The organism is Algoriphagus halophilus (genome assembly GCF_900129785.1).
Lineage (GTDB): Bacteria > Bacteroidota > Bacteroidia > Cytophagales > Cyclobacteriaceae > Algoriphagus > Algoriphagus halophilus.
The window spans coordinates 1,038,088-1,095,758 of record NZ_FSRC01000002.1 but is presented as its reverse complement, the minus strand read 5'-3'; the positions used below and the strand labels follow the sequence as shown (position 1 = coordinate 1,095,758).

The window sequence follows — 57,671 nt, the reverse complement described above, 5'->3', positions numbered from 1 at the left end:
CAGCAAAGAGGAGTTGATCAGAGACTTTCCTGGAAATGACGAAATTATCAAGCGATTAACATAAAAAAAGGCTCCCAAAATTGGGAGCCCTTAATCATTGTGGTTGTGTAATTATTTTAGAATGAGAAGGCAACTCTCATTGTGATTTTAGTTCCAGGAGACAATCTTGTAAAGATTTGGTCTTGAGCCTCATAAGACTTGAACACCATTTCTTTTTTGTCATTCAATAAGTTCTGTACACCGAATCCAGCCTGGAATCTTTCATCTGCTCCAAACGTCTTATTCACATTTAAGTTTAAGCTGTGGAATGGTACAGTATAAGTATCAGTTCTGTTACCGAAACCTACATAGTTCAATGTAGATCCTTGAACATTATAGAATATACCTGCTTCAAGTCCATTCACATAGGATTGGTAGCTAAGCCCTGTATTGATGATGTAAGGAGCCTGACCAGCCATATCACGAGTATCTTTAATTTCCTGTCCTTCTCTTGCAGTCAATACTCTTGATCTGTATTCAGACTCAGACATTTTGATCTGAGATCTAGTTACAGTCACGTTCGTATTCCAATTGAAGTTCTCCAATTTAGGAGCGATAAACTTCAAGGACTTTCTGAATTCAAATTCCAAACCTGCTACTGATCCGTTTCCTACGTTTCTTGGTTGGAAAGTACCTGGGTCAGAAAGGAACTGGACCATTTCTATTGGCTTGTCAAAAGACTTATAGAATGCACTTACAGAGAACATTTGACCTCTATCCTGGAATGCTTCCCATCTCAAATCGAAGTTATTGATTCGAGTAGAAACCAAGTTTCCATCCCATAATACTTCAGAACCTCCATTGGTAGTTTCAGGGTATAGGCCTCCAATAAATGTTCTTCCTGTGATAGGATCCAAGATTTCAGCATAAGACAACTCTTTGAAAGATGGTCTAGCAATGGTTCTAGAAGCAGAGAATCTTAAGTTTTGCTTTTCTTTCAAGTTGTAGATCAAGTTGACAGTTGGGAAGAAATCTAAATCATCCAACATGGTCACTAAGTCATAATTGATAGTTCCTGTTTGGTTAGTACCAGTATAATACTGATTAAACTGCTCTACTCTCAAACCAAGAATAGCTTTCAAGTTGTTTGCTGGATTTGCCTCCACAGAAGCATATCCCCCAATGTTGGTAGCAATGGATTCGTATTTGTTTGGGTTGATCGGAATAAAGTCCGCGTTGTATCGTACACCGTTTCTGTTATCTGCAGCAAATAGGTTTTCTGGAAGTAAAATCTCGTTTGGATCTCCAGTAAACTCTGTGCTTCCTGTAGCAAACTGGAAACTTTGAATGTTGAAGTCTCTGTATTTGAATACATAGTTAGTACCGAATTTCACTTTCGCATCTCTTTGGAATAGAGAAAGATTTCTTGCTACATCCAATTTACCTACCACACTATATTCTTCTAGATCTCTCCAGATTCTAGCTGGCAAACCTACTTCCGTAGAGATGGTGTTTTCCGGAACTCTAAATCTTGTGAACCTAATATCTGGATCTTTGATTGTAGAACGAGTTGGAGCTAACTTCCAGTTTACTTCCCAATCTCTTCCATTCAAGTAATGTGTACCGCCTAAAAGAACGCTTGTTAATGCTCTTTGGCTGTATTCCAAGTTATATTGCTTTGCAGTAAAGTTTGCACCAAGGTTGGTGTTTTCGAATTCGAATTCACCAGCTTTAGATTCACCATTCTGAAGGTGCATCAAGTTCAATTTAAACTTTGAATTATCAGTCTTTAGAGCAATTCCTGCTAGACCACCCAACAATACGTTGTTGACACCATAGTCACCCTTTTGTCTTTCTAATGATTCTAACTCAGTTTGAGTAGACTCTCTTGGCTTGGCAAAAAGATTGAATTCTGCATCTTGATAAAACTCAGTCTCATTCTTATAAGTCAAGGCGAAATTATATCCCCAAGTAGCTCTTGATCTGGCGATTTGATTTCCAAGAGAGAAGCTTACTCCCATATCCATCAAGCTATTGCTTCTATATCCACCTAAGGTCTTGTTGAAATTACCAAGAATCTCCTGATACTCTAATCCTTTTGGTCCGTTTGGATTACCAACTACATCCCCGTATTGTGGAATATCAGTTCTTCCTCCTGTTGGAATCTCTCTGGTTCCATCATCGAAACCTAACCAATCGGTGCTTCCACCATCGTATTTTAAATAGTTAGAGTTGAAGTGCATAGAAGGGTTAATTCCTCCACTCAAGCTCAACTTCATATTTTTTTCCTCAGGAAAATCTTTTGTTTCAATATCTACTACCCCACCAGTAAAATCAGCTGGTAACTCAGCAGTGAATGATTTGGATACAATAATATTGTCGATCACATTCGTTGGAAAGATATCCATTTGAATAGAGTTTCTATCCGGATCAAGACCAGGAATATCTACTCCATTCAATACAGTTTTGGTATATCTATCACCTAATCCACGAACGTAGATATATTTACCTCCTTCAATAGAGACACCTGTAACACGCTTCACAGCAGAAGCAGCATCACCATCTCCGATTTGACGGAAAGTACTTGCAGAAATACCATCCATTAAGTTGGCTGCATTTCTTTTAACAGACATCAAAGCTGATTCTGTGGTTCTGATTGCAGTGGCAGCAATCGTTACAGTCTCCAATTCAGAGGCTTCTTCAGCCATGGAGATGTCGTTTAATACATTTACTTCTCCTGCTTTTACCTCAACACCAGTCAATTCAACAGTGGCATATGAGATATAAGAAATAGCTAAAGAGTAAGTTCCAGGTTGTACTTGAATTTCGAATTTACCATCGAAGTCAGTAACTGCTCCAGTAGATGTTTCTTTAACAAGCACAGAAACTCCAAATAGAGGCTCTCCAGTACCTTCTTCGAAGATGGTTCCACGAATAGTTCCTGTTTGTGCAAATGCGAATCCCGCAATAATCTGGGATAATACCAGAATAATCAGGACAACAATAGTACGTGCCATGAACGGGTTTGTAGATTTATTTTTCATACAGCAAATTGATAGTAACTTGATTCTAGAATTGGGAAGAAAGACACCTTGCAAGTCCTTTCTTCCCTTTTCTAAAAGGTTTGTTTTATTATTAGAAGTCTGCTAATTCACCAGCTACAGAAGCCCAAGTCCAGCTAGCAAATGCTGACTTATCCGCTCCAACTGTATTAGCACCAGCAGCAACTGCAGTTGCAAAATCAACTGTTCCTGCCTTAAATACTGTTTCAAGAGTTACACCTTCAGCAAGAGTAGCTTCAAGGTTCATGAATTTTAATTCACCATCAGCGAAAGTGGCTAATGTCTTATCGCCGCTAAGGGATAGATCTCCTCTTCCATCTGTAGTCGCTGGATCAGCAAATCCAAAGAAGTAGATGTTTTCGAAAGTTCCTCTGGCTCCATCTCTGAAGTCACCTAGTTCAGCAACATCATTACCTTTAATTGATCCATTTTTTAAGGTATGACCTGCAGCAGCAGAACCTTCTGGACCATCGATTTCCAATGTGTGATCTGTCTCACTACCTGCGATTACGATGAAGTTATCCAAAGTACCTGCCCAAGCTTGGTCTGTGTCCAAAGCGTCATCACCTGGATTCCATACCAATGCATTTTTCACGTTGACAGCTCCACCGAACCATTCGATTCCGTCATCTTGGTTACCGATAACTTCGATATTTTCGATCACCGTAGCAGAACCTACAGCTCCAAGTGTCAAACCATTGATTTCGTTACCTTCACCAATGTTAGCTCCACCGTGACGAATAGAGACATATTTCAAAGCACCTGAGTTATCTTCATCATTTGTACCGCCATATAGACCATTAGTATCTGATGGTGGAATACCTTCAATTTGAATTTCAGTAACATCTCCAGCAAAAGACCCTTTAGCATTACCGAGGATGATCAATCCACCCCAAAGACCAGATAGATTTGGCTCTAAGTTTGGCGATGCAATCTCACCAGGCATAATTTCATCAGCAACCGTTGTGAAAATGATAGGAGAAGTTGCAGTTCCTTGCGCATCAATTTTTGCTCCTCTAGCAATGATCAAAGCAGTAGCATTGGAACCAGTACCAACCTCACCTTTTACAATTACTCCAGGTTGGATAGTCAATGTATTTCCAGCAGTAACTGAAATTCTACCTCCTAGGACATAGACTTTACCAGTTTCCCAAGTGGTATTGGTTGTAATGTTGGAAGTTACCAGTACATTACTTGTGTCTTCAGGTTCAGTAACTGGTGTTGGCTTGTCATTACCCTCTATACAGCTAGTGAAACCGAACACGGTCACTGCGAATAGGATGAATAGGGAATTAAACTTTTTCATTGAGTTATTAATTGAATTGTGGTTTCGTTCTCTTTTGATGATACAAAAGTGATTCAATTAATCAGCACAATAGAATTTTTTGAATTATGCTTTTTTTAAAAAAATTGACAGAATTTAATATTGAATTAATAATTCTAGCATAAAAAAAGGCTTCCATCGCAGGAAGCCCAAATAAATAGGTTCTAATGTTATTAGAATGTTACCGACTTATTAATCGGGACTTTTTCCATTAATATTTTTACAAGGTCTCTTGTATTAATTCCGTCTGCTTCTGCCTCATAATTCAGAATAATTCGGTGATTTAACACATCCTCAGCTATCTCTTTGATATCTTCTGGTAATACATAATCTCTGCCATCCATGTAGGCCACAGCCTTGGCAGCCAAGTTTAAATTGATACTCGCTCTTGGAGACACCCCAAACATGATGTACTTGGCCTCATTGTTCAAACCATATTGATTTGGAAATCTTGTTGCAAATACCAATTCAATTATATAGTGTTCCAAAGGCTCTGCAATTTTTACTGCATTGATCTGATTTCTAATATCAAATACGTCCTGCTTGGAAAGCATAGGGTTCACTTCATTGGTAAAAGACATATTAGCCATCCTTCTCATGACTTCCATTTCGTCTGCTTTACTAGGATAGTCAATATGGACTTTCATCATAAAACGATCGACCTGTGCTTCCGGAAGCGGATAGGTTCCTTCTTGATCCACAGGGTTTTGAGTAGCAAGTACCAAAAATGGCCGATCCAATTGGAACGTAGTCTCTCCAATGGTTACTTGTTTCTCCTGCATCGCCTCTAATAAAGCGGATTGAACTTTGGCAGGAGATCGGTTCACCTCATCTGCCAAAATCAAATTGGAAAATATGGGACCCTTTTTTACTTCAAAATCACCTGTTTGCTGATTATAGATCATGGTCCCGATCAAATCCGCTGGTAACAAATCCGGCGTAAACTGAATTCGATTGAAATCTAGGTGTAAGACTTTTGCGAGTGTATTCACAGTCAAGGTTTTTGCCAGTCCTGGCACACCTTCTAATAATATATGTCCATTGGTAAAGAGGCCGATCAACAATCTATTGACCATCCGGTCTTGTCCTACGACCACCTTTTTTACTTCTTCTATTACTGCTTGAATTTTTTCCTGATGCATGGATGAGGATTTTATACGATGCGATGGGACTAAAATAAGTTAAAAAGTCCCAAAGGACAATCTTAAATCTTAGAAGCGGTAAAGCCTCGTGTAGAAAGGAAATTTAGGATTTTTTAAGACCTTTTCGGCCTTTTTTGATATTGTTTCGCAGCTTCCTTAAAGCCAGTCAATCCTAGCTTGTGATAGACGGTTTCTTGATCCAGCTCTTGAACCTCCCCCACTTTGAAACCCAAAATATTGATTTTTTCCATAGACTTACGTACCAAACGAAGTGTAGGAAAGCCAACAGCAGCAGTCATTTTTCGGACTTGTCTGTTTTTCCCTTCAATCAAGGTCAATTCTATCCAGGAATCTGGAACGTTCTTTCTGTACCTTATAGGAGGGTCCCGATCTGGCAACTCAGGGGCTTCAGGGAGAAGTTTTGCAATGGCAGGTTTGGTTAAGTAATCTTTTCGGTCCACGTTTATCCGAACCCCGTTACCCAAGGCTTTCAATGCTTCTGGCGTAGGAATCCCCTCCACTTGGGCTAAATAGGTTCGTTGATGACCAAATCTCGGATTCAATAAGTGATGGTTCAGCCATTTATCATCTGTGATTAAAAGCAAACCTTCCGAATCTTTATCCAATCTACCGACAGGATATACCTCCTTTGGAAAATCAAAAAGAGAGGCTAATGTATGCCCCTCTCCTGAAAATTGGCTCAATACCCCGAAGGGTTTGTATATAATAAAGTAACGTGCCACTATTTTTCGGAATTAACTTCCGCAACCTACGCATTCAAAATCAGATCCCTCTGGTTTGATGCCATCTCTTTTCATTTTCAAATTGTGGATCTGATCACGGATTTCCATGTCTGCAAACATGTCTCCGGTGATTTGTGCTTCCAAAGCTTTGATCTGCTCGTTGTAGTCTTGAGTTTGTGCTTCGCTCATAAAAGTTAGATTAAGGGTTGAAGTGATGTTCTAAAATAGCCCCAGATCTTGAAAAGTTCCTGATCCTAGGCTATTTTTTTTCGTCAAAAATGGTTCCAAAAGAAAATCAGGTCTTTACCTTGGTGGAAATTTTCAAAAAAATGATTTTAAACCAACTCATTCAATTACGACAAGAACTACATCAAACACCAGAAATCGCCGGTGAAGAGGGAAATACCGCTTCTAAAATCCTTAGTTTTTTCTCTAAAATGGGACCAGATGAAGTGATAGAAAACTTGGGAGGGTTTGGTCTTGCATTTATTTTTAAAGGGAAAACTGCTGGCCCGCGAACGTTATTTCGAGCTGAATTGGATGCACTTCCCATTCAGGAATCTGGAAATCCAAGCTATAAAAGTAAGATAGACGGGAAAGGACATCTTTGTGGTCATGATGGTCATATGGCGATTATCTGCGGATTGGGTGAAAAATTAGCTGGGCAAAGACCTGAAAAAGGAGAATTGGTGTTATTATTCCAACCTGCTGAAGAAACCGGAGAAGGAGCTAGAAGAATTTTGGAGGATCCTAAATTTCAAAGAATCAAACCTGATTTTGCATTTGCCCTACACAACCTTCCAGGTTTTCCTTTACATCAATTGGTTATTCGAAAAGATACATTCGCTGCAGGAAGTATCGGCATGACCATCACATTAACTGGAAAAACATCCCATGCAGCTCATCCTGAAGCCGGAATAAATCCTGCCAATGCCATTGCGCAACTCATTCAAACACTTCCTCAGCTCCCTGAGAAATTAAACGGATTTGCCTTAGTGACTGTCATCCATGCAGAGATTGGAAGCTTGGCATTTGGCACCAGTGCAGGGCGAGGATACTTAAGTTTGACCATCAGAGCATTTGATCAGGAAGAATTAGACATCTTAATCCAACGAATTGAGGAGAAAGTGAAAAGTATTTCGGAAAGTGAAAAGCTGATATTTGAGATTTCTTATAGAGAGGAATTTGCTGTATCCCAGAATGATCCAGAAGCAGCAACTATCGCAGAGTCTACCATGAAGGAGTTAGGGTTCGACATTTACGACAAACCAGAACCATTCCGATGGTCCGAGGATTTTGGATTGTTCAGTCAGTCTGGTCCTGCCTACCTATTTGGATTGGGTTCCGGTGAAAACTGTCCACAACTCCATGAACCTACCTATGATTTTCCAGATGAGCTAATTGAAACTGGTGTGAAGCTTTTTGAGGCCATTGCCAGAAAGATCAATCAATAAAAAGAGGCTGTTTCAATAATTTAAGATGACACCTTGAACTGAGTCGAAAGGTGAAAATAGAAAATCTTTGAAACAGCCTCGAAAGCCTGATATAATTAAGAATTATTTATAAATCTGAATAATCTGTAGGGTATAGCAATCGGGTATCGTTTCGGGAAACCGTGTTTTTGTATTCTTCAATATCTCTCATTTCAACCCATTTTGGATCCACTCCAAATTGCTTCCAATGCTCATTTCTGACATCCATATTCTCATGGGTGGTCATATACATCAAATTGGGCATATTCGCACCAGCAATCGTCTCAGCATAGAAAACAGGGCTACAGTTTAATCGGTCAAATATCTCCATCTCTCCTGAATTGAACATCTTCACTTTCTGACGATACAATCTCTCTGTAGGTCCTTCATAACTTCTCAATTCATAAATTCTATCTTTCTTTGAATTGGTTAATTTAGAAGGAGCATACTTTGGATGTTCTGTCATAGCCTTCATGATGGAAGTTTCCATTCTTTTGTAAGGTGGATTATCAAATGCCGCATTGATATAGGCATCACCATCTGAAAGATATTTTTGGTCTTTCAGCAGTTTCCCCTCAAATGCCTCAAACTCACTCAAAGATTTAAAGGGAATAAATACATATACTTTTTGACCAGCATCAGGCTGGGAAGCTATAGGTTTGAACACTCCAACATTGGATACTCCATGTCTGTGGGCCGCTGGAATAAAGGCATTTTCCAAATAAGCATCCAACATCGCTTCTTGGTCTGCCGATTCGATATGGTAGGTAATTAATTCATAGATATCTCTTTTTTGAGCAAATAGAGAACTACTCAAAAAAAATGAAAACACGATACATAGGGTGAAAATGAAATTCTTTCGATTCATGACATGATAGGTTTTGGGTTTTGATTGCTCAAAATAACCTTTTTGAACAAAGAAATTATCCTGTACTTCCATTCCTAAGGAGATTTTAAGAAAAAGTGGATTCGGAAAGAAACTACTTAGGGATAAAGCCCGCTTTGTTCAGGTCTCGATTAATATCCTGGATGCAATCCTGAACTTATACCATAGTTTCTATTTGAAAGAAAAATCATACATCAATCCTAGACTGGCAAAATGAATGTAGGCAAAATTATATACTTGATCCACGTCGGCTCCTCCTTCTATTAGACGATAGCCAGCTTTAAGTTGTAGGCCCTTTGTTCCAATCGGGTAGTTTATCCCTGCAAAAATATCCTCAGCCCTCCCTTGAGGGCCTACCAAAGCATCACCTTTTAAAACTAGCGAGAGTTTATTTTTTGGAGTATAATTCAAATTGAAGCTGAGTAATGGCACAAAGCCCAAATCCGTATCCTCAGCCTGCAACTCACCTTGCTCAAGTGCTATTCGAGCGTCCCTAGCCAAAATAGTAGCTCCCAAATCCAAGATCCATTGATTATTGCCCACTAAGCGATATCTATAGCTGGCCCGATAGGTATTAAATTGATAAGAACCATCAATTCCTTCTCCTGAAAATAGTGATCCAGCGAAATTTATTTCCTCAAGTTGTGAATCCTGATACCCAATCTGTAAGGGAGCTGCCGTCAATTCGACTGTATGTTTACCTTTAATCAGATAGCTCATTTCCAGTCTGAAAAAAGCAGTAGTCATAGGATTGAAATCATCCTGAAGGGAAAATAGTGTCCCGGAATTTGATTCTCCATTTGGAACCCTAACGTCATTATACTGCGAAAAAGCAGCCCCAGACTCCAAACTGAGCCTAAATTGGGATTTGACCAAATGAGGTAATGTGAGAAATAAAAGTAAAAACAAAATTCGAGCTTGAAGCTTTTCCATTTCCTTTTTTAAGGGTTTTAAAATTTAGAAATCAATTAGTCTCATTTATAAATGCAAAGGGCTCTCCAAAAATTAGGGATTGAAGGATACCTTGAAAATCAAAAACTTGATAAAGTTGCTGTCCAGGTCTCGATTACTTTCGTGGATACAATCCTGAACCTATATTATAGGATTTCTAATCCGATCAGTTTAGATAAATGAAGAATTAGGTCTATAATTATATCCCTATTGAAAATAATAAATCTCAGGATTTAGCTTCGAGGCTACAAAACTCGAAGAGCTGTAATTTTCCTCTGCAATCTCTTAGCGGTCTTTGCGGCTAAAGTCCAAAAACAAAAACAAAAAAAGCCGACTCTCGCCGGCTTTTCTTATATCTATACTAATTCTTAATTATTTTTTGCTCTTTTCATTGGGTTGCTTCCTGTAGAAGTTCCTCTTACAGCTCCTGAACCTTTGAACAATTCGAAACGCGTAGGCTGGTATTGTCTTGGCCAGTAATTATTGGACTCATCAATATCCGCTGTCTCTCTTAAAGGATCCAAAACGATCTGTTTTACTTCCTTTTTCTTGGCAAAAACTTTTGTTACTTCGGTTTCATTCATTCTCCAGATCTCTGCAGGGATCCGTTCGATTTCAGAAGTTCCATCAGTGTATTGCCACTCCAAAATTATCGGCATTACCAATCCACCCACATTTTTGAAGTTGAGTTCATAGAAATTCATATTTGAATTCAACAACTCTTTTTCTTTTGGAGATAAGCTCGCCATGAAGCTTTCATAGGCTTCCTCCTCAGCAGGAGTAACCGTAAATGGATTGTAGGTGGTGTAGAAATCACGTGTCTCTGGATCAGCTTCTATCACAGTTTGAGGAACATCCTTCATGTTGGCAGTTCTAGACACATTGGTCTCATCATACTCAGCTGCTGCTTTGGCATCGGCAGCTTTCTCTGCAGGAGTTCGCTGATCCAATTTAAACCAAGCTACATTTTCAATTGCAATATCCACAGGCTCTGTTCCATAGAACCAACCTCTCCAGAACCAATCCAAATCAACTGCAGAAGCATCTTCCAAAGTTCTGAATAAATCATCAGGAGTAGGGTGCTTAAACATCCACCTTCTTGCGTATTCTTTGAAAGCATAATCAAACAACTCACGACCCATCACGGTCTCTCTCAATATATTCAGCGCAGTAGCTGGCTTTGCGTAAGCATTTGGACCAAATTGAACGATATTTTCAGAATTGGTCATGATGGGCTCCAAGGTATTTTTTGGGCTTCTCATATAAGGAACAATCTTATGTGCAGGGCCTCTTCTAGAAGGGAAATTCCTATCCCATTCCTGCTCCGCCATGTATTGCATGAAGGTATTCAAGCCTTCATCCATCCAAGTCCACTGACGCTCATCAGAATTAACAATCATCGGGAAGAAATTGTGACCAACTTCGTGGATAATTACCCCGATCATTCCGTTTTTCACCGCTTCAGAATAGGTACCATCAGCATCAGGACGACCGTAATTGAAACAGATCATTGGATATTCCATTCCATTGGCAGCCTCCACAGAGATGGCAGTTGGATAAGGGTAATCAAAAGTATGACTTGAATAAGACTTGATTGTATGGGCAACTACTCTGGTAGAATACTGACCCCAAAGTGGATTTGCTTCTTTGCCATAATAAGACATCGCCATCACATCTTTGCCGCCTTGCTTCACAGCCATTGCATCCCAGATGAATTTTCTAGAAGAGGTCCAAGCAAAATCCCTCACATTTTCGGCCTTGAATTTCCAGGTTTTCTTGGCAGTAGCTTTTCCTTTCTCTAGTTCCGTAGCTTCCTCCTGTGTTCTGATTACCACTGGAGCATCATAAGTTTGCTTCGCTCTGTTCCAACGCTCCAACTCTGTTGATGAAAGCACTTGATTTGGGTTTTGTAAGACTCCTGTCGCACCCACCATATGATCAGCAGGTACCGTGATATTTACTTCGTAGTTACCAAAAACCAAAGCGAACTCGCCTCTACCCAAAAATTGCTTGTTTTGCCATCCTTCAAAATCAGAGTAAACCGCCATTCTTGGGAACCACTCAGCCATGGTGTAGAGATAATTTCCATCCTCTTCAAAATATTCATATCCTGGACGACCTGAAATATACCCTACTCGATTGGTGATATTGAAAGACCATTCCACTCCAAAGGTAAATGAATCACCTGCCTTCAATGGCGTTGGCAAATCAATTCGCATCATGGTATTGTTCACAGTCACTGGCAATGGATTTCCTTTGGCATCCGTTACTTCCAAAACTTTATATCCAAAGTCCTCATTTGCCCAGATGATGCCTTCAAGAGTTCTAAGAGTCATTCTGTTGTTGATAGAACTCTCAGCGACTTTTGGTGTGCTGGAATCTGCGCCACGTTGGTTTTCCTCCAGCTGAACCCATAAGTAGGTCAATTGATCAGGAGAATTATTGATATAGGTTACTTTTTCTGAACCTTTGATGGATTGGTTTTCATCATCCAGTTCAACATTGATCACATAATTTGCCTGTTGCTGCCAGTACATATGGCCAGGAGCTCCTGAGGCTGTTCTGTAAACATTTGGTGTCCGAAGCATAGGCCCCAACTGCTCAAATCGTTCTGCATGGTTTTGCTCAGATCGTTGTTGTGCAAAAACTCCTGCAACACTCAATAATGCCAAAGAAGCGATTAATCCGATTTTCTTCATATAACTATAAGGTGATTTATTACCAAAATTTCATTTCTAACATTAACATCAGGGATATCCCAAACACAAAGGAGGATACGATCAAGGTCCATTCTTTCCTACTTACACCAACCAATCCCACTAAAATGGAGGTGGCTAGCAGGTAGGCCCCCACGATTACAATTTGTCCTAATTCCAAGCCTAAATTGAAAGCCAATAAGGGTTGCCAAATAGACATCTCTTGCCCTAAAAGATTTCTTAGGTAGTTGGAAAAACCAAGGCCATGAATAAGACCAAAGAATAAAGCAAAAATGTAATTGATGCTTACTCCCTTTCCAGAGGCAGGTTTAGGCCGTAAAAGACTGATAAAAGCAGTGATTGCAATGGTCACAGGAATCAAAAACTCAATCAATTCCGTATTGACTTGGATGACTTTGAAAGTGGCCAAAGCAAGTGTAATGGAATGTCCAATCGTAAAGGCGGTCACCAACACGATGATCTTTCTCCAATCCCTTGGTATAAAAACAGCACAGAGTGCTAAGACAAATAAAATATGATCGTAACCTTGTATGTCCAAAATATGTTGAACACCCAGGCGAAAATACAATTGAAAGGAACTCATATAGGGTAGAACTACTTCTCATGAAGTAAATTAGCGGCAATTATACAGGATTATTCCCACAAAAGACAAAAGACTCTTACCAAATGCATCATCTTTATATATGTCTGATTTCTTGGGGATGGTTGGCATTTTCCCACCCATTCTTCTTAAGTCTCACGGAGATCAGATACAATGAAAACAGCCAAAAATTAGAAATCGCACAAAAAATATTTTGGGATGATCTGGAAATCTCATTAGAGGAATTTCACGATGCTAACATCGATGTTTTAAATCCTGCGGACAAAGATCAGTTCAACAAACAAGTCAATGCATATCTATTAGATCACAATAAAATCTGGGTAGATGGAAAACCGGTTTCTTTGAATATTCTCGGATATGAAGTGGAAGAAGAGGCCATTTGGTTTTATATAGAATCTGCCAGCACTAGCTTTGACCATTCCATCAAAGTCCAAAATTCAATTTTGCTAACTGAGCACGAAGCCCAGCAAAACATTGTGCATGTGTATGTCAAAGGAAACAGTCCTAAAAGTATGCTCTTGAGAAAAGGGCATGAATCTGAAAGCTTGGAGTTTTAAAAGAAATTTTTCGGAATACTATTTTGGCATTTTTTTCGTCAAAAGAGAAGAAGTCAAATTAAACTATTCCCTTGTTTCGCTTTCTTTTCATCATCCTATTTCTTGGTAGCTGTTTCCGATTATCTGCCCAAAATTGGTCGGAAAAAGACTACGAAAAATATTCAGTACAGGAGTTCTTTCAATTAGAGGCGATTTATAAGCCCATCGATTTTCAGAACATCGATCGACCTTTATTACATGCAGCCATCTTTTATGTCACCAATGAAATGCGTCAAAAAAGAAGGCTTCCCCTGTTTAAACATCTTCCTGCTGCAGAAAAAGTTGCCAAAGACCATGCAGATGACATGGTTGCCTATGATTTCTACTCTCACTACAGCAAAGTGCCAGGCAAAAAGTTGCTAACGGATCGTCTGAAACTGGAAGGGCTAGACCCTTATTGTTATGCAGAAAATATCAGCTCAAGCAATGGACTCCAATATGAATATGGGAGAAAAGTGAACCCTCCTGGTCCCAGTGGTATATTCACCTATGTAACCCGTTCAAAACGAGAAGAAATCGTTCCCCATACCTATATTTCTTTCGCAAGATCAGTATTGATTCTATGGATGAATTCCAGAAGTCATAAAAACAATATCATCAGTACCTGCTATCAATATTTGGGATGTGCAGCAGCTTATTACGGAGATGACACCTTCTATGATATGCCCAATTTCATAAGCGTACAATGTTTCAGTAGTGAACAAAAATAAGCACTTCCTAAAATTTCATTTATCCTGAAAAATGCCCGATTGGAGGGGTTTTAGGCCTAAAATCATAAAAAATCATAAAGGGGGAACCTTGTGTAACTAAATCAGTATTTAAGAGTGCGATGACACGGACTTGTCTTGCAGCTCACACGGAGAGTAAGGCTTTTCTTAGTTTAGTTGATACCTATCGTCATTGTCATAAAAGGCTCCAGTGAAAAGGAGCCTTTTCTTTTTTTTGGTATTATTTCTTGGGTAATTCCACCACAAGACATGGGCTTGATCCACAATTACTGATTATCCAGAAATCAGAATCTTCCAGGCAACCATAATTTTTTCACCTAATCCAGGTATTATCTTCTATGTTTTTATCAGGGAATCTACGATAGGGATCAAGCGTGATTTTCTTGATCTTTCTATCCCCTAAATCCATCTTAGCTTTAAAAGTTCTATCTCCATCAAACCAAACAGTAACTGGCCAAGTAACTTCCATGGTAGTAGCATCGATCATTTTCCCATTTGAAATAGGTTTGATGGCAGGGCCTTCGCTTTCAAATTCCACCTTCAATACGATAGGAGATGGCATTGCTCCATCTTGCCTAATGGTTACGGTTGTTACTTCTCCTTCCGAACTTACATCCTGAATTGAGCCTTCCACAGTTTCTGTAGTAAATAACCAGTAATACCAAAACCACTCAAGATTTTCTCCTAATTGATGGTTCATAAAAAACATGAAATCCCATGGAGATGGATGCTTATATGCCCAAACAGCAGTGTATTTTCGAATGGCATCGATCACCTTGTCATCACCAACAATTCCTCCCAGCATGGACAACATCAGGGGTGTTTTTCGATAAGTTTGAAAGCCATAGCCAGTTCCAGCATAGTTTGCACTCCACATCAAAGGAGCTTCATCCTCATTGCCACTCATCATGCCATAGCTTTGACCGTAACCATCTAAATCATAAGGTTCTCCTGCCGCATCTGCTGCTGACAATATATTCATATACTGGTTAAACCCTTCATCCATCCAACCATATCGAGTCTCATTGGTTCCTAACATCATCGGCCACCATTGATGGGCTGTTTCATGGTCTGCAGCACCCTGATTCGAATTGATCACCATGGGGTACTCCATTCCGGCGCTTGGACCATCCTGCAAAGTCAATTGTGGAAAAGGATAAGGTGCCCAAAGCTTGGAGTAAAACTCTAATGCATGGCGGGTTCTCTCAGCCGCATTTTCAAAATATCGAGCTCTTTCAGGAATAAAAACCATATGAATAGGAATTGGACCCTTCTCTGGAATCATGGCTCTAGTAGCTTTCCATATAAATCTATCGGAGGTAGCCCAAGCAAAATCATTTACTTTATCAGCTACAAATCTCCAAGTCAGCTGGTCTCCATCCACGGTGGATTTACCGGGACCTCTTTCCTCTTCTCCAACAATGGTAATTTCCTCATCAGACTCCAGAACTTTTGAAAGTTGCTGGATCGCTTTTGGAGTCAAAACTTCTTCTGGGTTTTGTAAAACACCTGTTCCAGATACAATCCATCCTGCAGGCACTGTCAAAGACACATCGAATTTTCCAAAATTATTAAAGAACTCAGCTGGTCCTAAATAATCATTCGTTTCCCACCCTCTTAGATCGTCATATTTAGCCAGTCTAGGAAACCATTGAGTAGGCTGGAATAAGGTACTATCAAAACGCTGGGTCATTCTATGCCCTCTACCATTTGGACCACCCGGTAATTTTGTATTCCAATCTATTTCCAATTCTGCAGTCATACCCGCTTTAATTGGCTCCTCCAAAGTGATTACAGCTACCGTCCTTGTTAGTCCTGAAACACGAAGCTGAGGAGATTCATTTCTACGAGAAGGAGCAGCATTCAAATCCACCACATCCCCATTTACTTGCAAGCGTGTTACAATCATCCCCTCTGTTTGCTCGGCCGGAGTAGAAAATCCACGAGGAACATCCGCTCTAAATATATTGTGGTCTAATCTTAAAACGATTTGATTTAAATCATCCTTGCTATTGTTGTGAACAAGTATTTTCTCTGAACCAGTGATGGTCTGTGTGGATGGATCCAAACTTGCTTGAATGGTGAAATCTGTCTCTAACTGCCAATAATTTGGTCCTGGAGTCCCTGAAAAGTCTCTTGTACCTTCTGCAAATGCCTTTCGGATGGAATTAGTCATCGGAACATCCTGTCGAATCACTCTTGTCTGGGTCTCAATAGAATTCCGAAGTGGTTTCAGGCTATTTTGTTGCGCAAAAGCAGCTGTAGTAGTGAAAAATAAAAATAGGATAAAAGCACGCATGTGGTTCTGATTTATTTCTGAGTTGAAAACTTAGTGAAATATCCAATAAATGCCTCAAAGAATGAAGATGTGTGGTATTTCATTTAAAGATTTTGGTAAAAAAACTCAAGAATTGGAAAGAAGAAGGAAAAAACTCTCACTTATAAAAATAAAAAATCCGGCCCTGGGGCCGGATTTTAAAACACTTGATTAAACAGGCTTTTATTAATAACCTGGGTTCTGCTGAATAGGAGCAGTATTGTTGGTCTGTAATTCAGCCAATGGAATTGGCCAAACAAACAAGTGACTGGAATAATCAATGGAGTGATCCATTGGGATTTCTCTGTCAGTTGTATAGAAATCGATGTTAGTGATGGATCTAGAAGTAGCCTTAGCAGGTACTCCGCTCATTCTTCCTTCACCAGATAATCTATGGATATCAGCCCATCTTCTACCTTCTGCCAAGAATTCGATTCTTCTTTCGTTGAAGATTGCGGTTAATACGCCGTCTTCATTTCCAAGACCAGCTACAGTATAAGCTGGAACTGAAGCAGGAAGTGCACGGCTTCTCACAGAGTTTAATAAGGTTACTGCTTCAGCCAACTTACCTGTTCTAGCGTTTGCTTCTGCAGCATTCAATACTACTTCAGCAAATCTTAAAATCACATTAGGATCAGTATAGGTTGTTGCATCCTGATATTTGTCAGTGAAAATACCTGTTCCGCTACGAGTAGTTAAAGCAGATCTTCTGGTATCTTCTTCATGCCAAAATTCAGATCTCCAAATAATTGGGCTGATTTTCACCAAACCTCTAGCACCCAAATCAGGGTTACCATACATGGAAGGCAACGCACCGTTTACACCTGGGTTTGCTTCTGCAGAGTTAACAAAAGAGAAGATGTTATCAGAACTGTTACCACCTCTAAATGGAGTAGCAGGATTAGCTGTAAGAGCATACATAGAAGTAAGCTTGTTGTATTCAGTCAATACACCTGCCCAATCTCCCATGTGCAATTTAACTCTTGACTTCAATGCGATTGCAGCACCTTTGTTTGCTCTAAATGCATCGTCTTCTGACAATAAGCTTTCTGCAGCATCCAAATCAGCCAATAATTGAGTGTAATCCTCACCTACTGTAGTTCTACCTACCGCTTCTCCGTCTGGAACTTTGGTTACATCATCGATACCAAAAGTTCTATAAGGAATACCTAATGAAGATGGATCATCAGAATAAGGTCTCGCAAAGTGAACCAACAATTCATGATGCGCCAACGCTCTCAAGAAAAGCATTTCACCTTTGTAGTTATCTCCTTGCTCAGAAGTCAAAACTCCGTCTGCAACAGCTATATCCAAATTCTCCAAAATGATATTCAATCTGTTGATCATTCTGTAAAGAGAGATCCACATACCATTGTTGTTGGCAGAGTTAGGGCTATAAGACCCTACATAAGTGATTTCATAGAACAACTGGTCGTTGTACATGTCTTCACCACGCATGTCACCCTGCTCCACGTTGGCTGCTCCAAAAGGATAACCTCTTTGTACAGCGTTGTTGTAATAACCTCGCTGAGCAGATTCATAGACACCTAGTACCGCAGATTCAATTCTTGCGGCAGTAGAAAACGCCTCTGAATCAGGAATCAAGTTGGCCGGAGTCAATTCAGTTACATCACAGGCAGTGGTAAAACCAGCAATTGCTAGGGCTACCAAACCCATTTTGATATTTTTTATTGTGAATTTTTTCATAGTAATTCTTCTTTTTCGGTTTTATAAATTAGAAACCTACGTTCAGGCCAAGAGTGTAAGTACGAATGATTGGAGCCACGTTCCAATCTACACCGAAGCTCAGCTGACCTGAGAACTGGTTAGACTCTGGATCCAATCCTGAGTAACCAGTGAAAGTAAATGGATTCTGTACTTGTGCGAAGAATCTAGCATTGGAGATTGCTCCATTGAATGCAGTTTGAAGAGCAGCAGCAGGAATAGTGTAACCTACTACAATGTTTTGGATTTTAACGAAATCACCTTTCTCTACAAATCTTGAGTTCGCAGCAGAATTTTGCCACATGTTTTGGTCCTGACCAGAGTATAATTTTGGTACGTCAGTTACCTGACCACTTTCAGTCCATCTGTTCAAGATGCTTGCATGGTTGTTAGAGAAACCTTGACCCAATAGACCTCTTACAGATTCATTCATGATGTAGTTACCACCAGAGAATCTTGTAAAGATTTCAGCATCAAAGTTGCCAAACTTGAAGTTGTTTGACCATCCACCTTGCCACTTTGGAAGGGTATTACCTAAATATTCCTGAGTTGGAGCAGATCCTGCAACAGAAACATCACCTGGATTAGCTGGATCATAAGCCTTATAACCCAATGCACCTGGAACCAAATTGTACTGTACGATATTATCACCAGATACATACATTGGGTTACCATTAGCTGGATTCACACCTGCCCACTGATAACCGTACAACTGAGCGATTGGATTACCCTCTTCAGTTCTGTTGTAAGTTCCAGTCAATGGAGAAATCAATTCATTTACTTCATTTTTGATGAAGGTAATGTTGAAGTCAGTATCCCAAGAGAAGTTACCTCTGTTGATTACATTCGCATATGCTCTCAATTCCAAACCAGAGTTGGTCATAGAACCGATGTTTTGGCTAATGTTATTTCCTGGTACACCTAGAGAAAGTGCAGTTGGAGCATCTAGGATCAAACCATCAATGTCATTCTTGAAATAATCAGCAGCGATTGTTACACGACCAATGGTCATGTCCAAACCAACGTTGAACTTCTTGGAAGTTTCCCACTGTAGGTTATTGTTCGCAATTGCAGCATAACCGATACCTGCACCAGCACCACCCAATACTGGGCTATAACCACCGTAAGCAGCGAATGTACCAATTTCAGTATTACCTACTTCAGCATAAGAAGCTCTAACTTTGAAATCAGAAATTAATTCAGAGTTGAAAAACGCTTCGTCAGAAACTCTCCATCCCACAGATCCACCGAAGAAAGTACCTCTTTGGTTTTCAATTGCCAAATCAGAAATACCATCATTTCTCACAGTGAAAGACGCAAGATATTTTCCTTTGTAAGAATAGTTGAATCTACCGAAATAAGAATCGAACCCTCTTTCAGCATAGCCACCACCAGAGAATTGGTTGTTGTAAGAACCAGAAATCAAGTTGTTCAATCTGTAGAAGTTATCAGAAAGGTCAGTTCCTGAAGCAGAGAAATTATAGAATTTAGTAAACTGATATTCTAAACCACCAGTAACGTTTAAGTTATGGTCATCTGCAATGACAGTCTGGTAATTCAACGTATTTTGCCAGTTCCAACGGAATGCTGGATTGTAAGCCATGAACATAGAACCGTTAGAGCTTCTACCATCACCATGTCTTGGATCCAAAGATTGGAAGTCATCATTCATGGTCAAATCAATACCAATTTGAGTTCTAGCAGTCAAACCTGTGATGATGTCTACTTCTCCATAGGCATTTCCAATGGCTCTATGAGTACGGCTTCTGTACAAGTTGTTTTGAATGACAAAACCAATGTTTGGAATATTGTTGTCAGGACCAGCTAGGTTTGCACCAAAACCGGTAGTCGCACCGTTTGCTGTTACATTGAATCCGTCAAATGCTGTGTTTTCAGCATCGTAAATCGGCACGTTAGGCAAAGAACGAGTCGCATTGTAAATCGCACCAGAAAGAGAGTTTGCACCATTGTTCAAACCGAAAATTTCTGTGAAAGAGTAAGAAAGAGAAGTACCGATTCTTACTGCTTTGGAAATACTGTGATCAATGTTTGCTCTGAAAGAGTATCTGCTCAATTCATTAGGTTTTACTGGAGATTCCTGATCAGTGTAACCCAAAGAGAAGAAATATTTCGTAGCATCAGAACCACCAGCAATAGATAGGTTATGCTGTTGAGTAAATCCTTTTCTGAAAATTAGATCTTGCCAGTCGGTATTAACACCTGGATTTGCCAATGGAGATTGGTTGGCATTCGTTCTTTTCTCATTGGCAATAGTTACCCACTCATCACCAGTCAATAAGTCGAATCGATCCACTTCCTCATTGAAACCCATAGAAGTGTTGTAAGACACTTTTGCTTTACCAGAAGCACCTCTTTTGGTTGTAATCAAGATGACACCATTTGCTGCTCTAGAACCATAAATTGCAGAAGCAGAACCATCCTTCAAAACCTCGAAAGAAGCGATATCTGCTGGGTTAATGTTTGCCAATGGGTTAGCAGCGTTTACAGAAGATCTGTCGCTGCTTACAACTGGTACACCATCGATTACGATCAATGGACTTGCGCTGGAAGAAATAGAGTTGATACCACGGATTCTGATAATCGGTGCAGCACCTAAAATACCAGATGGAGTAGTGATTTGCACACCTGGAGCTCTACCAGCCAATTGAGATTCAAAAGATGGAGATACCAAGTTTTCAATGGACTTGCTATCAATGGAAGTTACCGAACCGGTAATTTCTCTTCTTTCCTGAGTACCGTAACCTACTACTACTACCTCATTCAAAGTTTTCACATCCACATCCATGACCACGTTGATCACGCTGCTGGATCCAATAGGCATTTCTTTGGAAAGATATCCTACAAAACTGAAGACCAAAGTGGTTGCTTCACTTGGAACTTGAATAGAATAACTTCCATCCAAATCCGTAATTGTTCCTTGTGTGGTTCCTTTCACCACCACGCTTGCTCCTGGTACTCCTTCTGGCTCTTCAGCCGAAGTTACCCTACCAGTGATTGTTTTGCTTTGCGCCAAAACTGACATGACTGTCAGAAGTGTAAACGCCAAGCCTAATAAAACTTTCTTCATAGGTCGATTATTTAGTTTTTTTAACTATCGTGCGGCGAATATCCTCTGAAAGTTTGAATTGTAAAAAGATTCAAACAGGCCTCTAAAGCATTTAGAAGGCAATTATATATGGTTATTTGTAGAAAAATTTATTTTTTATATGGTTCACATGTTTACACATCAATTTTCCATATAAACCATCTATTCTCTTGGTAAAAGCAGTAATTAAATTCTGAGATTTTTTAAAAAATATCTTTAAATAATCGACTTTAAAAAATTTGATATAGTTCTAAAAATTGTTTAGTTCATAAAACACAAAACAATATTCGTAGTAAACTAAAAACGAAACAATTTTACCCAATTTAATTCTGAGAACTACCTTTCCCCGTTCAAATGAATCAGAATATTATTCTATATAGTATCTGAATTACAAAATTTAATTAATTACAAATTTTTTTTATAAACGGAACAAAATTTCGGTATTTTGGATAAATAACAGTAATAATCACTGGTTTTTTTCTCCAAAATCAACACTTCTATGAATAAACCACCTCCCATTTGCTCTTTTTAGCAAAAAAAATTGCATAACAACGATTTTTTCAAAAATAGGTTGTGAATCCAAAACTTTAATAATATTTGGTATTGAATTTTTTTTCAAATCTTTAAATGCCAAAGTCATATGCGGATGATAGTTTCTATCGCTTAACTCCTCATTTAGCTTCAATTCTCTTTTGCAGAAAGATTTCAAATTAGTTTGAAGCTGAAACAAATCATCATTTCCTTTTACTTTTAAAAAGACCACTCGATTACCAAAAGTATCAATACCTCCTATTGTCAATTCTAAAGGAGAATAATCAATCATAAACTCCTGTAGCTTTTCAATTAAATAATCTTCCTTAGCTTCGTTATAAGTAAATGGCATCTTTAGGGTAATATGCGCAGGAGATTTCAAGGCATACTTAATATTGAAACGTTCTTTCAACTCCAACTTTAACGCAGTTGCTTTTTCCTGTAATTCGCCTCCAGGAACAATTGCTAGAAAATACTTTTGAAAACTTGCCATCACTCAATTTTACCTTGAAATCTATTCTAATGTGCAAAAACAAAAAAACTATTCGAATTCCTCAATCAAACTATTAAATTGATAAGCCAAATACCAAACAGCTATGAAATACTTTTCTAAGGCCATGATTGGCCTCGATCTTACAGAAATGGACGATATCCTAATCGAAAAAACAATTGTTTTTTTAGAGTTCTTAGGAATCGATAAATGCTATTTCGTTCACGTCGCAAAAGATTTAGCAATACCTCAGGATATTTTGGAGAAATACCCCGATTTATTAGCACCAGGAGATGAATCTCTGGAAGCATTGATTTCAGATAAATTAAAGAAATTTAATTTCCCTGAGAATATTGAATTAGAGGTCTTCGCAGAAGAAGGAAATCATCCATTGGACACTTTCTTAAGATGGGCCAAAATAAAGGATGTGGACCTGATCATCATGGGTAGAAAAGAGACTTTGGAAGGAAGCGGCTCTCTCGCTAAAGGAATAGCCAAAAAAGCACCTTGCTCTATCCTAATGTTGCAAGAAAAACGTCCTCCTGGGCTTCCAAAGAAAATCATGATTCCTAGTGATTTCTCTGAACATACCCACATGATTTATGATTTTGGGGAGAGAATTTCGGATGAACTACACGCTGAACTAGTACCGGTACATATGTATCATGTCCCTCATGGGTATTCCAAAACCGGCAAATCATTCGAGGAGTTTGCAGAAATAATGAAGGAAAATGCTCGTCATGACTTCCAGAAGTTTGTAAGCAAGCACAATCACCCAGAATTGGAATGTCAATTTGTCCTAAACGATGGACAGGATGATGGAAAAGTCTTGTTGGACGAAGCACTAGAACTAGAGGTGGACATGGTATTATTGGGATCTAGAGGAAAAACAAAATCAGCTGCCATTTTACTTGGAAGTGTTGCTGAAAAGCTGGTTATGGTTAATAATGTATTACCTATGTTGATCTTTAAGAAAAAGGGTGAAACCATGGGCTTTTTCGATGCCCTATTTAAAATTTAAGGTTTGGTTAAATAAAAACATACCTGATCTCCCAAGCCCTCTTGATTATAATAGAGGGCTTTTTTTTGATATTCCTCAAATTCCTCTTTTGAAAATTCATTCGAAACTAGCTCTGGGTCAAGAGGAAGCCCCCGTTTGTATAACTCGGTTCCCCAAAACTGAAAATCAGTAGAATCAAATTCGACCTCTTTCAATTCAAACCCTACTTTTTTTGAGACCAACTCGAATCCTTTGATAGAGGGTATAATCAAATGCCTTGGAGCATCCAGTTGAACCCAAAATGCGCGCTCCTCTTTCCAAACTTGAGCATCAGAAACAGGTGTTCTTATTAGTAGTTTACCGCCGGATTGAAGCTTTTCAAAGCAAGAATTCAAAATCTCCAAGGGATCCGACATATGCTCGAATGAATGATGCATCATGATCAAGTCAAATTGCATCTCTGATTCCTCGATGGTTTTTTTCCATAAGGTAAGGTTAGGAGAGATCACTTTTTCTTGGCTCATAAAGGGATCAAACCCATGTAAATCCTGATAACCAGAGGCAAAAAGTTCATAAAGGAGTTGACCGTTTCCACACCCGATATCGGCAATGCGATCCGAAAATTTCGGCTTTAATTTCTTCAACCAATACCCATAGGTGGGTTCAAATTCTTTCCTTCCAATTAAAAAGAAAGCTTTCAGACGAAGGGTTTTGAACAAATTTTTCAGAGAACTGGAAGGCACAAGCTCCTGAAATGAATAATAACCTCCACTATAATAAGGAGACATATCCGAAGGGACTGTTGCTAATTGTAAAGAACCACAAGATTTACATTCCTTGTAAACAAATGCTTCGCCTATTCCAAACATCTGTTCTTTTGCATTGAACTCCAATTGTTCCGAAGAACCACAAAATTTACATTTCTCCATTCAAATAGTCTCTGTGTTCTGGTTGAATACCTGTTCGCCCATAGTTGGGTACAGCAAATTGCTTGATAACAACTAAATTCTAACCAAAGACAAAACTAGCCGAATTCTTAAGCTAAAAAGAGAACCTTTTCAGTTTTCGATTCCGATTGGGATTTTTTTTTAAAAATCTTGACAGATTAGAGCCAACTTAACCTATTTGGCAAAAAATCTGTTTATAGAATCACTTATATTCGACAAAAATCAATCTAATTGGAAAAAATTAAGAAAAGAATCACCTAGGCTGATTACTTTTGGGCTTAATTGTTTTCCGAAAACGCTCACCCGAGCAATTTATGAGTTTTATTACCGATTTATTTGCTGCATCAGATAATCCCAATTCTTTAGGAGCAAAACTTAGAAATAAAAGGCAGCAAGTTTTTGAAGCCCTTTTCTTCTCTCATTTTAAAACTTCCGAATCCATAAAAATTTTGGATGTAGGGGGTACTGACTATTTCTGGAAAAACAGTTCCCTACCTAAAATGCCTCAGGTAGAAATTACCCTTCTGAATTTGACCAAAGAAAAGGTAGAGCAGCCTGGGTTGAAAAGTGTAGTTGGAGATGCCACTTGTATGCCAGAATTTGAAGACCAAAGCTTTGATCTGGTATTTTCAAATTCGGTAATCGAGCACGTGTATACCTGGGAAAATCAAGTGAAAATGGCCAATGAAATCCAACGGGTAGGAAAGACTTTTTTTATTCAAACACCCAACAAATACTTCCCCATAGAGGCACATTATGCAATCCCTTTTGCACAATATATGCCGAAGTCCATCATCTTTCCCATACTTACCAAAACGAGGTTGAGCCGGCTTCGCAAATGGGATGAACGAGATGCCCAACAATATTTGGATGAGATTTTATTACTGGATGAAAAAGGAATGAGAAACCTATTTCCAGGTGCATCGATTTATAAAGAAAAGATGTTTGGAATGGTCAAATCTCTATCTGCCCATAATCTGGGCTAATTCTTTAAATCAATTCGTATTTTTTTTCTTTGATAGAACGATGGATTCCATCCCAAAGGACTTTTCTTGCCTGCAACGCTTCCCTTGCCGCTTTTTCGGATTCTTCAAACTTCTTGGGATCATCTCCCATTAAAAGACTTACCATTCTCCAAGCCAAAGGTCCATGTTCCTCCTCATCCAAATGGATATGCCGATCAAAATAAAAGGAAAGGGTCTTCAATTTCTCAGGTTGATTTTTCACTAATTCATCCACTAGTTTTCGGAATAAATCAGGAATCAAATCTTCCCTTCCCAAAGTAAAGGAAGCCGCAACTTCGTGAGGTTTCCCTTTAGTTACCATTTCATAATTCAATTTCAGGAAAGTCCTTACAAAGACAGGTAATTGAACTTCCTCCATCGCTTCTAAAAAATCAGCTCCAGATTTCAGCTTTTGCAGCATCAAATCAATGTCATAGGTTTCTGCTCCTGCTTCTTTCATTGCTCGCAAATAGAGCTCAAAATGGCTACAATACCCTCCTTCACCATCTTCATCACTCTCTTCTGCCAAGACAATATCATTGATAAGTCTGGCAATCATCGGGTCTGAAGCAGGGACCCAAGGAAGATTGATTCCCGTCAATTTAACTTGCAAGGATTTTAACAAACTCATAAAGTCCCAAACTGCAAATACATGGTACTTCATGAAAATATGAAAATCTTCCAGGCTAGTTAGGTCTTTATAAATAGGATGATCTAATAAGATTTCTCGTTCGATCTGAACAGATTGAATTAGTCTTTCAAGCGGAGTACTCATACTTTTTTTTGAAGAATTACGAAACGGAGCCATCCTTGGATGACAAAAGACAAACTTTCTTTTGAAACTTAATTTTCCGCGAACTGAAGACGTACCAAATTGGCATAAAAGCCCTCATCTTTGGTAATCAAATCCTGGTGATTTCCTTCCTCAATAATTTCTCCGTCTTTCAACACGTAGATCCTATCCACTTTTCTGATGGTAGCCAGTCTATGGGCAATAATGATGGTCGTTCTGCCTTTCATTAATTCATCCAAGGCTTCTTGAACAAGCGACTCGGATTCTGCATCTAAAGAGGAGGTAGCCTCATCCAAAATCAAAATGGATGGATCCTTTAATATCGCTCTTGCAATTGCCACCCGCTGTCTCTGTCCTCCGGATAGTTTCACTCCACGTTCTCCTACCAAGGTATCTAATCCCTCTGGGAATTGACTGATAAACTGCCAAGCGTTTGCCTTCTTGGCTGCCTCCATAATTTCAGCTTCTGTCGCATTTGGCTTTGCATAGGAGATATTCTCACGGATCGAGCCGCCAAACAAAAGAACTTCTTGAGGAACCATCCCTACCTTGCTTCTTAGTGCTTGTAGGTCCCAATTGGTGATATTTTTATCATCCACCAGAATTTGACCATTTTGGATATCATAGAATCGAAGAAGCAATTGAATAATCGTGGATTTTCCTGCCCCTGAATGTCCTGCCAAAGCTACTTTTTCTCCTGGATTGACATGGAAACTTAGGCTCTTTAAAACTTCTACTTCTGGTCTGGTAGGATAATGGAACTGCACGTTTTGGAAATCGATCTTTCCCTGGAAATTCAAGGCAACATCCCCTCCTACTTGTTCTGCCTCCTCTTCCAAAATCTCCAGCACCCTTTCAGAAGATCCAATGGCCTTTTGGACCTGACCATAGATATCCCCTAATCCTGCAATAGATCCTCCGATAAACGTGGTATACAAGACAAATGAAACCAGCTCACCTACACTCATATCACCTGAACCCACTAGGCTTGCCCCATACCACATCACGGCTACAATCCCGCCGAACAAAGCAAAGATGATGAATGAGATAAATGCTCCTCTGTATTTGGCTTGTCTCAAAGCTACTCCTACTACAGAATTCAATCCTTTCCCGTAGCGAGCAGATTCATATACTTCACCAACAAAAGACTTGACCGTGCTGATGGACTGTAAGGTTTCTTCTACGATCACGTTGGCAGCAGCCAATTCATCTTGGGTTTTCTTTGAAAGTTTTCTGATAAACTTCCCAAATACCATCGCTATCAACACCAATACAGGGAATGTGCCCAGCATGAATAAAGTAAGCTTCGGTGTATTAATTAATAGAAATGCCACTCCAGCTATCAAGGTGATAATCTGTCTGAAAAACTCTGCCAGCGTAACTGAAAAAGTATCTTGAAGCAAACTTACATCCGAAGTGATCCTTGAAATCAGCTCTCCGGTTCTTCGGGTATCGAAAAACTTCATGGGCAAACGTACCATCCTAGAATACAAAGCCAATCTTATATCCCGCATGGAACGCTCAGAAACCAATGCAAATAACCAAACCCGAAAGAAAGAAAAAATACTCTGGACAGCTAAAATCCCAACGAGTATAAGCGCTATGGAATTAATATCTGAGACAATCCATTCTGTGCCTTGAGCAGCGTCAATGAGCTTACCAGCAACAAATGGAAACGTCAATAAAGTTAAAGAAGAAAAGAGCAGGAACACCAAACCCAAAATAAATGCCCATTTGTAGGGCATTAAAAAACGGAATATGGTTCCGATCTTTTCTAAATTCTGCTTTGACAACTTCCTCTTTTCGTGCTCTTCCAAAGCAGTGCCTCTTTGTTTTGCCATTAGACTTTCTTGGTAATTGAACAGACAAAAGTAAGAGTTTTTGGAAGTATATCCTCCCAGATTTTAGAATTCCCTTTCCCAGAATAAAATTCTACTTATAAAATGAAACGAGGAGTCCTTTGCAAGACCCTATCTGCCAAATATTCTCCCAAGGCCGCGGAATGTTTGAACCCATGTCCCGAGCATGCAGATACCATCCACTCACGTTCATTATCCACATTTTTCTGGATGATAAATTTCGCATCCTTAGTCACTGTGTAAAAGCATACTTCAGATTTCAAAAACTCTGGTTTCAACCCGCCAAACCTCGGTTCAACTTGTTCCTTCCAGAACCTTTGCTGCTCCTCCTCTCCAACTTCTCTAATGATTTGGTCAGGATGGTCCACGGCTTCAAATGATTCGGTTGCCATCTTTATAGACACCCCATCTAAACTAGGAAAGCCATAGATAAAATCCTCTGGATTCGGACCATGACCCCACATAAAAACCGGATAGTCTTTCCAATCCTCTTGGTCAATTTTTACCCAATGGAGTAATTGCCTGCATATTTTTAAATTGGAACGGCCGGCCTGAGATAAGAAATCTTTGATCCAACCTCCGGTACAATTGATCACTACATCTGCTACCAAACTTTCACCCTCTAATTCTACTTGAACTTTTGAATCAGACCGTTTCTTCACCTGAAGTACTGGACTATTTCTCAAAACAATGGCTCCATTCATTTCAGCAAGATTGATTTGGACCCGAATGGCTTCTTCAGGTTTTAAGTACCCCGCAGAATATTCAAAATAGGCAGTTCCTTCTTCCTCAAGTTGAAATAATGGGTATTTCATTTTCAATTGATCAGAGGACATCATTTGGTGTGCAATCCCAAATTGATCGGCTATGGTAACGGTGTTCTTAAAAAAACCTTCCACTCCATGTTTGGCCCATGGCGTTTTTCCTGAATCCAATAAAACACCTCCACATTCCGTAAAAATAGAGTTTCCTGAAATCGACTCGATTTCTCTCCATATTTCATGAGATCGTTTGACCATAGGAACATAAGCATCCGACTCCCCTACTGCCAATCTTGTGATTCGGGTTTCGCCATGGGAAGATCCAAAATGGTGTGGAGGATCAAAACGATCAATTCCCAAAACAGAAACTCCAGCTTTTGAAAGTTGGAAAAGGGTTGCAGATCCTACTGCTCCCAAGCCGATTACTATTACCTCAAAATCCCGAAATTTCATATATGCATCAAAAGACTACAAAAAGATCCTATTTGATTTTCAAATTACAAGGAAACCAAAAAAAATGGGTTAAAAACCGGAAAACTCAGTTTTTAACCCATTGGAAGGTCAAAATTCATTGTGTAGGATTTTTCTACTTTTTGCCCATCTGAGCATCAACCAATTCACGTTTTAACTTTCGTTCGCGTTCTAAGGTGTTTTTTCTGTGGGAGTCAAATTCTTCTTGAACTTCCGCCAAATCCTTTTGGGCTTTCTTGATTTTTTTAAAGCTTCTCAAGTATTGCATGGAGAAAAATGCAAGGGCAACCGCCAAGATTGCCACCAATAGCCACATCATAGAACTATATACTCCTTTGTGAATGCCAATACCAAAAAAGGTGAAATTGTCTTTGGCAGCAATGGCTTCTTCTTTATCTGCCTCTGCTTGCAATAGTACCGTATTCATGGTGCCAATTGAGTCTTTTTGACTGGAAATCTGTGTTTTAAGATCAAACACTTCCTGTCTCATGGTTCTCATGGAATCCAAAATATTGGACTTTAACCTGTCCAGATTTGTCCGTTTAACTACCTTATATTCTTGGTAATTATTGGATACATTGTAGATATAATCAAACTGGCTATCGATCGTGCCACCGTTTAGAGATCCCTGATCTGAAGAACTGTCTTGTGCTTGAGTTAGATTTCCAAGTCCTACAAACAACATCATCAAACTACAAAGGGTCAATACTTTTAACATTGGGTATTTAATTTACAAATTGGGGGATTGACATCGGGGCTTCAATAAACATGCCTCGTGGCAAAAATAACACGATTTTTTTGATCCTCTTTTTTACAAGCCTTGAAAATTCATTAGTACACCTTGATTTTCAATTGATTAAACAGGATTAATTTATATTGAAGAAACCAGGTCTCTCAAAGTTCCTTTACCGTGTCCACTTTGGAAGCAATAAATGCGGGTCGATAGCTTGCTAATAAAGTAATTCCAATAACAGCTAAGCTAATCCAAATAAAGTCTGTCCAGGCTATTTTTACTGGATAAGAATCGATTACTGCCGATGAAATTCCCAAGGAAACCAATCCGAATTTTTCCTGAGCCAGACAAATCAAAAAACCCAAAATCAATCCGATAATTGCTCCACTCAATGCAATCAAGGCACCTTGTTTCAGGAAAATTCTACTGATCAATTTATCAGGAGCTCCCATGGCTTTTAAAACGGCAATATCTTTTTTCTTCTCAATGGCCAGCATACTCAATGAAAAAAAGATATTAAATGAGGCAATGGCCAAAATAAAGGTCAAAGTGAGAAAGACGAAAAGCTTTTCTAGCTTCACAGTTCTCAATAATCCCGCATGTTGCTCATCCGTATTTTTGACTAGAAATCGAGGACCTAGCAATTCCTTTAAGCTTGATTGTATCGAATTGATAGAATGGCTTTCCTCCACTTTAATTTCCAAGGAGGTCCTTCTATTTCCATAATTCAATAGATTTTTTGCGAATTCCAGTGGTGCAATGACATACTCATCATCAAACTGTCGCTCTATACTGAAAAAGGCAACTGGGTCCAGAATCGCCGAGGAATACAATTGATTGGGATCAATGGTAGCGGCCGACCTAGGAGCTTTGGGGTAGAAAACTTTTAATGGGACGATCACATCATTCAAATTGACTGAAAGGAAAAAGCCAACCCCCCTGCCTAAAATCGCAGCAGGTCTTAAATCCGTCCCCAAGGTAGTATCTCCCCAAAAATAGCCATTTTTAAACCTGCCTTGGTCCAAGAAATTGTCTGAGACTCCTTTCAATCTTGCCACAATTTGATTCCCATTGTAATCAAACAAGGCATTGTCTTCTATCACCTCGGTCAATACCTCCACTCCCTCCAGAGATCGAATACTATCTAACCAGTCTTCGGTTACTTCAAAACTTTTCCCCTCTGCAGCTTCTATCTTTAATTCCGCATCAAAACTGGCAAAAAGACCTCGAATTAAATCCTCCAAGCCATTAAACACCGACATCACAATTACCAATGCCATGGTACCCACGGCTACTCCTACCATAGAAATGGTGGACAGGATCGTGATAAAGTTCCGCTTTTTCTTACTGCGAAAATATCGGCGCGCTATAAAGAAACTAAGTGTCAATAGCCTTAAGAATTAATCCTCTGAATCTTCGTCTTCCTCTTCTGGAGCTTCCGGAATATTCAAATCAGAAATGACCTTGTCCATATGCTGCGCATAGGAAGCAGAGTCATCCGGGAAAAATGCGATCTCAGGAATAATGCGGACTGACTTTCCGATTCTTTTGGCCAATTGATGCCTGATTTCTTTTTTATGTTGGTTGATCAGCTTGTAGGTAGCATCTGGATCAGTGAGCAAAAAGCTTAAATATACTTTTGCAAAGCCCAAGTCAGGGCTGACCAAAACGTGAGTGATGGTGATCATTGCTTTCCCTACAAGATGCTTGGCGTCTTTTTGAAAGATATCTCCAAGCTCTTTTTGGATCAATTTGGCGTATTTTTGTTGTCTTTTACTTTCCATGTGAAGTATTTGTGGTACAAATTTAGCGAAATAGTTGGGCAACCTTTAATTTCGGGCTTAGACTACCCAATACTAACTCAATTTTCCAGACATCTTGCTTAGATTTTTCAAAGTTAATGACCCTTTCAGACTCGTAGGTTTAGCAATTTATTTGCTTGTACTTACTGCCATATTTCTGATTTGGGACCCTTTCCCGCTTACTACCCTCCAGCTTTCCTGGATGGTGTTGGGCGAACGACTTGGACAAGGATATTTCCTTTATCAAGATATCATTGATAATACTGGGCCACTTTCAGCAGGATTTTTTACAATCGTTGACTTTATCATGGGAAGAAGCCCTTTAGCCTATGAATTAATCGGAAGGGTCTTCATTTTGTTTCAAATCATTTATTGGAATACCATCTTAATTAAATACCGGGTGTTTGATGAGAACACCTATTTGCCTGCAATGATCATGGCAGCGCTTTTTCATTTCTCATTCGATATGCTTTCTTTAAACCCTGCCATGCTGGGAAGTACATTTTTGATTTTGGCATTGGGCCAATTGTTTTCCCAAACGGTGCTTCAAAAAGAAACCAGTGAATCCACCCTTTTGATAGGTATTTATGGAGGTCTAGCAGCAGGATTTCATCCAAGTTATATTTTTTTCTTACCCTATATGATTCTGACTGGGATTGCCATCAGTGGTTTTTCCTTCCGCCAACTCATGCTTTCTTTGGTTGGATATACTTTGCCGATTCTTCTGATAGCCGTGTTCTATTATTGGAATGACGGACTTCAAGAGGCTATTGATATTTGGCCTCTGATATTTAAATCTTCCAGAGTTCTTTTCCAGTCGTATTGGAGTTGGTTAATCATAGGTGCATTTCCTATCCTGCTTTCCTTAGTAGGGTATTTCTTGGGAGCTGTACTAAAAGGCTCTACCATCAACCAGCAAAAGCAAAGGCAATTGGTCATTTTATGGCTAATTTTTGCTGCGGCTGAGTTTCTGTTAATTAAAAATCAAGCGGGATATCAACTGATCATTTTTGTTCCGGGACTTTCTTATTTGATTACTCAGTTTTTTCTTCACATTCGAAGAGGAATGATCCCGAATCTTGCCTTTTACTTACTTATTATGGGCCTACCGGCATTTGCCTGGTGGTATTGGCAATTCAACGTGGACAACCCTTCCTATTTTGTTTCTGAGCAGGTAGATACATCGTTGGAGGGTAAGGAAATTATGATCCTAGGGCCGGATATTTCTGGTTATCAACATGCTAAATTAGGAGGTCCGTTTCTCAATTTCGAATTGAGTAAACTCTATCTTGACCAAGACAGAGATATCCCAGAGAAAGCCAAACTATATCAAATGCTGCAACATCAGCAGCCGAAAATTATCCTGGATCAAGAAGGCCTTTTTCAGTCTATTTTAAATGATTTTCCAGAGTTGAGCAGACACTATTCCCAACGCACCAAAGGAACATTCACCCTTATTAATTAGGTATTTATTTGACATTCAATGAGATGAAGTGTATTTTTAATACTACTACTTTTCATCGATCACTTTTCAATAAACCTACTTTTTATGGGTACAATTTTCCAGTTGCTGGAATCTTGTTCTTCTTCCGAGAAGAACAAATTTTTGCAATACATTTCAGTAAATAACGCTCCAAATTCAAAGAAATATCGACTTCTAAAATTGATGATCGATTTCCCTCATTTGCCGGATCAAGAGTACGCTAAACTCTTATATCAAAAATCCAATCTTCCGGCTTTCGCCCAATTAAAAAAAAGACTGACAGAAGAACTTCTTTCCATTATAGGATTGGTTAAAAAAAATCAATTTCAAAAAAAAGACCGGCTACGCGCCCAAGTGGTAGAATTGGTCATGAAGGCAGAACAGTTTTTTAATCTGAGTTTAGAAAAGGAAGGGGTGAAAGCTCTAAAAAAGGCTCTTTATTTAGCTGGAAATCAAGGATATACTGACTTAATTCTATGTGTACATGAAACTGCCAGATCTGCAGGGGTAGCAGAGCCCATTGATCAAGAAGAACTGCAGCGATTAAAAAATGCTTTATGCAAGCAATTGGAACTGACCTTCCATACAGATCATACAGAAAAAGAGATTCAAAAATCCAAATTCATCTCAGTTAGAAAATCAGTATTACAAACTGAATCCAATAATGAGGTACTTAACCTTTTGGAGAAAACTGAAGAATTCCTAGAACATAATCAGATCTCTTTAGCTTCAGAGGCTATCCAAAAGGCAGAAAGTATCTTATATTCTTATCCTTCTATCCATCAACCTGAAATGATATGGAAGCTTAATTTAACCCAGCAGCAGGTACTTTTAAAATATGGGGCATTCGAAGAACTGATCCAAAATTGCCAAAGAACCTTACTCATCAAAGAGCTTCCTATGGATGCAAAATCAGAAGTTTATAAAAATGAATGGTTTGCCTCTTTTTATTTGAAAAAGACCAAGGTTGCCAAACAAATTTTATTGAAGCTAGCCCGCCAGAAAAAAGTCTATAAGAAAAACACCTGGCAATATTTTGAATCATTTCTATTATTTCAAGAAGGGGATTTGGAAGACTCCCTTATCCTTAACCATGAATGTCAAAGGAATCTGAAAGGAATACCTGAATTCTATCTTGGATCCAAACTTCTTGAAATCATGATTTTAATAGAAAAAAATGAGTGGGATTGGGTAGAATTTAAATTAGAGAGTTTTCGTAAAACCCTTTATTCTTTAAAAGGTAAAGTGAATTGTCGTATCAAATCCTTTTTCAATTGCCTGCAATTACTGCAAAAGACAAATCCCGATTGTTTTTCAGAACGATTGGAAAATCATACACATTTTCAGCTTCTTCAGTCTGCAAAAGATTCCTTTTCATGGCAACCTGGTACCTATGAATTAATTCCATATCATCGTTGGATTTCACATCTATTTACTACTGATTCTCAACCCAAAAATTCTCAAGCATTCACCAGCACATTTCGTCAAAAAGAAATTATTAGTAATTACTAACATACTGATTAGTAGTTTTTTATTTAATAAATAGGATAATTTTTTGAGTCATTTTTCAGTAAAACATTCCTTTGCTGCCTATCCTGCAAGTAGTACCTTTTAGTACCCTTTTAAGTTTTTCATTTTTTTAATATGATTTATTCGGCATTAGAATTTTTGACGCAGGAACTAAACGCCTTTATCAAATTAAAGGTGGGTGATACGGTAGGTGATACCAATGGAGATCGGATTTTTCTATCTTCTGTAACCAATGAAAACGGAATTATTATTCCTGATAAAAGTCTTGGACTTTCTTTAATCAATATTGAAGAGGAGCGAACTTTAAAAGAGCAAAAAAGCACCTTTATCAATTCGGTTGGAAAAGTTGAAAAACGCAACCCGGACATCCAGCTAAACCTATATGTCTTGATCACTGCTAATTTTCAAAACAAAAAGCAGAATGACTCATCTGATGATTATGTAGAAGGTTTAAAACAATTGGGGTATGCCATTTCTTTTTTTCAGGCAAAAAATGTTTTTACAAAAGAAAATAGCCCACGACTAGCTGGAATAGACCCAGGCTTATCCAAACTCGTAGTGGAGCTATACAGTTATTCATTTGAACAATTATATAACTTTTGGACTGTAGTAGGAGCAAAATATCTCCCCTCTGTCTTATATAAGGTCAAAACAATCCGAGTTCAAGAAAACGCAATTCAGGAAAGTGGAGATCCAATCGAAAAAATTCACCTTGATACCCTACATAAGTCATGAGCATTATCTACTCTCGCCTAGGCGAAGTAGCACTTCGCCATGAATATTTTAAAGATGGGGTTGCCAGAGATTTGGTCTTATGGCCCTCTGAAGAAACTTCAAGAATATTCCAAAATGGGAAAATCATTTTTCGTCAGTTCCAAGGTGGAATGATCTTACTTTACAGAGCAGAAGAAGACGAAACCACTCCGATTTCTCCTCTTACACAACCTGTATCCTTTTATTTTTTCTTTCAGCCTAAAAATCCCGCCGACTTTCTTCAAATTTCTGATTTGGATGACGGAAGTAATCTCTATTCCTCTGGTAAACTTCCCTTTTTCTTCAATGTTCCTGCAAATGCCTCTTCGGATGAATCAAGTCCGGAAAATTTAAGCTATGATTTACTGGATGGCTTAAGGGCCAAAGCTTTCGGAATAGAGCTCACATTGGAACCATTCCCTCCATCTGTAAGGATCAAAGTTAGGAAGGACCTTACTCAGGTAGTATCGCCTGGAAAAGATGAAAATGGGTTACCCTTACCTGATCTTTTTGAAATTGCCCCTGATGACCAAGGAAAAATACGGTTCACTTTTGATTTAAGAGGAAAAGCAGAAGGTATTTATACGTTCACTTTGAGAGATGCTGGAAATACTACCGACCTGTGGAGCAAAACTTATTGGGTAGGAAATGAACCTGCTAGCCCATTGGGATTGATTCGTTTGGAATATGTGAATGCACCTTCCAATTTGTATGGTTCCAAAGAGCATTACCGATTGACCATTCCAAGCCAAAAAAGCCGGTGGACTTATTTAATTGTCAATGGGAATCAAAAGGTTGATCTACTTTCCAAAACATTAGAAATAGAAGATGTGGATGCTGACCTTCCACCTCCTTATTCCACCTATCAATTCGATCAAGTTGGAGATAGTCCCAGTACCGATATCAAAATAAACAATAGGGAAACGGTCGTTTTTCGATCCCAAGTGGAAATACCCTTTTTTGAAACCCCAAAACTCAGCCTTCGGCTGGTAGAAAACCCGGGTTCCAAAGTTTTGGTAGCTGATCTTCCCAATCCTTCGAGAGCCGCTCCCACCAAAAAGATTGGAGCAGATTTAAACACTGAAATTTATGTATTCATCTAGCAAATAATCCGAATATGGCAGACTACAAAACCCCTGGGGTTTATATTCAGGAAATATCAACCCTTCCCGCATCGATAGCCCCCGTGGCAACGGCCATCCCGGCATTTGTCGGCTACACAGCTACACGAATTAAAAATGGAGAATCCCTCCCCGTCAATACACCGGTAAGAGTTAGTTCTTACCTGGAATACAAAGAGATTTTTGGAGAATCTTACCCCGAAGATTATGGGGTAACCTTGGCATTGGACGCAGATGGAAATACTGAAGTGACCATTAACCCTCCTAGTAGTTTTTCTCCTTATCGTATGACCTACCAGATCTACCAGTACTTCAATAATGGAGGTGGTCCTTGCTACATCGTTTCAGTAGGAGGATTTGTAGCAGGTCCAAATCCACCAGCAACTTCCATTTCTCCGACAGATTTGATCGCGGGAATCAAAGTATTAGAGGAAGAGGATGAACCCACCATCTTGGTTGTACCAGAGGCTGTGATTCTAAGCAATGTGGATAGAAAAACGATCCATGAAACCTTGTTGGCCCAATGTTCAAAATTGCAAGACCGCTTCGCAGTAATGGATGCTTTACACTATGGAAGTCAAAGTGTCAAAGAAGATGGGGATTCATTTCGAGCCGAGGTAGGTACCAGTGACCTAAAATATGGAGCAGCTTATTATCCCTCTCTCAAAACGTCACTGTATAATTACTATTCGGAAAGTGCCTTACAGATTACAGATAATAGAGGAGGTGCTGGCTTAGGCCCATTCCATGAAAAAAGTTTATTAGCCCTGGGAAATGGAGATGCCTTTGCTACGGCTACTATTCGAATCAATAACAATGCTGCTATAGATGGAGATATTTTTACGGTAGGAACCACCGCTTATACAGAGGGAGTGGATTTTACAAAAGGGGCAGGAAATGCCACAACTGCAGCTGCATTAGAGACAGCATTAGCTGGAGATTCCGATTTTTCTGTGAGCAGGGATGGTGATACGCTTACACTTACAGCTAAAACTCCTGGGTCGGATGGAGGGCTAATCCCACTTACCTACGATGATAATGGTGATGGAGGTGCAGTAATTTCCGGATCCGGAACTTTCTCCTGGCAAGCTCCAGACAAAACACTTTACAATTTAATAGTGAGCAAGCTCCAATCTAAGAAAATGGAACTTTATCCTTCTGCCTCTATTGCTGGAATTTATGCAAGAGTAGATAGACAAAGAGGGGTGTGGAAGGCTCCAGCCAATGTAGATGTTGCTGGCGTGATTAAGCCTGTAATTGCGGTAAGTGCAGAAGACCAAGGATTATTAAATGTCGACGCCACTTCAGGAAAATCCATCAATGCTATCCGATTTTTCCAAGGGAAAGGAAACCTGGTCTGGGGAGCGCGAACCTTGGCTGGAAATGACAACGAATGGAAATATATCCCAGTAAGAAGGCTCTACATTTTTGTGGAAGAATCGGTCAAGAAAGCCACTGAATTCGTGGTATTCGAGCCCAATGACTCTAAAACCTGGCTTCGTGTGAAAACCATGATCGAGAACTTCTTAAGCAACCTTTGGAGGGATGGAGCTCTTGCAGGTGCTAAACCAGAAGACGCATTTTTTGTAAAAGTGGGCTTAGGTCAAACCATGACTCCAGTGGATATTTTGGAAGGAAGGTTAATCGTGGAAATCGGTATGGCGGCAGTGAGACCGGCAGAATTCATCATCCTGAAATTCTCTCATAAGCTTCAGGAATCCTAATCAAACTATTTAAATCAATTTAACAATGGCAAGTCAATCTACACCCGGTGTTTATATCCAAGAAATCTCCACATTACCTGCCTCAATAGCAGCGGTTGAAACAGCAATTCCCGCATTTATTGGTCACACTGCAACTGCAGAAAAAGACGGAGAAAGTGTAAGAGGAGTACCAACAAGGATAACCAGCATGCTGGAATTCGAAGCAATCTTCGGAAAAGCAAACCCCGAAACCTTCACCATCACAGTTGAGGATACCTATGATGCGGAAAAAGGAACCACTGAAAAACTTATCAATAGGAAAATAACGGCAACACCTCCTCCAGATCCGAGCCCATATAAATTGTATTACTGTCTTCAGATGTATTACAACAATGGCGGGGGACCATGCTACATCGTATCGGTCAACGACTTTAATAACCTACCTGCCAAAGGAGATTCGGCAACTGCAACTAGTATCCTGGGCGGGCTTGAAGCACTCAAAGCCATTGATGAACCTACCTTATATGTTTTCCCAGATGTGATCGAAGCAACACTTCCTGAAACCACCGGTACAGTTTATAAAGATATTTATGATGCAGCATTGGCACAATGTGAACTCCTCAAAGACAGATTCGTGATCATCGATGTAAAGGATGTCACTTCCGATCCTTTTGACGATGCCACTAATTTTAGAAGTAACTGCATCGGTTCCTCCAATCTCAAGTATGGGGCGGCTTATTACCCCAATTTGAAAAGTTCATTGAATTACGCCTATGATCCGACTGCATTAACCATAACACATACTTCCACCTATCCTTCAGATCCGGTATTAATAGAAGCAGGCGCACAAGATACTTTACCCTTGGAAGCCTCCAATGATGCGGATCCAAGTGTCCTAAAAAATGAACCCAGTCTTTACAGAAGTGTCATAGCTGAAATAAATAAAAGCTATATAACACTTCCTCCTTCGGGAGCAATTGCTGGAATTTATGCACGTGTAGACAGTCAACGAGGAGTTTGGAAAGCTCCTGCAAATGTGGATGTTAGATCGATCATCAGCCCTTCTAAAAAGGTATCCCATGAACAGCAGGCAAATTTAAATGTCGATGCTACTTCAGGTAAATCCATTAATGCCATTCGAACATTTACAGGAAAAGGAACCTTGGTTTGGGGAGCAAGAACCCTTGCTGGAAATGATAATGAATGGAAATATGTACCTGTCAGAAGGCTCTATATTTTCATTGAAGAGTCGGTCAAAAAGGCCACCGAATTCGTGGTGTTTGAACCGAACGATGCCAATACTTGGCTGCGTACCAAAACCATGATCGAAAATTTCCTATCCAAACTTTGGAGAGATGGAGCCCTCGCAGGAGCAAAACCCGAGCAGGCATTTTTTGTCAAAGTAGGTTTAGGCCAAACCATGTCCGCCCAAGACATACTTGAAGGCAGGTTGATTATTGAAATAGGGATGGCCGCTGTCAGACCTGCAGAATTCATCATCCTGAAATTCTCTCATAAGCTCCAGGAATCCTAATTGTATAAACCAGAACTACAAACTTAAAATTATCAAATTATGGCAGTAGCATATCCAGTTTCCGTCTTCCATTTTCAGGTAGAATGGGGCGGTACAAGAATCGGCTTCACAGAAGTATCAGGACTGACAGTGGAGCTACAGAGTATCGATTACAGAGAAGGTAGCTCTCTTGAGTATCATGTCAGTAAAATGCCAGGTATCCCCCAATACTCCAACATCACGTTGAAGCGTGGGATCTTCAGGGCAGACAACGAGTTTTTTCAATGGTTGAACACGGTAAAAATGAACAACATTGAAAGAAGAGATCTGACTATTAGCTTATTGAATGAAGAACATGAGCCTGTAATGGTCTGGAAAGTGAAAGAAGCTTGGCCTTGTAAAGTAGAAGGACCATCCTTGAACTCCACCGGAAATGAGGTAGCAGTGGAAAGCATTGAGCTTTGTCATGAAGGGCTTGCCATAGAAACGCCATAAGCTGATGACGATCTTTCATCCACCTACCGGCTTTCACTTTTTAGTCCGATTCGAAGGACTATTGTTGAAATATCCTGCTATACCTGATTTGGGATTCCAAGAGGTTTCAGGTTTGGACGTGGAAATTGGAGTGGAAGAATACGCAGAAGGCGGCGAAAACAGGTTCAAACATCGAATGCCTAACCCCGTCTCCTATCCCAATTTGGTGTTGAAAAGAGGGATGGCAGTAAGCTCTCAACTTGCCAAATGGTTTAAGGACAGCGTGGAAGGTTTTCAGTTCGAGGCTCAAGATATCACAGTCATTCTTCTCAATCCGGATAGAGTCCCCTTACAAGCTTGGAATTTTGTAAACGCCTGGCCCGTCAAATGGTCTATTGAGGGATTGAATGCAATGGAAAATACCATTGTCATCGAAAACATAGAATTCGCTTATCAATATTATCGACGAATTAATCCAGACGATTTATTGCCTTAAAACATGCCCATAGAAATCAAAGAACTCATCATTCGCACAACAGTAGATGCTGCAGAAAGCAAACCCACAGGAAGAGGTGAAAAAAAGCCAGATCCTACCGCGATTCTTGATGGAATCCAGGTATTAAACAAGCTCATAAAAGAGAAAAACGAACGATAATAAGAGAGACCAAATGGCACTTTCAGATATATTTTCCCAAAAAGGAGGGTTAGAAAAACTAAAAATTACCGCATTTAAGGATGAGGAATTTAATGAAGCCACTGCGACTTATGTGGTGATGTATAACCCTACTACTTTTAGCCAGGAATTTAAGTCTAAATGGATTCCTGAAGAGGGGCCTGCAGATGGCAAGCAATACCAATTCAGAACCTTAGAATCCGACTCTGTTGCTTTTGAATTTCTTTTTGATGCTACCGCAGCTTCACCTCCAAGTGCCGATAAATCTGGTGAAACCAATTTTGATTATTTGGGAGATGATGCTCCGAATTTGGATCAGATCAGTTCGAATAAAATCAATGCCATTGACTTGATCAATGAAGACAAACATGTAGATCGAGCCATTCGGAAATTCTTGGACATTACTCAAAACATCCAATCTGATACTCATAAGCCCAATTACCTTCAAATCAATTGGGGCGCCTATCAATTTCGTGGGGTATTAGCTTCAGCTACCATCAACTACAAGCTTTTTGATAGTTCTGGTTTACCGATACGGGCTACCGTCAGTGCCAACTTTGACCAATCGCTCTCGAGACAAGAACAAGCAGCTACTACTGCCCGAAATTCCCCAGATCTTACCCATGAGCGCGTGGTCAAATCCGGCGATACCTTATTACTGATGTGTCAGCGAATCTATGGAACCCAAGAATATTACCTGGAGGTAGCAAAAGCCAATAAACTTGGGAATTTCAGAAAGCTCATACCAGGACAAAAACTCATTTTTCCACCCTTAGCAAAATCTTGATATGCCAGAAGCATCTACCTCAGCTAGAACGCAACTTGACTTGGCCACTTTCAAAATCTATTCTGATGGCCAGGAATTACCACCTTCTGTAGGGGTGGCCATGATTGCTGTGCGCAAGGCAGTCAATAAAATTCCCATGGCCAAAGTGGTGCTGTTTGATGGAGACATAGCAACAGGAGAATTCCAATTGAGTGAAGGTGATTTGTTTAAACCCGGAGTCACTTTAAAAATAGATGCGGGGTACCATAACCTTGAGGAGACAATTTTTGAAGGAATAATCATCAAGCATGGTTTAGAGATCAATACCCAATCGGCATCTAAACTAACCCTTGAATTAAGGGATCCGGTCATCAAAATGACTGTGGGTAGAAAGAATAAATACTTTTTTGAAAGCACCGATAGTGACGTAATGGAAGAGTTGATCGGAAACTATAGTTCCCTGCAAGCAGAGGTTGAAAATACCACATTAACCCATGCCGAAATCGTTCAATACCATGCCACCGATTGGGATTTTATTTTAAGCAGAGCAGATGTCAATGGTCGCATTGTAACCACTGAATCGGGTAAAGTAACCATTCAAAAACCCAATACTACTGCTGATCCCCTCTTGGAGTTGGTATATGGCGACAATGTGGTGGAGTTTGAGGCAGAAATGGATGCGAGAAGACAATTCGCAGCAACCAAAGCGAGTAGCTGGGATTTTATCAAACAGGAAGTATCAGAAAAAGAGGGGAGCGATCCTTCCATGGATTTTCAAGGAGACTTAAGCGGCAGCGATTTGGCTGATGTTATCGGCTTAGAATCTTTTCAATACCAACATGGAGGTCTGATGGCAGATGAAGAACTACAAGCTTGGACTGATGCGGGGTTAATGCGCAGCCGACTTTCCAAAATACAAGGAAGAGTGAAAATCCTTGGGGATAATCAGGTGAAAGTAGGAGACATGGTGGAGCTAAAAGGCTTTGGGAGTAGATTTAACGGAAAGGCATTTGTATCTGCAGTTTACCAAGAGATTTCGCCAAACCAAAAATGGTTTACACATCTTGGACTAGGCTTAGACCCAAAATGGTTTGCAGAAGAATACGATGACATTTTAGATAAGCCAGCTTCTGGTTTACTCCCAGCAATTCAAGGGTTGCACATAGGAATCGTCACTGCCCTACAAGATGATCCAGAAGGAGAAAATAGAATCCAGGTACGGCTGCCTTTGGTCAGCCAAGATGAAGAGGGAGTTTGGGCTAGATACGCTTCTCCAGATGCAGGAAATGAACGAGGAATTTACTTCAGACCGGAAATTGGAGATGAAGTAATAGTAGCATTCATCAATGAAGATCCTAGAGACCCTGTCATCTTAGGAATGTTACACAGCAGTAGTAAGCCAGCTCCGATCGAAGCTTCAGATGACAATCATGAAAAAGGAATCATTACGAGGGAAAACCTCAAAGTAATGTTCAACGACGAGAAAAAGACCATAGACATAGAAACTCCCAATGGAAATAAAATTCAGTTGACAGACGATGAAGGTGGGCTGGTTTTAGAAGATGAAAATGGAAATAAAATCAGCATGAACAGTGAAGGAGTCACCATAGAAAGTGCAAAAGACTTAATTCTTAAAGCCAGTGGAGATGTTTCCATTGAAGGAACAGGAATAGAAATCAGTGCCAGTTCACAATTAAAAGCAGAGGGATCCGCAGGTGCAGAATTATCCTCTGGAGGACAGACGGTTATTTCAGGATCAGTAGTACAAATCAACTAATCATGCCAGCAGCAGCAAGAATTACAGATACAACCAACCACGGAGGAACCATTTTAGGTCCTGGAGAATCCACTGTCTTAATCGGAGGGCTTCCAGCGGCAGTGATGGGTGATAATCATGCCTGTTCACTGCCTCCTAATTCACATCAACCGACAGTAAGTGCTTTTCTCATTGGAAGCACTACAGTTCTGATCGGAGGAAAACCCGCATTGAGAGTAGGTGACACTTGTGTTTGTGGCGCTTCAGCTGCTGTAGGAGAACCAACGGTAATTATAGGATAACATGGAAGAGCAAGAATCATTTTTAGGAAGAGGCTGGGGGTTTCCAGTAGGTTTTAATTCAGAAAGCCTACAAGTAAACTTGGCCGAAAATGAGGAAGACATTCAACAAAGTCTAATCATTCTACTAAACACTACACTTGGAGAACGGGTAATGAGGCCGGATTATGGGGCCAATATGGAAGATTTATTATTTGAAGCCCTGAATGTTACCACCGCCACTATGATCAGTAATCGGATCAAAAAAGCCATTCTTTTTCATGAACCGAGAGTAAAAGTGGAAGACATCGACCTGAGACCAGAATATCAGGATGGCAAAGTTGAGGTAATAATTACCTATGTCATCATCTCCACCAACAACCGAAGAAACTTGGTTTATCCTTATTTATTCATAGAGGCAACTGACTTGAAATTATGAGTAAAGACTGCAACGATCTTACCCTTTCCGGAAACGGAACAAACCGGACCCAAAGGTTATTAAAAAGCCTTTTGCCCGAGTATGTCCTAGTGGATGAGCGGAACATGGAAGATTTGCAGGAGTTTGCAGTGAAAATTGCTTCAGAATTAAAATTTATCAAGAATGAAAAGCCTTGGGACGGTACCACCGATTGGAAAGGATTTTTTGATCAGAAAATCCAGGAAAATCAAGCTACAAAACCTCATTTCGCCCTATTCCTAGCATTTTTAAAGCTTTTCAATTTTGCCCAACAAGACATCAATGGATTAACCAAAAGGCATCTGGATTTTTACTATAGAGATGTTCTTCATTTGAAAGAGGAACCTGCTATACCCGATCAAGTTTACCTCATCCTAAAACTAGCGAAGCATACACAGGCTCATCAATTACCAAAAAACACGGCATTTAAAGCAGGAAAAGATGATTTAGGGAAAGAGATTCTATTTAATAGTACCGATCAAAATGTACTGAATAAATCAGAAGTCACTGCCTTAAAAGCGCTCTATAAAGATGAAAATGGTCGGCTTTACAAATCGGAAATAGCGAATTCAGCAGACGGAATTGGAGGTGAAATTCTTTCAGAAGAAAAACAATGGAGAAGCTTTGGCAGACCTTCCAAATTATTTCCTGAACAGGACCGGGAGCTTGCGACTATTGGATTTGCTGTAGCATCCCCTATCCTACTACTCGGAGAAGGACTAAGAAAAGTGTCACTCAAACTAAGCTTTGAACCTGAAGAAGGCCTGTTTGAGGAACTCCAAAAACTTGCCTTAAATGAAACCTTTGAAATCTGGTTTAGCGGTGAGGAAGAGTGGATCCCAGCCACTATTGGATGGGAAAATGATACTTCTGATGAGAAATCCGCTGCCTTGGAATTTTTGAACAAAGTAACCCATTGGAAAGAAATTGCAGGCATAGAACCTCAATTCGGACCCGTAATAGATAATCCGGAATTTGGAAAACACCGCCCATTTAAAGGGTATGATATAGGGGAAGTCGCCGCTAAAAATATATTAAGTAAAAGAAACTCACTTCCTTCAAAAAAATTCGCTTCTATAGAGCAGGTCAAAGAAGTGCGAGGTATCGGTGAAGATAAATACCAGGACTTGTTATACACTTTTCGACAAGCAAAACACCAATTGATCAAACTAGATGATCGAATAGACCTAATTCTTCGCTGCCAGCTCTTGCCTGAAGATCCTGCCGTTGTTCCATATCAGGAGGAAGTACTATTACAAAGTATTCATACCGAATCTCCGGTAATGAAAATCAATTTGGCCAATACCTCACAGAGCTATGGCTACGATATCTTAAAAAACTGTTCCGTAACAAATGGTAATATTTCTGTTGAGGTTACAGGGGTTGAAACCTTGGTCCTTCAAAATGACCAAACGGTCCTTCCTTTAGGTAAAAACATTAAACCATTTGGTTTCAGACCTGTAAAAGGCTCCAATTTTTATGTGGGAAGTCAAGAGGTGTTCAGTAAATCTTTAAGCTCTTTAGACCTTCATCTTCAATGGCATGGTTTACCAGAAGATGAAAAAGGATTTGAAGATCATTATTCAAAATACTCTACCAGAAACAATGAAAGTTTCAGTGTAGAGGTGGATTTCTTAAACAGAAAAGAGTGGACACCCATTTCCTCCGAGAATAAATTATTTTCTGCTGCAGACGGGGCTCCTCTTTCTGAAAATAGAACCATTTCTTTAAATGAAGACGTTTGGAAACATATTTCTCCAGCCCCTGATCTAGAACCTTTTTCTCAACTATCTCCAGAGATTAGAAGAGGGTTCATTCGACTGAAATTGAATTCTCCGGACTTTGGTCATAAAGAATACACCAAATTATTTGCTGAGGGTGCTTTAGCAGAAACCCCAGCCCTTCCGAATGAACCTTATACTCCAGAGCTCCAATCCGTCAAGTTAGACTATAGCTCCGAAATAGAGATGGATTTGTTGAAGACTCCCCATGATGGATTCTTCCATATTGGGGCATTTGGAGAAGCGTTGGTATCTGAAGATACGATTCCCATTCCTTTGCTACCTCATTATGAACAGGAAGGGGAACTCATGATAGGATTTTCAGATCATCAAATATCCCAAAATATCCAGGTGTTGATCCAAGTGCTGGATGGTACTGCCAACCCAGAAAAATTGATTCCCGAAATCAACTGGAGTTATTTAGCAGGGAATAAATGGATACCATTTGATCAATATTCTGTCTTAAAAGATGAAACCAATGGCTTAATCCAATCCGGAATGTTGGCCTTTGCCATGCCTAGAGCTGCTGATAACCAGCACAGTATTTTACCAGATCAACTTACTTGGATCAAAGCTTCAGTGTCTCAAAATTCTGACGCGATCCCTGATTTTATTGGCATAATGGCACAGGCCATCAAAGCTGAATTTGAGTCTAATGAAAATGATCCTTTGAGGGTTGCAAAAGTGATCCCCACAGAAACCATTAGTAAGCTAAAAATTGGAAACGCTGCCATCAATAAAATTCAGCAGCCTTTTTCTTCTTTTGGAGGAAAGACAGAAGAAGCCCCCGAAGATTTCTACCAGCGAGTTAGTGAACGCTTAAGGCATAAGCAGCGAGCGATTACATTGTGGGATTACGAGCACTTGGTACTTGGTCAATTTCCTGAAGTCTATCAGGTCAAGTGCCTAAATCATACCTCCTATGATGGAGATTTGACAAAATATCGAGCATTGGCTCCAAGGCATGTCACCTTATTGGTCATTTCTAATGTTCAAAATAAAAATGCCGTAGACCCTTTAAGACCCAAAACCAGCGTAGCTCAACTGGAGTCCATTCGTGAGTTCGTGACAAAGATTTACCCTCCTGGAGTTTTACTACATGTGGTCAATCCAGTATATGAAGAAATTCAAGTTAAAACCAAAGTTCGATTCCATGCTTGGGCAGACAAAAATTTTTATGCCCGGAAATTAGAAGATGACCTCAAACAATTCCTTTCTCCCTGGGCCTTTGAGACTGATTTTGATTGGACATTCAATGAATCCCTCCACAGTTCTGTGGTCTTACATTTTGTGGAAAAACTGGATTATGTGGACTACTTAACCTGCTTTGAACTTTACCACTTAGTCATTAATCCTATTTCAGGTGACATCCTTTCCAAAAAAAGAGTAGAGGAAGCCAAAGGAAGTAGAGGTGTTTCAATTTTAGGATCTATTGGAAAGGTCAATACCTATGGAGACCATTTGATAGAAGTATTGGAAACAGAGGACTGTCTCTGTGAAGATAATATTGTCAAGCCTGCTGCCAGCATTCCTTCAGTAGAAGATTTAGATGAAGCTTTTTGAACAAATTAATGGAAAAATCTATCACCATATCGAAAGCAAAACCCACCAGCAATAGCATGGATTATGAACTATTGCGAACAGAAGCAATAGGTTATATCCAAAGAATAGGTGGAAAAATATGGACTGATTTCAATAGCCATGATCCTGGGGTTACCATATTAGAGGTCTTGTGCTTTGCCATTACTGATTTAGGCTACCGTAGCAATTTCCCCATCGAAGACTTATTAGCTGAAGAAAATGGAAGTTTGAAAAACCAGTTTTTTACTCCCTCCCAAATATTACCAAGCACTCCAGTGACCATCAATGATTACCGGAAATTGCTAATGGATGTCGAAGTGGTGGATGTAGAGGATTCAGACTGCCCGAGAGCTGGGATAAAAAATGCCTGGATCATTTTAAGGGAAACTAATGAAATTGAAATCTTCCCGGACCGAAAAGAAAAATCACTAGCCTATCAACCATTTCCAAGTAGCGAAAAGGCCCTGCAGCTCGGAATCCTTTACGACGTTCTTTTGGAATTTGATACCTGTGAAAAACTAGGTGATCTCAATGAAAATAAGATCAGTATGGAGATCCTAGTCGATGAACACCCAGATTTTTCGGGGGTGGTCATCGATATACAGATTGAATTTCCACGCTGGGATACCCAAGAGGTAGATTGGAACGATCCATTATCCATCAGGAAAAAAATTCATTCCATTGAAATCCAATTTCAAAATGTCCCGGACAATATTCAATTGGAATATAAAATCGGTCCTACCAAACTAATACATATAGAAGGTAATAAACTAGTTCCTGAAGGTCTGGAAGCTTTAACTGGAATGGGTACCCTTAGCAATCAGGTCAACGAGTTCACGTATGAAAATGAAGAGGGGAACCTTTCTTTTTATTTGAAAAAAGTCACGAAAATCAATGAGATTCTGGAAGCATCCAAATCCAGTTTGCAAGCTCATCGAAACCTCTGTGAAGATTTTGTGGAGTTTCATGCCCTGCGGGTAGAAGAAATATTGGTCTGTGCGGATGTAGAGCTTTCTCCCAATGCTCCCATCGATGAGACTGAAGCTAAAATCTTTCAGGCCATCTCTGCATTCCTTTCCCCACAGGTTAATTTTTTCAGCTTGGAGGAAATGCTCAACCGTTGCAAGGACGAGGCACTTCCTATTTCAAAAATTCAGCAGAATCCTGCAAAACTTTGGCTTGAACTGGGGGAAGAAGAATTACCAAAGCCTAAATCTAAACTAAGTATCATAGGCTCTGGAGGGAATGTGGGATTATATGAGGTGCTCCAATCTAGGTTAGATCCCAAAAATGGCAATCTATGTGAGATCAGTTTGAGTCCAAACTTCCCCTCCCCTGTCCTTATGGATGATGATCAGGTCTTTTTAGGGGATTGGGAGGAATCACAATGTACTCCAACAGAAAAAATATTTGAAGGACCACTCCTAAAGCATGGTTTTATCGACAAGGAAGACTTGAAGAAAGCGGAAAGAATGTCCAGCATCCATGTTTCCGATCTCATCCATATTATCATGGATATTGAAGGAGTATTAGCGGTAAAAAGCATACAAATCGCCAACAAACCCCAGGACAATCAGTCAGGATCCATCTCTTCAAAGAGCGTAAGATGGTGTTTGGAATTGGCTGTGGATCAATATTATGTACCAAGACTAAATATTGAACTCTCTAAAATCACCTATTACAAAGAGGAGCTGCCTTTTAGAGCAAATCGGGAAAACGTAGAAGATCTCTTGGATCAATTCCAATCTGAAGAGCGGCAACAAAAAATCTATTACCCCAAATTAGATTTTAATCTGCCCCGAGGAAATTACAGAAACCTGGAAGATTATGAATCCATTCAAAATGACTTCCCTTTAGTTTATGGAATTACTGAAGCCGGGCTTCTGCCAACCTCCCAAGGAAGGCCTAATTTGGTACAGGCAAGTCAATTGAAATCCTATTTAATGGTATTTGAACAGTTGCTTGTCAATTACCTCAGTCAACTGGCCAATGTCAGGCACCTGTTTTCATTGGATCAAAGCAAAGATGAATTTGGGAACTCAGCTATTGATGCCACTTATTTCTCCAAAAGTTTGGAAAATCTCGTTCCCAATGGAGATTCACTTTGGAAGGACCTGGTAGGCTTAAGAACGAAAGTCAAAGAAATCACAGAGAGCCCAGAAGATTTTTATATCCGAAAAAATCGGTTTTTGGATCATTTGCTTGCTCGCTTCGCTGAACAGTTTACTGATTACGGATTACTGGCATTGCGACTCAATCCAACGCAAGGCCAAATAAGGTTAATAGAGGATAAGCTGACTTTTCTGAATAAATACCCAAAAATCTCTTCTCAAAGAGGGAAAGGCTTTGATTACGCCATAGGAAATCAATTCTGGCACCAGGAAAATCTTTCAGGATTAGAAGAAAGAATCCAAGGTCTTACTGGTATCCACAAAAAAGGTGTGGATTGGCTTCGCTTTTCTCCTTCCTTTGAAATTTTTGAGAATTCTGGAAGTTGGGAAGTGAGATTGAAAAATTCCTCTGATCAAATTGTCTTTCAATTAGATGATACTTATGTCAGTCATGAAGAAGCTTCAATTGCCCTTGAAACCATTTTGATGATAGGATCCAATCTGGAGAACTATTCCATACTTTCCGGGGATTCTGGATTTTATTTTGTCTTAAGCTGGAAAGATGAAGACTTGGGAACTAGCTTCAAAATAGACTTTGGAGATGATATGGAAGGAGGAGATACGGATTTAGCTCTGATTGAAGTTTGGCAACTTTTCAGAAATGAATTCCTTTATAACTCCCTAGCCAACAGGAAAAATTTAAGTCTGGCTTTAGATGCATTTTGGGAAACAAGCATTACCGTAAGTCTAGCTCCTGCCCCTCCAACTTACCTATTGGAATACACCCTAAAAGATTCCCCATTTGGAACTGGCAACCCATTATTGACAGGAAGTTTGGAGGTTGAAGTCCCAGATGCTACCTCAGAGGCAGAACTTCAAACATTGGCAGAGGCACGGCTGGAAGAACTCATTTGGCAGATTTGTACTGCAGGAGTCATGGAGTTCGCATACCTTACTGACCCCGCTCCTTACACTGACCCCTATAAATTTTCCTTAACTGATCCAATTCGCGGAGGCCTATTGACCAAAAGCTTTGAATCCAATTTCAACGATCCATTCGCTCAGGCAATTCAAAACGGAGATTGGGGCGACCTTTGGTTAGAACAAGAAGGATTTGAACCGATTGTATTAACAATTTCTGAGGCAATTGCCCAAGGTCCTTTCATCCAGATCAAATCTTCTCCACTTCCTCCCAAAGGGGATAACATCAAGTTTGAAAGGGCTTTTGAAATCATTGGATTGGATATCGAAAAACATGAATTGAAAATAAATGGGCTCCATCAAACCAATTTTAAAGATCTGAATAAGATTGATATTCATCTAATAATCGGTCTCAAGAAATATGAAATTGAATATGTACTTCTCAAAGTACGGGAAGAAGATGGTCAAACTATTTTGGTTACCAAAGAGGAGCCCAGACCTGATTTGATTGAAGACCCAGAAAATACTGAGGAACAACCAGGAGGTCAGGTCATTATTAAAAGGTCGTTTGAAGTAATAGCGACTCAGGTAGATTCCTTTCAAATTGCCGGAGGCGCAGATCAATTGGCAATCCAAAAAGTCCAGGAATTTTTTGTTCAGGAATTTTTCAGTCATGAGGGGACACATTTGATAGAACACATACTTCTTCGTCCCAAGATCAAAGGAAAGTACCAAGTGCCTGATGGAATGGGTGGGTACTCTACAGAAGTTTTGGAAGATAAACTACTAGATCCACATGCCGAGGAAGCATGTGTATGCACGCTAGATGATCCATACACTTGTATGGCACATGTCATATTACCCTATTGGGCAGGGAGATTTACTAGTACTGATTACCGAAGATTTCTGGAAAAGAAGATCAAAAAAGAAGCTCCTTCTCATGTCTTCCTTACCCTTTGTTGGATCAGTCCCAAACATATGAAAGACCTGGAGATCGCCTGGAAATTATGGCTTTTGGAATCTCTGAAGGTAAATCAAGAGCCCAAAGAGCTCTCCGATTCATTAGAAAGGCTTATTGAAGCCCTTGCAAAAATCCGAAATGTCTACCCTGTCGGCACACTTCACGACTGTGATGAAGGGGACAATTTGGAAAACTCCATTATTCTCAACTCCTCTTCATTGGGAGAATTTTAACTAAACGATTATGAGCCAGATTATTTCAACTTATCCGATTTTTGAAGGCAGCCAGGTACTGACCAGTTCGCAGTTAAATCAACTTACCTCATACTTGGATCAGCAGGGGAGGCTGACCCGATCAAAACTAATTGGAATCGGGAATGTATGCGGAATGCAAATCCAACCATTTCCGCAGGGATTACAAATATCCAAAGGACTTGGAATAACTTCGGAAGGCTTTTTAATCCAAGCGGGCACGTTTAAAGCAACTCATTATAGACCTTACCAATTGCCAGAAGGAGTTGAATACAAACCTTTCAAGGATGTCGATCATGAGGTATCTCTTTTTGAACTACTCACAGAAATACCAGAGGATAATACAGGAGTAAAAAAATTGACCAATCCAGCCAATTTTTTAAACAATAAGTATGTGCTGATTTTCCTTGAAATTTTTGATAAGGATCTCAAATCTTGCTTAGGAAATGCCTGCGATGACAGAGGGAAAGACCGACTATTTTCCATCCGGAGATTACTTGTTTCTCAAGCAGATTTAGATAAAATCCTGACCAAATCTTCCAATGTCACTACACCTTTTCCAAACGGGTTGGAACTGCCGGATTTCTATGTTCAAAAACCACTTTTTTATCCAGGTAACCCAGAATCAAACGAATATGGATCATTTGTAAAATTCTATCAGGAACACATTTCCAAAATTTTAAATGAAGAATTGAAGGAAGCATTATCCTTAACATTTAAAACATTTGAGCCCATTTTGGGCAAAAGTTATGGCTTCGAAAACCCTTTTGAATCCTCCACCTTATCAGATCAATGGGATGGAATTAATTCCATATTAACGGCGGATCCCAATGAAATCCACGGGATTCAATACCTATGGGATTTTGCCAAGGAATTGATCAAAGCATACCTGGAATTCAAATCAGTGGCACAAGAGCTTTGGTACACCTGTCCCTCAGACAGTTCACTTTTCCCATTGCATTTGATGCTGGGAAGGGCCAGGGTTGATTTGGAGACACAAAATCAGTTTTTGAAATATCGGCATGGTTTTATTCAGCCTCCAATTTTCAATCAGCAAAAACTTCTTGCTGAAACTTGTGTCCAACGACACCGCCGGTTGGTATTATTGTTTGAACAGTTGGAGTTAGGAATTTTTAATCGGGAAGAATTTGAAAAATTCCCTGTAAAAATCACTCCATCAGTAGAAAAAATCGGGTTGTTGGGAGATCGGGCGATTCCTTATTACTACGATATAAAATCAAAAAGCAATCTTTCTACCTGGTATTCCTTAGAGGAAAATTGGGTAGACCCTGGAATTCCTCAGCTAATTTCAACCAAACGAATGGGGGTTCAAAGCTACGATAACCAACCCGATGTGGAAGCTACTGAAGCCAGTAACCCTTTGGAAACTCCCCTTTTCTATGACTTAGAAAGTTATCCTTTTTTAAGAATAGAAGGACATCTGAGCAAATCCTTAGGAGAAACAGTCAGTCAACTAAAGAAGTTAATCATTCAATTTAATTTACCCATCCATGTGGATGTGTTACACCTAGGTGAAATTGAAGAAACTGAAATAGTAGAAAACTGTGGATGGAAAGACCTTCAGGAAGAATATTCCTTCCAAAGGAGAATTGTGGTAGGATTCATAAAAGGGTTGAAAGACATCTTTGAGTATGCCACTGAATATGCCGAGAAAAACGAAGAGGAAGACTTTACTGAGGAAGAATTATATCAAAAAGCCTCAGAAACATTGGAAATGCTGTTGTCTATGGCTGCTGCTTTGCCGGAATGCCTGAAAGATTTACAATGGGAAAACTTCCAAAATGCTTATAAAAAGCTTCTTCAACTTTTAATTGATTTTGTACTGATTGATCAAAAACTGCTGGAAGAAATAAAAGTGGATCCAAATAAAGAAAACGAAGTGGATTTCTTTAATGGATTACTCATGAGGATTTCCCCTTTCTTATATCAAATTCTGGATTTGTTATTTTTCTCCAAACTTCAACGAGTTTATACCAGCTACCAATCCAGGTTACTACTAATTCTTCGATCCAATCAATTCAGCAATTACCTCAAAAAACACCCAGGCCTTACCCATGAAGCGGGTGTCCTGAAGGCAGGAACCTTCTTTCTCCTTCACGACCCCAAACAAGAGCGCATCATAGGGGACTTTAGCCTCCCTTATTATTGTTGTGAATGCACTCCATGTCTGGAAGCCTGCACAGAGGATGCCATCGTCCTCCCTCCTTTCGCAAGACCGGATTATGCTATTGCCTTTACCGAAAAGAGCACTCGACTTGAAATTACCATCAATGATTTTTTGACTTCTGGAAGGACCTACGAAGTGATTTTATTAGGGAATAACTCAGTTCAAAATGGACAAATCAAAAAGCTTCCCAATAGCAATACCATTGAATACATTTCTGCAAAAGGATTTACAGGGATTGATAGTTTTCAATACATCCTTCGTGATACAGAAAGTAAATTGAGTGACCAAGGGAAAGTGTCCATTTTAGTGAAAGGAATTGAAGGTTGTTACTCCGTTGACATACTTGCTTGTTGGGGTATGGAACGTGTTAGACAAGCATTAGAAGAACGAAAAATTGACGCTTCCAATGAAGATGACCAACGTGCATTAGAACTTCTGCTATCCAGTCTCCAAAAGACCAAAGGCTTTACAGATGAGGATCTTAACAGTGGTATTCTGGAAGAAGATGCAGAAAGACTTGCACTATTGAGTTGTTTGGGGATTGCTACCGACGGAATGAGTTATCAACAAATGGAAGAAGCGATTCTGAATCATCAGGCTCAAAATTGTGGTGGGGTCATCATTCCCGAATGCGACTCTATGGCGATTGAAGGCAAAGTAACTTCAATTGATGGAAAAGAACTTCCCGAAGTACATGTCTACATAGAAGGAGTAGATTCAGATACATTTACCGATGGCTCTGGAAATTATAGCCTACAATTCCCATTTCCAGGGCAGACAGTCATTTTCGAATTTGAAGGTTTCGTCACTCAAGAAGTAGACGTTTGTAATCAAAAACTGGTCAATGTAACCCTATCCCCAAGTGCTCAGCAGGCAAGGGAGTGCTACTCGATCGCCATAATTTCTACTTGGGAGGAGAATTTCATCCGAGAAGTGGCTAAAACCAGAGGCGTTCAAAACCCTTCCGGAGACTTAACTTCTGTGATTGTAGGGTTATTGACGAATCTAAGGGAATCAAAAGGTTTCACTTCTAGCGAATTGGCGGATACAACAGTCTCCAATTTTGAAAGACAAAAAATGATTCTGGAAAGTGTAGGGGTCGATACCTCCCTGATGAAACCTGAACAATTTGTCTCGGCTATTTTATCCTATCAAAACAGCAATTGTGGAAGTAGAACCGAAGATATGATCATTGTTAGAGCAGAAAGCCTTCCCGAAGCAGAACTCAAAAAATACTTAGACACCAATCGGGTTTCTTACTTGCCGGGTGCGGATAAGACTGTGTTGGTAGAAACTTTCAACGCCCATACGACAGATTCTACTATCACCAAAAAAGATTTGGAGATCTTCAAAAAAGAAACGCTTTTGAAATTGTCAGAGGAAAAATCCATTGAGGTAAGGCCATCAGATACCAAGGCACGGTTGATAGAAAAATTACTCGGCAAAAAATGAGCACCCATTTAATCCATACTCAGGTGATCGAAGCCAGCTTTAAAAATAAAGCTGCAGCGATGGAAGGACAAAAAATTCTTCAGCAGCGATTTTATGAAGCTATGCTACCTATTATGGATCAAGTAATGCAAGAATACAAGAATGTGAAACATCCGATTCGAATAGATAAATTGGAATTGGATATAGGGAAACTACCGGCAGATATACCAGAAGATTTACTCAAACAACGGCTGCAGGAAGCCTTTGAAACGGAATTAAAAAAAGCATTTCTAGAACAAGTCCTCATCCCAAATCCATCCTTGCAAAGGACTTCTAAAACTTCTGCTTCGGGAGAACAAATTCAGCTGAAATCTGATGCTGAAATTCTCTTTATTTATTTAGAATCTGGACGTCTTCCCTGGTGGGTTTCTCAAGAAAGAAAAAAGGAGTTTGATACCATTTTGGAAAAGGTCATCAATGAACAACCCGAGTTGTTGACCACTTGGTTGAAAAACCTCCCCATCTCTTTAACCATCTCGAAAAGATTGGTCCAAATCATCCAAGAAAAGCAATTAGAAGTTTTAATTTCAAAGGGTTCAAATTGGACCTCCAATTTATCTTTTTTAGGACCGCTTGGAACGCTAGTGAAAGCACTTATCCACAAATCCTATTTAAGGCCTCCTAAAGTTCATCTTTATTTAAAAAGTCTCTTCTTATTTTCTCAATTAAACCATCAAAATAAGTTATCCACATTCCTAAACAAATCATTCGTGAGTTTAGCGAAGACTGATGAGAAAAATATAAAATCAGATTCAGAATTCATCCAAGTTATTACTTCTATTTTGCTTCATTTCGATGATTTGAAGGATAAGCTACCTGATGTGGATAAGTATTTATTCCATCCAAAACTTACCCGTCAAATCAGTTTAAAAAAGATCAGTGGTAATTCCTATTGGCAAAAAATAATAGAAAATATATCCCTCCAGCCAAAATCAAAAAATCACTTATCCACATGGCAAAAGGAAGTGGTTTTGCTAAAAAATGAAGAAAAAAGGCGGTGGAATAAAACCAGTCCAGAGTCAGATGAATCTATTGTTATTCACAATGCAGGGCTTGTTCTTACAGCTGCATTTCTTCCCAGCTTTTTTGCAACTATTGGACTTGTTGAAGCAAAAAAATTCGTTTCCAAAACAGATCAAAGTAGGGCTGTATTTACCCTTCAGCATATGGTTTCGAACAGCCAAATTGAGGACGAATCCGAATTGCTCCTGAATAAATTATTATGTGGAGTGCATCCCTCGGATTCTTTGGAATTTGTACTCCCTTTGGAGCAAAAGATTTTAGATGAAATCCCTCTGTTATTAGAAAGCATGGCAAGCCAATGGACTGCTTTGAAAAGTAGTTCGGGAAAGATGATTTCGGAAGGATTTTTAAAAAGAGAAGGTTTGCTCCGAAAGGTCCAACGTGGCTATCAACTTCAAATTCAACGACAAGCTTTTGACATTCTCTTGGACAGGCTTCCTTGGAGCATAGGACTTATCAAACTTCCTTGGATGGAGGAACTAATTTCTGTAGAATGGTAAACTTGACTGCACATAACGCCAGCACAATTCAGGCTGAACTTGATTGGCTTCAGAGCATTTTGAAAGCCCGCTCCGCGATGAATGCCAATGCAGGGAATAGTGTTAGGGAAGTATTGGAAATCCCAGCACCCACATTGGAGAATGCCACAAGTTCCTATGCGAAATTGGTCCATCAAATGGATTTGAGTGCTGCCGAACGATTCCTTCTAATTTTGGCAGCAGTTCCCCATATCAAGCCTCAAATGCTGGACATGTTTATGGGAAGGAACCAACTGACACAACAGATCTACACAGAGTTTGGAGGAAGGAAAGGAAAAAATCATAATGGATTCTTACCTACGGGGGAGACGGTCCTTTTCATACTAGCCGGTGGAGATTTAGAAAAGCGATTCAAATACCTCCAATTATTCGATAAAAGTTCCAAACTCTTCAAAGAGGGATTGTTGAATCTGAGTGAAACAGATTCTGATGAACCTTACCTCAATGGGACCTTGATCATCAATAGGGATACCTTACAGGAAATCACGAGTGGATCGGCACGAAAACCTGATTTTAGTGCCGAGTTTCCTGCTCAATTGTTAGAAACCAATATGACTTGGGAGGATTTAGTTCTCAA

General features: G+C 39.6%; 45 protein-coding genes (2 of these 45 only partly in view). 25 read left to right on the top strand and 20 right to left on the bottom strand.

Annotation, left to right across the window (positions count from 1 at the left end):
* A protein-coding gene (locus tag BUR11_RS16565) for a cupin domain-containing protein (RefSeq protein WP_074226078.1) crosses the window boundary here: on the top strand, nucleotides 1-64 show its final stretch. 425 nt of this gene lie to the left of the window's left edge; the window shows 64 of its 489 coding nt (coding positions 426-489); its start codon lies beyond the left edge, outside the window; its stop codon occupies nucleotides 62-64.
* A gap of 52 nt (nucleotides 65-116) precedes the next feature.
* Here the strand turns inward: BUR11_RS16565 and BUR11_RS16560 are convergent, their stop codons facing one another.
* The 5 genes from BUR11_RS16560 to BUR11_RS21240 all read right to left on the bottom strand — a co-directional run bounded on the left by BUR11_RS16560 (nucleotide 117) and on the right by BUR11_RS21240 (nucleotide 6,439).
* Nucleotides 117-2,996, bottom strand: a complete 2,880-nt coding sequence (locus tag BUR11_RS16560; RefSeq protein WP_074226077.1) for a TonB-dependent receptor — start codon at nucleotides 2,994-2,996, stop codon at nucleotides 117-119.
* A 118-nt stretch (nucleotides 2,997-3,114) separates the two neighbouring features.
* Nucleotides 3,115-4,347 (bottom strand): hypothetical protein, encoded by a 1,233-nt coding sequence (locus BUR11_RS16555; protein WP_074226076.1) that lies wholly within the window; start codon nucleotides 4,345-4,347, stop codon nucleotides 3,115-3,117.
* A 191-nt stretch (nucleotides 4,348-4,538) separates the two neighbouring features.
* A complete protein-coding gene (locus tag BUR11_RS16550; RefSeq protein WP_074226075.1) occupies nucleotides 4,539-5,507 on the bottom strand; it encodes an AAA family ATPase in 969 nt (322 codons plus the stop codon).
* 113 nt (nucleotides 5,508-5,620) lie between these two features.
* Nucleotides 5,621-6,250 (bottom strand): pseudouridine synthase, encoded by a 630-nt coding sequence (locus tag BUR11_RS16545; protein ID WP_074226074.1) that lies wholly within the window; start codon nucleotides 6,248-6,250, stop codon nucleotides 5,621-5,623.
* Between the two features lie 12 nt (nucleotides 6,251-6,262).
* Nucleotides 6,263-6,439: a hypothetical protein gene (locus BUR11_RS21240; protein ID WP_200800418.1), complete on the bottom strand. Its 177-nt coding sequence runs from the start codon at nucleotides 6,437-6,439 to the stop codon at nucleotides 6,263-6,265.
* A gap of 89 nt (nucleotides 6,440-6,528) precedes the next feature.
* Between BUR11_RS21240 and BUR11_RS16540 the strand changes: the two genes are divergently transcribed.
* The gene (locus BUR11_RS16540; RefSeq protein WP_234982184.1) at nucleotides 6,529-7,704 is read left to right on the top strand and encodes an amidohydrolase; all 1,176 of its coding nucleotides are present in this window, start codon (nucleotides 6,529-6,531) and stop codon (nucleotides 7,702-7,704) included.
* 106 nt (nucleotides 7,705-7,810) lie between these two features.
* Here the strand turns inward: BUR11_RS16540 and BUR11_RS16535 are convergent, their stop codons facing one another.
* From BUR11_RS16535 to BUR11_RS16520, 4 genes are all read right to left on the bottom strand, one after another.
* On the bottom strand, nucleotides 7,811-8,662 hold the full coding sequence (locus BUR11_RS16535; protein ID WP_234982183.1) for an NIPSNAP family protein: 852 nt from the start codon (nucleotides 8,660-8,662) through the stop codon (nucleotides 7,811-7,813).
* 117 nt (nucleotides 8,663-8,779) lie between these two features.
* Nucleotides 8,780-9,541 (bottom strand): hypothetical protein, encoded by a 762-nt coding sequence (locus BUR11_RS16530; RefSeq protein WP_074226073.1) that lies wholly within the window; start codon nucleotides 9,539-9,541, stop codon nucleotides 8,780-8,782.
* A gap of 386 nt (nucleotides 9,542-9,927) precedes the next feature.
* Nucleotides 9,928-12,258: a M1 family metallopeptidase gene (locus tag BUR11_RS16525; protein ID WP_074226072.1), complete on the bottom strand. Its 2,331-nt coding sequence runs from the start codon at nucleotides 12,256-12,258 to the stop codon at nucleotides 9,928-9,930.
* Nucleotides 12,259-12,277: 19 nt separating this feature from the next.
* Nucleotides 12,278-12,859 (bottom strand): HupE/UreJ family protein, encoded by a 582-nt coding sequence (locus tag BUR11_RS16520; protein WP_074226071.1) that lies wholly within the window; start codon nucleotides 12,857-12,859, stop codon nucleotides 12,278-12,280.
* An 83-nt stretch (nucleotides 12,860-12,942) separates the two neighbouring features.
* Between BUR11_RS16520 and BUR11_RS16515 the strand changes: the two genes are divergently transcribed.
* Nucleotides 12,943-13,434 carry a DUF6702 family protein gene (locus BUR11_RS16515; RefSeq protein ID WP_074226070.1) on the top strand — a complete coding sequence of 164 codons (492 nt, stop codon included), beginning with the start codon at nucleotides 12,943-12,945 and terminating at the stop codon, nucleotides 13,432-13,434.
* 71 nt (nucleotides 13,435-13,505) lie between these two features.
* Nucleotides 13,506-14,183, top strand: a complete 678-nt coding sequence (locus BUR11_RS16510; RefSeq protein ID WP_074226069.1) for a CAP domain-containing protein — start codon at nucleotides 13,506-13,508, stop codon at nucleotides 14,181-14,183.
* A gap of 331 nt (nucleotides 14,184-14,514) precedes the next feature.
* Here the strand turns inward: BUR11_RS16510 and BUR11_RS16505 are convergent, their stop codons facing one another.
* The gene (locus BUR11_RS16505; RefSeq protein WP_074226068.1) at nucleotides 14,515-16,500 is read right to left on the bottom strand and encodes a M1 family metallopeptidase; all 1,986 of its coding nucleotides are present in this window, start codon (nucleotides 16,498-16,500) and stop codon (nucleotides 14,515-14,517) included.
* A 49-nt stretch (nucleotides 16,501-16,549) separates the two neighbouring features.
* Here BUR11_RS16505 and BUR11_RS21195 point away from each other — a divergent pair, with 49 nt between their 5' ends.
* A complete protein-coding gene (locus BUR11_RS21195) occupies nucleotides 16,550-16,693 on the top strand; it encodes a hypothetical protein (RefSeq protein WP_159439237.1) in 144 nt (47 codons plus the stop codon).
* A gap of 11 nt (nucleotides 16,694-16,704) precedes the next feature.
* On the opposite strand, the gene BUR11_RS16500 is transcribed toward BUR11_RS21195, so the two are convergent.
* From BUR11_RS16500 to BUR11_RS16490, 3 genes are all read right to left on the bottom strand, one after another.
* The gene (locus tag BUR11_RS16500; RefSeq protein WP_074226067.1) at nucleotides 16,705-18,225 is read right to left on the bottom strand and encodes a RagB/SusD family nutrient uptake outer membrane protein; all 1,521 of its coding nucleotides are present in this window, start codon (nucleotides 18,223-18,225) and stop codon (nucleotides 16,705-16,707) included.
* A 28-nt stretch (nucleotides 18,226-18,253) separates the two neighbouring features.
* Entirely contained in the window at nucleotides 18,254-21,331 is a 3,078-nt protein-coding gene (locus BUR11_RS16495; RefSeq protein WP_074226066.1) for a SusC/RagA family TonB-linked outer membrane protein, read from the bottom strand.
* 484 nt (nucleotides 21,332-21,815) lie between these two features.
* Nucleotides 21,816-22,373, bottom strand: coding sequence for a 2'-5' RNA ligase family protein (locus BUR11_RS16490; RefSeq protein WP_074226065.1), 558 nt, complete (start codon nucleotides 22,371-22,373; stop codon nucleotides 21,816-21,818).
* A 103-nt stretch (nucleotides 22,374-22,476) separates the two neighbouring features.
* On the opposite strand from BUR11_RS16490, the gene BUR11_RS16485 reads away from it, so the two are divergent.
* A complete protein-coding gene (locus BUR11_RS16485) occupies nucleotides 22,477-23,391 on the top strand; it encodes a universal stress protein (protein ID WP_074226064.1) in 915 nt (304 codons plus the stop codon).
* Here BUR11_RS16485 and BUR11_RS16480 read toward each other — a convergent pair.
* On the bottom strand, nucleotides 23,388-24,299 hold the full coding sequence (locus BUR11_RS16480) for a class I SAM-dependent methyltransferase (protein ID WP_074226063.1): 912 nt from the start codon (nucleotides 24,297-24,299) through the stop codon (nucleotides 23,388-23,390). The two genes, BUR11_RS16485 and BUR11_RS16480, sit on opposite strands and share 4 nt — an antisense overlap.
* A gap of 332 nt (nucleotides 24,300-24,631) precedes the next feature.
* On the opposite strand from BUR11_RS16480, the gene BUR11_RS16475 reads away from it, so the two are divergent.
* A complete protein-coding gene (locus BUR11_RS16475; RefSeq protein ID WP_074226062.1) occupies nucleotides 24,632-25,303 on the top strand; it encodes a class I SAM-dependent methyltransferase in 672 nt (223 codons plus the stop codon).
* Nucleotides 25,304-25,307: 4 nt separating this feature from the next.
* On the opposite strand, the gene BUR11_RS16470 is transcribed toward BUR11_RS16475, so the two are convergent.
* The 6 genes from BUR11_RS16470 to rbfA form a co-directional block, all read right to left on the bottom strand.
* Nucleotides 25,308-26,096, bottom strand: coding sequence for a DUF3050 domain-containing protein (locus tag BUR11_RS16470; protein WP_074226175.1), 789 nt, complete (start codon nucleotides 26,094-26,096; stop codon nucleotides 25,308-25,310).
* Nucleotides 26,097-26,164: 68 nt separating this feature from the next.
* The gene (locus tag BUR11_RS16465; protein ID WP_074226061.1) at nucleotides 26,165-27,955 is read right to left on the bottom strand and encodes an ABC transporter ATP-binding protein; all 1,791 of its coding nucleotides are present in this window, start codon (nucleotides 27,953-27,955) and stop codon (nucleotides 26,165-26,167) included.
* Nucleotides 27,956-28,050: 95 nt separating this feature from the next.
* Nucleotides 28,051-29,187, bottom strand: a complete 1,137-nt coding sequence (gene solA, locus BUR11_RS16460) for an N-methyl-L-tryptophan oxidase (protein WP_074226060.1) — start codon at nucleotides 29,185-29,187, stop codon at nucleotides 28,051-28,053.
* 133 nt (nucleotides 29,188-29,320) lie between these two features.
* Nucleotides 29,321-29,923 (bottom strand): hypothetical protein, encoded by a 603-nt coding sequence (locus BUR11_RS16455; RefSeq protein WP_074226059.1) that lies wholly within the window; start codon nucleotides 29,921-29,923, stop codon nucleotides 29,321-29,323.
* A gap of 176 nt (nucleotides 29,924-30,099) precedes the next feature.
* Nucleotides 30,100-31,326, bottom strand: a complete 1,227-nt coding sequence (locus BUR11_RS16450; protein WP_074226058.1) for an FtsX-like permease family protein — start codon at nucleotides 31,324-31,326, stop codon at nucleotides 30,100-30,102.
* A 12-nt stretch (nucleotides 31,327-31,338) separates the two neighbouring features.
* Entirely contained in the window at nucleotides 31,339-31,722 is a 384-nt protein-coding gene (gene rbfA, locus BUR11_RS16445; protein WP_074226057.1) for a 30S ribosome-binding factor RbfA, read from the bottom strand.
* Nucleotides 31,723-31,816: 94 nt separating this feature from the next.
* On the opposite strand from rbfA, the gene BUR11_RS16440 reads away from it, so the two are divergent.
* The 18 genes from BUR11_RS16440 to BUR11_RS16360 all read left to right on the top strand — a co-directional run.
* Nucleotides 31,817-33,205, top strand: a complete 1,389-nt coding sequence (locus tag BUR11_RS16440; RefSeq protein ID WP_074226056.1) for a hypothetical protein — start codon at nucleotides 31,817-31,819, stop codon at nucleotides 33,203-33,205.
* A gap of 84 nt (nucleotides 33,206-33,289) precedes the next feature.
* Entirely contained in the window at nucleotides 33,290-34,735 is a 1,446-nt protein-coding gene (locus BUR11_RS16435) for a hypothetical protein (RefSeq protein ID WP_074226055.1), read from the top strand.
* A 132-nt stretch (nucleotides 34,736-34,867) separates the two neighbouring features.
* The gene (locus BUR11_RS16430; RefSeq protein WP_074226054.1) at nucleotides 34,868-35,488 is read left to right on the top strand and encodes a DUF4255 domain-containing protein; all 621 of its coding nucleotides are present in this window, start codon (nucleotides 34,868-34,870) and stop codon (nucleotides 35,486-35,488) included.
* On the top strand, nucleotides 35,485-36,609 hold the full coding sequence (locus tag BUR11_RS16425) for a hypothetical protein (protein ID WP_074226053.1): 1,125 nt from the start codon (nucleotides 35,485-35,487) through the stop codon (nucleotides 36,607-36,609). Before BUR11_RS16430 ends, BUR11_RS16425 begins: the two co-directional genes overlap by 4 nt.
* A gap of 14 nt (nucleotides 36,610-36,623) precedes the next feature.
* A complete protein-coding gene (locus BUR11_RS21190; protein WP_074226052.1) occupies nucleotides 36,624-38,351 on the top strand; it encodes a phage tail sheath family protein in 1,728 nt (575 codons plus the stop codon).
* 25 nt (nucleotides 38,352-38,376) lie between these two features.
* A complete protein-coding gene (locus tag BUR11_RS16415) occupies nucleotides 38,377-39,864 on the top strand; it encodes a phage tail sheath family protein (RefSeq protein ID WP_074226051.1) in 1,488 nt (495 codons plus the stop codon).
* 39 nt (nucleotides 39,865-39,903) lie between these two features.
* Entirely contained in the window at nucleotides 39,904-40,338 is a 435-nt protein-coding gene (locus tag BUR11_RS16410) for a phage tail protein (protein ID WP_074226050.1), read from the top strand.
* A gap of 4 nt (nucleotides 40,339-40,342) precedes the next feature.
* On the top strand, nucleotides 40,343-40,813 hold the full coding sequence (locus BUR11_RS16405) for a phage tail protein (RefSeq protein WP_074226049.1): 471 nt from the start codon (nucleotides 40,343-40,345) through the stop codon (nucleotides 40,811-40,813).
* A gap of 3 nt (nucleotides 40,814-40,816) precedes the next feature.
* Nucleotides 40,817-40,972, top strand: a complete 156-nt coding sequence (locus tag BUR11_RS21185) for a DUF5908 family protein (protein WP_159439236.1) — start codon at nucleotides 40,817-40,819, stop codon at nucleotides 40,970-40,972.
* 13 nt (nucleotides 40,973-40,985) lie between these two features.
* Nucleotides 40,986-41,777, top strand: a complete 792-nt coding sequence (locus tag BUR11_RS16400; protein WP_074226048.1) for a CIS tube protein — start codon at nucleotides 40,986-40,988, stop codon at nucleotides 41,775-41,777.
* A 1-nt stretch (nucleotide 41,778) separates the two neighbouring features.
* On the top strand, nucleotides 41,779-43,533 hold the full coding sequence (vgrG, locus tag BUR11_RS16395; protein WP_074226047.1) for a type VI secretion system tip protein VgrG: 1,755 nt from the start codon (nucleotides 41,779-41,781) through the stop codon (nucleotides 43,531-43,533).
* Nucleotides 43,534-43,535: 2 nt separating this feature from the next.
* A complete protein-coding gene (locus BUR11_RS16390) occupies nucleotides 43,536-43,814 on the top strand; it encodes a PAAR domain-containing protein (protein ID WP_074226046.1) in 279 nt (92 codons plus the stop codon).
* Between the two features lies 1 nt (nucleotide 43,815).
* On the top strand, nucleotides 43,816-44,229 hold the full coding sequence (locus BUR11_RS16385; protein WP_074226045.1) for a GPW/gp25 family protein: 414 nt from the start codon (nucleotides 43,816-43,818) through the stop codon (nucleotides 44,227-44,229).
* Entirely contained in the window at nucleotides 44,226-47,591 is a 3,366-nt protein-coding gene (locus BUR11_RS16380) for a baseplate J/gp47 family protein (RefSeq protein ID WP_074226044.1), read from the top strand. The genes BUR11_RS16385 and BUR11_RS16380 overlap by 4 nt, the downstream gene beginning before the upstream one ends.
* Before the next feature lie 8 nt (nucleotides 47,592-47,599).
* Nucleotides 47,600-51,835: a hypothetical protein gene (locus BUR11_RS16375; RefSeq protein ID WP_074226043.1), complete on the top strand. Its 4,236-nt coding sequence runs from the start codon at nucleotides 47,600-47,602 to the stop codon at nucleotides 51,833-51,835.
* A 10-nt stretch (nucleotides 51,836-51,845) separates the two neighbouring features.
* Nucleotides 51,846-55,493, top strand: a complete 3,648-nt coding sequence (locus BUR11_RS16370; RefSeq protein ID WP_074226042.1) for a carboxypeptidase-like regulatory domain-containing protein — start codon at nucleotides 51,846-51,848, stop codon at nucleotides 55,491-55,493.
* On the top strand, nucleotides 55,490-57,055 hold the full coding sequence (locus tag BUR11_RS16365; protein WP_074226041.1) for a contractile injection system tape measure protein: 1,566 nt from the start codon (nucleotides 55,490-55,492) through the stop codon (nucleotides 57,053-57,055). Before BUR11_RS16370 ends, BUR11_RS16365 begins: the two co-directional genes overlap by 4 nt.
* Nucleotides 57,049-57,671 carry the start of an ATP-binding protein gene (locus BUR11_RS16360; protein WP_074226040.1) on the top strand. It continues 727 nt past the right edge of the window, so the window shows 623 of its 1,350 coding nt (coding positions 1-623); the start codon lies at nucleotides 57,049-57,051; its stop codon lies beyond the right edge, outside the window. The genes BUR11_RS16365 and BUR11_RS16360 overlap by 7 nt, the downstream gene beginning before the upstream one ends.

Excerpts from the sequence above, each read along its gene's own strand:
- BUR11_RS16560 (WP_074226077.1), bottom strand. The coding sequence starts at position 2,996 with ATGGCACGTACTATTGTTGTCCTGATTATTCTGGTATTATCCCAGATT.
- BUR11_RS16555 (WP_074226076.1), bottom strand. The coding sequence starts at position 4,347 with ATGAAAAAGTTTAATTCCCTATTCATCCTATTCGCAGTGACCGTGTTC.
- BUR11_RS16550 (WP_074226075.1), bottom strand. The coding sequence starts at position 5,507 with ATGCATCAGGAAAAAATTCAAGCAGTAATAGAAGAAGTAAAAAAGGTG.
- BUR11_RS21240 (WP_200800418.1), bottom strand. The coding sequence starts at position 6,439 with ATGAGCGAAGCACAAACTCAAGACTACAACGAGCAGATCAAAGCTTTG.
- BUR11_RS16540 (WP_234982184.1), top strand. The coding sequence starts at position 6,529 with ATGGTTCCAAAAGAAAATCAGGTCTTTACCTTGGTGGAAATTTTCAAA.
- BUR11_RS16535 (WP_234982183.1), bottom strand. The coding sequence starts at position 8,662 with ATGGAAGTACAGGATAATTTCTTTGTTCAAAAAGGTTATTTTGAGCAA.
- BUR11_RS16530 (WP_074226073.1), bottom strand. The coding sequence starts at position 9,541 with ATGGAAAAGCTTCAAGCTCGAATTTTGTTTTTACTTTTATTTCTCACA.
- BUR11_RS16525 (WP_074226072.1), bottom strand. The coding sequence starts at position 12,258 with ATGAAGAAAATCGGATTAATCGCTTCTTTGGCATTATTGAGTGTTGCA.
- BUR11_RS16520 (WP_074226071.1), bottom strand. The coding sequence starts at position 12,859 with ATGAGTTCCTTTCAATTGTATTTTCGCCTGGGTGTTCAACATATTTTG.
- BUR11_RS16515 (WP_074226070.1), top strand. The coding sequence starts at position 12,943 with ATGCATCATCTTTATATATGTCTGATTTCTTGGGGATGGTTGGCATTT.
- BUR11_RS16505 (WP_074226068.1), bottom strand. The coding sequence starts at position 16,500 with ATGCGTGCTTTTATCCTATTTTTATTTTTCACTACTACAGCTGCTTTT.
- BUR11_RS21195 (WP_159439237.1), top strand. The coding sequence starts at position 16,550 with ATGCCTCAAAGAATGAAGATGTGTGGTATTTCATTTAAAGATTTTGGT.
- BUR11_RS16500 (WP_074226067.1), bottom strand. The coding sequence starts at position 18,225 with ATGAAAAAATTCACAATAAAAAATATCAAAATGGGTTTGGTAGCCCTA.
- BUR11_RS16495 (WP_074226066.1), bottom strand. The coding sequence starts at position 21,331 with ATGAAGAAAGTTTTATTAGGCTTGGCGTTTACACTTCTGACAGTCATG.
- BUR11_RS16490 (WP_074226065.1), bottom strand. The coding sequence starts at position 22,373 with ATGGCAAGTTTTCAAAAGTATTTTCTAGCAATTGTTCCTGGAGGCGAA.
- BUR11_RS16485 (WP_074226064.1), top strand. The coding sequence starts at position 22,477 with ATGAAATACTTTTCTAAGGCCATGATTGGCCTCGATCTTACAGAAATG.
- BUR11_RS16480 (WP_074226063.1), bottom strand. The coding sequence starts at position 24,299 with ATGGAGAAATGTAAATTTTGTGGTTCTTCGGAACAATTGGAGTTCAAT.
- BUR11_RS16475 (WP_074226062.1), top strand. The coding sequence starts at position 24,632 with ATGAGTTTTATTACCGATTTATTTGCTGCATCAGATAATCCCAATTCT.
- BUR11_RS16470 (WP_074226175.1), bottom strand. The coding sequence starts at position 26,096 with ATGAGTACTCCGCTTGAAAGACTAATTCAATCTGTTCAGATCGAACGA.
- BUR11_RS16465 (WP_074226061.1), bottom strand. The coding sequence starts at position 27,955 with ATGGCAAAACAAAGAGGCACTGCTTTGGAAGAGCACGAAAAGAGGAAG.
- solA (WP_074226060.1), bottom strand. The coding sequence starts at position 29,187 with ATGAAATTTCGGGATTTTGAGGTAATAGTAATCGGCTTGGGAGCAGTA.
- BUR11_RS16455 (WP_074226059.1), bottom strand. The coding sequence starts at position 29,923 with ATGTTAAAAGTATTGACCCTTTGTAGTTTGATGATGTTGTTTGTAGGA.
- rbfA (WP_074226057.1), bottom strand. The coding sequence starts at position 31,722 with ATGGAAAGTAAAAGACAACAAAAATACGCCAAATTGATCCAAAAAGAG.
- BUR11_RS16435 (WP_074226055.1), top strand. The coding sequence starts at position 33,290 with ATGGGTACAATTTTCCAGTTGCTGGAATCTTGTTCTTCTTCCGAGAAG.
- BUR11_RS16430 (WP_074226054.1), top strand. The coding sequence starts at position 34,868 with ATGATTTATTCGGCATTAGAATTTTTGACGCAGGAACTAAACGCCTTT.
- BUR11_RS16425 (WP_074226053.1), top strand. The coding sequence starts at position 35,485 with ATGAGCATTATCTACTCTCGCCTAGGCGAAGTAGCACTTCGCCATGAA.
- BUR11_RS21190 (WP_074226052.1), top strand. The coding sequence starts at position 36,624 with ATGGCAGACTACAAAACCCCTGGGGTTTATATTCAGGAAATATCAACC.
- BUR11_RS16415 (WP_074226051.1), top strand. The coding sequence starts at position 38,377 with ATGGCAAGTCAATCTACACCCGGTGTTTATATCCAAGAAATCTCCACA.
- BUR11_RS16410 (WP_074226050.1), top strand. The coding sequence starts at position 39,904 with ATGGCAGTAGCATATCCAGTTTCCGTCTTCCATTTTCAGGTAGAATGG.
- BUR11_RS16405 (WP_074226049.1), top strand. The coding sequence starts at position 40,343 with ATGACGATCTTTCATCCACCTACCGGCTTTCACTTTTTAGTCCGATTC.
- BUR11_RS21185 (WP_159439236.1), top strand. The coding sequence starts at position 40,817 with ATGCCCATAGAAATCAAAGAACTCATCATTCGCACAACAGTAGATGCT.
- BUR11_RS16400 (WP_074226048.1), top strand. The coding sequence starts at position 40,986 with ATGGCACTTTCAGATATATTTTCCCAAAAAGGAGGGTTAGAAAAACTA.
- vgrG (WP_074226047.1), top strand. The coding sequence starts at position 41,779 with ATGCCAGAAGCATCTACCTCAGCTAGAACGCAACTTGACTTGGCCACT.
- BUR11_RS16390 (WP_074226046.1), top strand. The coding sequence starts at position 43,536 with ATGCCAGCAGCAGCAAGAATTACAGATACAACCAACCACGGAGGAACC.
- BUR11_RS16385 (WP_074226045.1), top strand. The coding sequence starts at position 43,816 with ATGGAAGAGCAAGAATCATTTTTAGGAAGAGGCTGGGGGTTTCCAGTA.
- BUR11_RS16380 (WP_074226044.1), top strand. The coding sequence starts at position 44,226 with ATGAGTAAAGACTGCAACGATCTTACCCTTTCCGGAAACGGAACAAAC.
- BUR11_RS16375 (WP_074226043.1), top strand. The coding sequence starts at position 47,600 with ATGGAAAAATCTATCACCATATCGAAAGCAAAACCCACCAGCAATAGC.
- BUR11_RS16370 (WP_074226042.1), top strand. The coding sequence starts at position 51,846 with ATGAGCCAGATTATTTCAACTTATCCGATTTTTGAAGGCAGCCAGGTA.
- BUR11_RS16365 (WP_074226041.1), top strand. The coding sequence starts at position 55,490 with ATGAGCACCCATTTAATCCATACTCAGGTGATCGAAGCCAGCTTTAAA.